This is a genomic window from Rivibacter subsaxonicus, assembly GCF_004217215.1.
Classification (GTDB): domain Bacteria; phylum Pseudomonadota; class Gammaproteobacteria; order Burkholderiales; family Burkholderiaceae_C; genus Rivibacter; species Rivibacter subsaxonicus.
Genome location: NZ_SHKP01000007.1, coordinates 447,136 through 500,658 on the forward strand (window position 1 = coordinate 447,136; position 53,523 = coordinate 500,658).

The following is a 53,523-nucleotide window of genomic DNA, read 5'->3' on the forward strand; positions in this document are numbered from 1 at the left end:
GCCGTCGGCACTGCAGCCGATGGCTCGCACGGCACGTGCGGCCGCGCTCAAGACCGCGGGTGTGTTCGATGTCTGCCATGTCGGCTTCGTGCTGCGCGCCGTGCTCGTGGTCCACGCCGGCGTGGCAATCGCGACCGGCTTTGGCGCCGCCACCGCGCTCGACTGGTTGCTGCGCTTTGCCAGCGCCTCGCTGGTGGTGCTGCCGGCGTTGCTGCTCTGGCTGCTGCTCACCTGCGGGCTCAAGCGCTGGCTCGAGCCGCGCACGCCGGTCGTGCAGGGCACCATGCTGGTGGCGCTGGGAGCGGGTTGCGGCCTGCTGGCCACCGCGTTGCTGCAGTACCTTGGCCCCGAGGCGCTCGCCGGTCCGACCCGCGTCGCGGCGGTGCTGGCTGGCGCGGCAACCGCCTTCGGCTTCTTCGTCTGGTTGCGCCAGCGCGCACGGCAGGAGGCGCCGGCCGCGGTCGCGGCAAGGTTGGCCGAGTTGCAGGCTCGCATCCGCCCGCATTTCCTGTTCAACGCGCTCAACAGCGCGATCGCGCTGGTGCGCGTCGACCCCGGCCGCGCCGAGGAGGTGCTCGAGAACCTCGGCGAGTTGTTCCGCGTCGCGCTCGAGGGCGGCGGCCGCCACGCGGTGGCCACATTGAACGAGGAGATCGAGCTGGCGCGGCGCTACCTCGACATCGAGAAGGTTCGCTTCGGCGACCGCCTGCAGATCCAGTGGGATCTCGACGAGCGCGCCGGCGTCGCTCGCCTGCCGCCGCTGCTGCTGCAACCGCTGGTCGAGAACGCGGTGCGCCACGGCATCGAGCCCTTGCCGAACGGCGGCATCGTGCGGGTGCGCACGCGAAGGCGTGCCGGCGAGGTGCTGATCGAGGTGCGCAACCCGATGCCAACGGGCCCGGCACGCTCCGACGGCCACGGCGTCGCGCTCGGCAATGTGCGTGAGCGTTTGCGCCTGCTGCACGACCTGGCGGCCGACTTCAGGACCGGGGTCGAGGATGGCCAGTACCGGGTGCGGATCGTGGTTCCGATCTGAAGCTCTGCTCGGAGAACTCGAATGCTGCGGGTTTTGATCGTCGACGATGAATCGCTGGCCCGCATGCGCCTGGCGCAACTGGTCGAGGCCAGCGCGCGCGAAGGCGGGCCGCCGGCGCGCGTGGTGGGCGAGGCGGGTCATGCGCAGGCGGCGCTTGAATGGCTGAGCGCCAACACGGCCGACGTGGTGCTGCTCGACATCCAGATGCCGGGCGCCGACGGGCTCGCGCTGGCCGCCCACCTTCGAGCGATGAACCCGCCGCCGGCGGTGGTGTTCGTCACCGCACATGCCGGGCACGCGCTGCAGGCCTTCGAGCTCGAGGCGACCGACTACCTGACCAAGCCGGTACGGCGCGAGCGCCTGCACGCCGCGCTGGATCGCGCGGCGCGCGTGGCCAGCGCCAGCGCGACGCTGAGCGAGCAGCCGGTGATCGTCGTCACCGAGCGCGGCCGGCTGCTGCGGGTGCCGCTGGCCGAGGTGCTGTACCTGAAGGCCGAGATGAAGTACGTGACGGTGCGCACCGCGGCCCGCAGCTACGTGGTCGACGACTCGCTGACCGAACTCGAGCCGCGCCTGGGTGAGACCTTCCTGCGCGTGCACCGCAACGCGATCGTGGCGCGCAACGCGGTTCGCGCGCTCGAACGGCGAGTGATCGAACCCGCCGGCGACCCGGCCGACGCCGGCGAGGGCTGGGCGGTGCAGGTGCGGGCGGTCGATGAATGGCTCGCCGTTTCGCGGCGCCAACTCGGCGCGGTCCGCGAAGCGCTCGAGGCCAGCGGACTCTAGAGGCGGCTGGCCGAGCAAGGCAGCGACGGGCCGCCCCGAGCGCCTTGACACCCCTTGGGGGGCGGGCGCCGCTGCGCGGCGACCTCGGGGCCGTCGGTGACGCAGGGATAATCCGAGGATGTCCCCGAACTCCCTGCTTGACCTCGCCACCGAACTGCTGCGCTCCGTGCTACGTCTGGACGCCCCCGCCGACAGCGTGGTCTCGGCCTTCTTCCGCCAGCACAAGAACCTCGGCCCGCGCGAGCGCCAGACCCTGGCCGAGACGACCTACGCGGTGCTGCGCCAGCGGCTCGCGTTCCAGCATCTGGCGCAGTCGGGCAGCGGTCCGCTCGAGCGGCGCCTGGCGCTGCTGGGCTGGTCGGGCAGCGACGTCTACCTGCGTGGCGCGCTCGGTCCCAACGAGCGCGACTGGATGGGTCGCGCGCGCGGCGTCTCGCCGGCCTCGCTGCCCGAGAAGCAGCGCCACAACCTGCCCGAGTGGCTGGCGGCGCCGCTGCGGGCCGAGATCGGCGAGACCGAGTTCTGGGCGCTGGCCGAGACGCTGCTCAAGCCGGCACCGCTGGATCTGCGCGTCAATCCGCTCAAGGCCAAGCGCGAGGAAGTCCAGGCCGCGCTGCGCGCCGCCGGCATCGAGGCCGTGACCACGCCGTATTCGCCCTGGGGTCTGCGGGTCGACGGCAAGCCGGCGCTGAACCGGCTCGAGGTCTTCAACAGCGGCGCGGTCGAGGTGCAGGACGAGGGCAGCCAGCTGCTGGCCCTGCTGACCGAGGCCAAGCGCGGCGAGATGGTCGCCGACTTCTGCGCCGGCGCCGGCGGCAAGACGCTCGCGCTCGGCGCGATGATGCGCAACACCGGCCGCCTCTACGCCTTCGACATCTCGGGCCACCGGCTCGAGTCGCTCAAGCCGCGGCTGGCACGCAGCGGCCTGTCCAACGTCTACCCGGCGCAGATCGCGCACGAGCGCGACGAGCGCATCAAGCGCCTCGCCGGCAAGATCGACCGCGTGCTGGTTGACGCGCCGTGCTCAGGCCTGGGCACGCTGCGGCGCAACCCGGACCTCAAGTGGCGCCAGTCGCAGAAGGCGGTCGATGAACTGGTCGTCAAGCAGGCCGCGATCCTGGCCAGTGCGGCGCGCCTGGTGAAGCCGGGCGGGCGTTTGGTCTATGCGACTTGCAGCTTGCTGGCGGTCGAGAACGAGGCGATCGCCGCGGCCTTCGGCGAGGTGCAGCGCGAGTTCAAGCTGCTGCCGGCGGCCGAGGCGCTGGAGCGCGCCGGTGTCGCCTCGGCGACAAGCCTGGTGGCCAGCGACCACCTGCGCCTGTGGCCGCACCGGCACGCGACCGACGGCTTCTTCGCCGCCGTCTGGCAACGCCAGTAAGCGCTCGCATGGGGCGTGGCCCCCTGGCAATCGAGCTCGGACGGGATTGGAGCGGGCTCCCCAGAGCCGGTGTGCCGGGTGGAACGCAGCTCTCCGACAGGGCTCCAACATCGATTCGGGCCCTAGTGCGAGAACCCTGAGTTTTCGCAAGCCGGCCGGCAGGTGCCCACTTACAATAGTGGGCACTTCAAAGAAGGATTGAATGGACAGCCTGATGACGGTTTTCGACGCGATGGTCAACGGCCTCGCGCACGGCGTGCTCGCCGCCTCTTGGTGGCAGGTGCTGCTGTTCACGCTCGTCGTGACGCACATCACCATTGCCGCGGTCACGATCTACCTGCACCGCGCGCAGGCCCACCGGGCGCTCGACCTGCATCCGGCCGTATCGCATTTCTTCCGTTTCTGGCTGTGGCTGACCACCGGCATGGTGACGCGCGAGTGGGTTGCGATCCATCGCAAGCACCACGCGAAGTGCGAGACCGAGGAAGACCCGCACAGCCCGCAGACGCGCGGCATCAAGACCGTGCTGCTGCAGGGCGCCGAGCTCTACCGTGCCGAGTCGAAGAACATGGAGACCATCTCCAAGTTCAGCCACGGCACGCCCGACGACTGGATCGAGCGCAATCTCTACACCCGCTACTCGTGGCAGGGCGTGGGCCTGATGCTGCTGATCAACCTGACGCTGTTCGGCGCCATCGGTGCGGCGGTGTGGGCGGTGCAGATGCTGTGGATCCCGATCAACGCGGCCGGCATCATCAACGGTCTCGGCCACTGGTGGGGTTACCGCAACTTCGAGGCGCCCGACGCCAGCACCAACATCTCGCCCTGGGGCGTGATGATTGGTGGTGAGGAGTTGCACAACAACCACCACACCTACCCGACCTCGGCCAAGTTCTCGGTCAAGCCCTACGAGTTCGACATCGGCTGGGTTTACATCTCGCTGCTCTCGAAGCTGGGCTTGGCGACGGTGCGCAAGACCGCGCCCGAACTCAAGCTCGGTGCGATCCGTCCGGTCGCCGACGGCAAGACGCTCGAGGCCGTGATCGCCAACCGCTACGAGCTGATGGCCAAGTACGGCCGCGAAATGCGCCGCCACTGTCGTGCCGAACTCAAGCGCCTGAAGGCCGACGGCCACCAGAACACGCCCAAGTGGGCTCGGCTGACGCTGGCCAAGCGCTGGGCGCACCGCGACGACGATCGCATCCCGAACGATGTTCGCCCCCAGTTGCAGAGCGCGCGTGCCGAGCATCCGGTCCTCGACAAGTTCCTGACCATGCGCGAAGAGTTGCGCCAGCTCTGGACCCGCACCAACGTGTCGGCCGAGCAACTGGTGATCGACCTGCAGGCCTGGTGCAAGAAGGCAGAGGAGAGCGGTGTTGCCGCGCTGCAGGAGTTCTCGCTCAAGCTGCGCGCCGCGCATGCCTGACCGAAGTCTCCGTCTCGAATGAAAAAGGCGCCTCTCGAGGCGCCTTTTCTTTTGCCGTCTGGATCCCTCGGTGTCGAAGCACGACGGTCAGGTTCAGCAAGCAAAGCAAAACCCGCCGGGCTTGGCAGCCGGGCGGGTCGGGTGTCCGAGGACGCGAAGCCTTACTTCAGCTTCACTTCCTTGTAGGCGACATGCTTGCGCGCCTTGGGATCGAACTTGCTGAATTCGAGCTTTTCGGGCGTCGTCTTCTTGTTCTTGGTAGTGGTGTAGAAGTGACCGGTGCCGGCAGTGGATTCCAGCTTGATCTTTTCGCGTCCGCCTTTGGTGGCCATGGTGTGCTCCTTGTCAGGTGGTGCGGTTGATCAAAGCTCGCCGCTGGCGCGCAGATCGGCAACCACGACATCGATGCCGCGCTTGTCGATCAGGCGCAGCGCGGCGTTGGAAACGCGCAGCCGAACCCAGCGGTTCTCGGTTTCGAGCCAGAAGCGGCGGTACTGCAGATTCGGCAGGAAGCGACGCTTGGTTCGGTTGTTGGCGTGGGAAACCTTGTTCCCCACCATCGGGCCCTTGCCCGTGACTTGACAGACGCGCGCCATGACGCTTCTCCGGTGCAATCTCGTTGAGACTTGGCGGGCAGAGCAGGAAGGGTCTCGTCTTGCATGACCCCACCTGGATAGCCGCCCTTCGACGATCCGGCCCGAGCTCAACCTCGAACCGCATCAGCTAGCCGAGCGGGCCAGATGACCCGCCAGCTTCGGCAAAGACCGCGATTATAGCGGGTTTACCGCAGGCTGCCTACCAGGCTCAGGCTTGCTGCTCGAGGAAGCGCTGCGCGTCCAGCGCTGCCATGCAACCGGTGCCGGCCGAGGTGATGGCCTGGCGGTAGACATGGTCCTGCACGTCGCCGGCGGCGAAGACGCCCGGCACGCTGGTCATCGTGGCCAGGCCGTTGAGCCCGCTCCTGGTCAGGATGTAGCCGTCCTTCATCTCGAGCTGGCCCTTGAAGATGTCGGTGTTGGGCTGGTGGCCGATGGCGATGAAGCAGCCCTGCAGCTTGAGCTCGGTCGTGCTGTCGTCGCGGGTGCTGCGGATGCGAACGCCGGTCACGCCGGAGGCGTCGCCGAGCACCTCGTCGAGCTGCTGGAACAGGTGCAGTTCCATCTTGCCGGCCTTGACCTTCTCGGCCAATTTGTCGACCAGGATCGCCTCGGCGCGGAACTTGTCGCGGCGATGGATCAGGTGCACCTTGCTCGCGATGTTCGAGAGGTAGAGCGCCTCCTCCACCGCGGTGTTGCCGCCGCCGACCACGCAGACCTCCTGGTCGCGATAGAAGAAGCCGTCGCAGGTGGCGCAGCCGCTGACGCCGCGGCCCATGAAGGCCTCTTCGCTCGGCAGGCCGAGGTACTTGGCGCTGGCGCCGGTGGCGATGACCAGCGCGTCGCAGGTATAGGTGCCGCTGTCGCCGGTGAGCGTGAACGGACGCTTGGAGAAGTCGACCTGGTTGATGTGATCGAACACGATCTCGGCCTGGAAGCGTTCGGCATGCTGCTGGAAGCGCTGCATCAATTCGGGGCCTTGCACGCCCATCACGTCGGCCGGCCAATTGTCGACGTCGGTGGTGGTCATCAGCTGGCCGCCCTGGGCGATGCCGGTGATCAGCATCGGCTTGAGATTGGCGCGCGCGGCATAGATGGCGGCGGTGTAGCCGGCCGGGCCGGAACCGAGGATCAGGACCTGGGCGTGCTTGGACTGGGTGCTCATGGTGGCAAGGCTGGTCTGTGGGCTGGCTGCGACGAGTCGGTCCGCTCGACGCCGCATTCGCGTTTGTGAGGGGCCGGATGGCCGTGCCCTTCGATTAGATTCGGGCTCGTGAATTGCGTCACACTCCACCAAACGGGGCGTGACGCATGCCCGAATTGTAGGCAGGCGGGCCTTTCCACAAGGGCGACGCCGGCAATCGTCGTCATAGGTGCGTACTGGTTCGAACAAGAAGAAGGAGGATTGATCCATGGCCATGCTGTCCAACCTCGACCTGATCCGTCGTGTTCCGCTGTTCTCGATGCTGACGGGCGAGCAGGCGCAGGGCATCGCCGAAGGTGTGGTCAAGCGGCGCTTCCGGCGCGGCGAGGTGATGGTGGAGCAGGGCACGCGCTCGAACGCGCTGTTCATCCTGCTGACCGGCCGCGCACGCGTGGTCACGGCCGACCAGCGCGGGCGCGAAGTGATCCTGGCGGTGCTGCATCCCGGCGACTACCTGGGCGAGATGAGCCTGATCGACGGCGAGCCGCATTCGGCCACCGTGCGGGCCGAGGTCCAGACCGACGCGCTGGTGCTGGGTCGCGCCGAGTTCGCGCATTGCCTGCCCGAGCAGACCAGCCTGTCCTACGCGATCATGCGCGGCCTCACGGCGCGGCTGCGCGCGGCCGACCGCCAGATCGAGTCGCTGGCGCTGCTCGATGTCTACGGTCGCGTTGCCCGCGCCCTGCTCGACATGAGCGAGGACGGCGGTGACTTCAAGTGGATCCGCAGCAAGGTTTCGCGCCAGGACCTGGCCAAGGTGGTCGGCGCGTCGCGCGAGATGGTCAGCCGCGTGATGAAGGACCTCGAGGTCCGCGGCTTCATCGAGACCCAGGCCGACGGCTCGGTGCTGCTCAAGGAGACGCTCGCCAATCGGTGAGTGCCGCGGCCCGGCGCCGCGGCGGGCCCGCAACGCCCGGACACTTGATGCAGTGGCGCATCGGCCACAATCCGGTGCATGAGTTTTCCCCTCGGATCCCTGAGCTCCGACGGCGCGGCGGCATCCTCGCGCAACGGTGGTGCAGCGGTCGGCGCCGATGCAGGTTGGCGTCTCAAGCTGGGTGTCGTGGCCGGTGGTCTGCTGTGGCTGCTGGCGGCGATCGCGCTGCTTTCGCACAGTCCGGTCGATGCCGCCTGGTCGACGTCGGGCGACGGCAGCGCGCTGGTTTACAACCGCATCGGCGTGCTCGGTGCATGGCTGTCCGACCTCGGCTTCTTCCTGTTCGGTCGTTCGGTCTGGTGGCTGCTGCTCGCCGGTGGCAGCGTATGGCTGTCGGCGCTGGCCCGGCTGCTGCGGCGTGACGCGCCTGCGGCGCTTGGCGGCGCCGCCTCGCGCCCGCCCGGCCTGATGTGGGCGGGCCTGGCGCTGCTGCTGGCCGCGAGTTGTGCCCTCGAGTGGACCCGTCTCTATGGCGGCGAGGCCGTGCTGCCCGGCGGCACCGCCGGTGGCGTGCTCGGCAGCGTGCTTGGCGGGTTCAGCCAACGCGCGCTTGGCTTCCTCGGCTCCGGCCTGCTGTGGATCGCGGTGCTGGTGGTCGCATTGCCGCTGGCGCTGCGTTTTTCGTGGTTTTCGGCGGCGGAGCGCCTGGGCGCCGCGCTCGAAGGATGGCGCGAGCAGCGCGAGCGACGCATCGAGCGCGCCGAGGATGCGCGTCTGGGCGAGCAGGCGCTGCGCGAGCGTGAGCAGGTGGCCGACGTCGAGCGCGAGCACTTCGAGGACCACGAGCCGATCCTGATCGAAGCCCCGGTGATGCAGGTGCCGCGCAGCGAGCGCGTGGTGAAGGAGAAGCAGAAGCCGCTGTTCAGCGAACTCGCCGACACCAAGCTGCCACAGGTCGACCTGCTCGATGCCGCGCCCGGCCGCATGGAAACCGTGACGCCCGAGTCGCTCGAGATGACCAGCCGACTCATCGAGAAGAAGCTCAAGGACTTCGGCGTCGAGGTGCGCGTGGTGCTGGCCTCGCCGGGACCGGTGATCACGCGCTACGAGATCGAACCGGCCACCGGCGTCAAGGGCTCGCAGATCGTCGGCCTGGCCAAGGACCTGGCGCGCTCGCTGAGCCTGGTGAGCATCCGCGTGGTCGAGACGATCCCCGGCAAGAACTTCATGGCGCTCGAACTGCCCAACGCCAAGCGGCAGATGATCCGGCTCTCGGAGATCCTCGGCTCGCAGGCCTACAACGATGCCCACTCGATGCTGAGCATCGGCCTGGGCAAGGACATCGTCGGCGGCCCGGTGGTGGCCGACCTCGCCAAGATGCCGCACTGCCTGGTGGCCGGCACCACCGGCTCGGGCAAGTCGGTCGGCATCAACGCGACGATCCTCTCGCTGCTCTACAAGGCCGAGGCGCGCGACGTGCGCCTGATCCTGATCGATCCCAAGATGCTCGAGATGAGCGTCTACGAGGGCATCCCGCACCTGCTGTGCCCGGTCGTGACCGACATGAAGCAGGCCGCCAGCGCGCTCAACTGGGGCGTCGGCGAGATGGAGCGGCGCTACAAGCTGATGAGCAAGCTCGGCGTTCGCAACCTCGCCGGCTACAACAAGAAGATCGACGAGGCCACGGCGCGCGGCGAGCCGCTCGGCAACCCCTTCAGCCTGACGCCCGAGCAGCCCGAGCCGCTGGAGCGGCTGCCGCACATCGTCATCGTTATCGACGAACTGGCCGACCTGATGATGGTGGTCGGCAAGAAGATCGAGGAGCTGATCGCCCGCCTGGCGCAGAAGGCGCGCGCCGCGGGCATCCACCTGATCCTGGCCACGCAACGGCCGAGCGTCGACGTGATCACCGGCCTGATCAAGGCCAACATTCCCACGCGCATCTCGTTCCAGGTCAGCAGCAAGATCGACAGCCGCACGATCCTCGACCAGATGGGCGCCGAGGCCCTGCTGGGCCAGGGCGACATGCTCTACATGCCCTCCGGCACCGGACTGCCGATCCGCGTGCACGGTGCCTTCGTGAGCGACGAGGAGGTGCATCGCGTCGTCGACTACCTCAAGAGCCAGGGCGAACCCAACTACATCGAGGGCATCCTCGAGGGTGGCATCGAGGGCGGCACCGAGGCCGAGGCCAACAACACCGGTGCTGGCGGCGATGGCGAGAGCGACCCGATGTACGACCAGGCGGTGGCGATCGTGCTGCAGAACAAGCGCGCCTCGATCTCGCTGGTGCAACGCCACCTGCGCATCGGCTACAACCGCGCCGCGCGGTTGCTGGAGCAGATGGAGAAGTCGGGAGTGGTGTCGGCGATGGCGAGCAATGGGAATCGGGAGATCATTGCGCCGAGAAGGCACGAGGAATGACCTTTGGGACGCCGATACTCGCTCTCGTCAACAAGCTAGACCGCATGCGCAACGACTCTGCAGCGATCAGTGGCGACCGCCTCGATGCTTGGTATGACGGCGCGGCCGTATGTGTAATTGCGGTCGGGTCACACGGTGATCCTATGGATCTCGCCGATCACGAAGTCGAGGCATTCATATTGAAGCTTCAACCATGCCTTCGGGAATCCAGGGGAGAGGATGCGTCCTTTTGACTACGCGTCCTCAGATCTCTGGTTTCACTGTGCTCGCTACCGTGAGTGGTCTAACCCGCCCTGTACGCGTGGGCGCAATGAGCGCACGATGAAGGTGAGGCGATGAAGCTGAGCGGGGGTGCGTTGGTCGTTCGCGTGACGCGCAATCATCTTTGGTCGCGCATGTCGCGCTCACTGGTCGCAGCGGTTGTCGCGGTCGTGCTCGGCACCGCCCACGCGCACGCCCACGCCGACGCTCTCGACACCCTAAAGTCCTTTACCGCCGACGCCAAGACCGGCCGCGCCGCCTTCACCCAAACCGTCACCTCGCCCGACGGCAAGAAGCAACGCAAGTCCAGCGGCAGCTTCGAGTTCTCGCGCCCCAACCGCTTTCGCTTTGCCTACGCGAAGCCCTACGAGCAGCTGATCGTCGGCGATGGCGAGAAGGTCTGGCTGTTCGATACCGAACTGAACCAGGTCACCGTGCGGCCCTTCTCGCAGGCGCTCGGCGCGACGCCGGCAGCGCTGCTGGCCGGCAGCGCCATCGAACGTGATTTCACGCTGCGCGCGCTGCCCGACGAGGGCGGCCTGCAATGGGCCGAGGCGAGCCCGAAGCTCAAGGACAGCGGCATCCAGACGCTCAAGATCGGCTTTCGGGCCGGCGGCGCGCTGGCGGCCATCGAGATCCTCGACGGCTTCGGCCAGCGCTCGCGCATCGACTTCTCGGCGGTCGAGAACAATCCGGCGCTGGCCGCCGATCGCTTTCAGTTCAAGCCGCCGGCCGGCGCCGACGTGCTGAGCCAGTGATGAGGCCGTCGTGAGCCAGCTCGAGTTGGGTGCCATCGGCGAGACAGGCTCGACCGCCGGCACGACAACGCCCGCCGTCGACCCCGACGCGCCGCTGGCCGAGCGCCTGCGCCCGCGCCGCATCGAGGAGGTGATCGGCCAGAAGCAACTGCTCGGCGAGGGCAAGCCGCTGGCTGTTGCCTTTGCCTCGGGCCGTCCGCATTCGATGATCCTGTGGGGCCCGCCCGGCACCGGCAAGACCACGCTGGCGCGGCTGATGGCCGATGGTTTCGACGCGCGCTTCATCGCGATCTCGGCGGTGCTCGGTGGCGTCAAGGAGATCCGCGAGGCGGTCGAGCAGGCCCAGGTGGCGCGCGCGATGGGGCGGCGCGCGATCGTCTTCGTCGACGAGGTGCACCGCTTCAACAAGGCGCAGCAGGATGCCTTCCTGCCGCATGTCGAGAGCGGGCTGTTCAGCTTCATCGGCGCCACCACCGAGAACCCGAGCTTCGAGGTCAACGCTGCGCTGCTGTCGCGCGCCACGGTGCATGTGCTGCAGCCGCTGACCGAGGTCGACCTGCAGGAACTGCTGGAACGCGGGCGCGCGCTGCTCGGGGCGCCACCGCTGAGCGCCGCCGCCAGCGCGCGGCTGATCGGCTATGCCGACGGCGATGCGCGCCGCCTGCTCAACAGCTTCGAGAACGTGGCGCGGATGGCGGGCTCGGTCGCCGAGATCGACGAAGCCCTGCTCGAACGCTCGCTCGGCGAGCAGCTGCGCCGCTACGACAAGGGTGGCGACCAGTTCTACGACAGCATCTCGGCGCTGCACAAGAGCGTGCGCGGCTCCGACCCCGACGCCGCGCTCTACTGGTTCGCGCGCATGCTCGACGGCGGGGCCGATCCACGCTACATCGGCCGTCGCCTGCTGCGCATGGCGAGCGAGGACATCGGCCTGGCCGATCCGCGCGCGCTCACCCTCACGCTCGAGGCGGTGCAGGTCTACGAGCGGCTCGGCTCGCCCGAAGGCGAGCTGACGCTGGCGCAGGCGCTGGTCTACCTGGCGGTCGCGCCCAAGAGCAATGCGGTCTATGGCGCCTACAAGGCGGCGCGCGCCTTCGTCCAGCAGGACGGCTCGCGCCCGGTGCCACTGCATCTGCGCAACGCCCCGACCAAGCTGATGAAGTCGCTCGACTACGGTCGCGACTACCGCTACGCGCACGACGAGGACGGCGCCTTCGCCGCCGGCGAGCGCTACCTGCCCGACGGCATCGACCCGGCGCCGTTCTACGAGCCGCAGCCGCGCGGCCTGGAGATCAAGATCGGCGACAAGCTCGGCCAGCTGCGCGAGGCCAACCGCCGCGCGCGCGCGAAAGGCAATCCCGACTGAGCACGCGGCGCACCGCGGTTTACCCGCCCTTGAGTGGTGCGTGCGGTGTCTAGAATCCGCGGCAGCAGGGGCCCCGGGGGCCCGATTCGCCGAGCATGGCGGAGATCTTGCTAACGATGCAGTGCCTGCGCGCTCGTCGTGTCGCCACCGTTGCGGCGCCGCGCGCGTGATGGCAGGAGAACCCTCTGATGGACACCTTCATTCAACAGATCATCAACGGCCTGGTGCTCGGCAGCATGTATGCGCTGGTCGCCCTGGGCTACACGATGGTCTACGGCATCATCAACCTCATCAACTTCGCCCACGGCGAGGTGCTGATGGTCGGTGCGCTCACCAGCTGGACCGTGGTCACGCTGCTGGCCGGTGTCGGCCTGCCCGGCTGGCTGCTGCTGCTGATCTCGCTGATCGCGGCGATCGTGGTCTGCGCGGCGCTCAACTACTCGATCGAGAAAATAGCCTACCGGCCGCTACGCAACGCGCCGCGGCTGGCACCGCTGATCACCGCGATGGGCATGAGCCTGCTGCTGCAGACGCTGGCGATGATCATCTGGAAGCCGAACTACAAGTCCTTCCCGACCCTGCTGCCCAACGAGGTCTACGACGTTGGCGGCGCGGTCATCACCTTCACCCAGATCGTCATCCTCGTCACCACGGTCATCGTGCTCGGCGGCCTGATGTGGCTGGTCAACAAGACCAAGCTCGGCCGCGCGATGCGCGCCACCGCCGAGAACCCGAAGGTGGCCGCGTTGATGGGCGTCAGGCCCGACATGGTGATCTCGGCCACCTTCATCATCGGCGCCGCGCTGGCCGCGCTGGCCGGCGTGATGTGGGCCAGCAACTACGGCTCGGTGCAGCACACCATGGGTTTCCTGCCCGGTCTCAAGGCCTTTACCGCGGCGGTGTTCGGCGGCATCGGCAACCTGCCCGGCGCGATGGTCGGCGGCGTGCTGCTCGGGTTGATCGAAAGTCTTGGTGCCGGCTACATCGGCGTACTCACCGGCGGCGTGCTCGGCAGCCACTACCAGGACATCTTCGCCTTCATCGTGCTGATTCTCGTGCTCACGCTGCGACCGCAGGGTCTGCTTGGCGAGCGCGTGGCGGACCGGGCCTGAGGGAGCACATGATGATGAAGAACAACAAGCTCGTCGTGTTCCTGATTGCCGGTGCGCTGCTGCTGCTGACGCCGCTGATCGCGCAGTACTTCGGCAACGCCTGGGTGCGCATCATCGACATCGCGCTGCTCTACGTGCTGCTGGCGCTCGGCCTCAACATCGTGGTCGGCTATGCCGGCCTGCTCGACCTCGGCTACGTCGCCTTCTACGCGGTCGGTGCCTATTTCTTCGGGCTGCTCGCCAGCCCGCACCTCAGCGAGCACTTCCCGGCGATCGGCGCCATGTTCCCGGGCGGACTGCACTCCCCGTTGTGGCTCGTCATTCCGCTGGCGGCGCTGATTGCCGGCGGCTTCGGCGTCGTGCTCGGAGCGCCGGTGCTGCGACTGCGCGGCGACTACCTGGCGATCGTCACGCTCGGCTTCGGCGAGATCATCCGCGTCTTCCTCAACAACCTCGACTCGCCGCTCAACATCACGAACGGGCCCAAGGGCATTTCGCAGATCGACTCGTTCAGGGTGTTCGGCATCGACCTCGGCAAGAAGCTTGACGTGTTCGGATTCGAACTGCCGCCGGTCACGCTCTACTACTACCTGTTCCTGTTTCTGGTGGTGTTCGCCGTGCTGCTGTGCTACCGGCTGGAGCGCTCGCGCATCGGCCGCGCCTGGATGGCGATGCGCGAGGACGAAATCGCCGCCAAGGCGATGGGCATCAACACCCGCAACATGAAGCTGCTCGCCTTCGGCATGGGCGCCACCTTCGGCGGCGTGGCCGGATCGATGTTCGCGAGCTTCCAGGGCTTCATCTCGCCCGAGTCCTTCTCGCTGCAGGAGTCGATCATGATCGTGGCGATGGTGGTGCTCGGCGGCATCGGCCACATTCCGGGCGTGATCGTCGGTGCCTTGCTGCTGGCGGCGCTGCCCGAGGTTCTGCGCTACCTGGCCGGGCCGATGCAGGAGATGACCGGCGGCCGGCTCGACGCCGCGATCCTGCGCCAGCTGATGATCGCGCTGGCGATGATCATCATCATGCTGATGCGACCGCGTGGCATCTGGCCCTCGCCCGAGCACGGCAAGGTGGCGCCACCCGGCAACGGGGCGGGCAAGCAGGTCAAGGGGAGCCAGGCAGCATGACCACGACCACCGATACCATCCTGCACGTGGCGCAGGTTTCCAAGCGCTTCGGCGGCCTGCAGGCGCTCAGCGACGTAGGCATCACGATCCATCGCGGCCAGGTCTACGGCCTGATCGGCCCCAACGGTGCCGGCAAGACCACCTTCTTCAACGTCATCACGGGTCTCTACACGCCCGATGCCGGCACCTTCGAGCTCGAGGGCCGCGCCTACCGGCCGACCGCGGTGCACCAGGTGGCCAAGGCCGGCATCGCGCGCACCTTCCAGAACATCCGCCTGTTCTCCGACATGACCGCACTCGAGAACGTGCAGGTCGGCCGCCACATCCGTACCCACTCGGGCCTGGTCGGCGCGGTTTTTCGCACCGGCAGCTTCAAGGCCGAGGAGGCGGCGATCGAGCACCGCGCGCGCGAACTGCTCGAGTACGTCGGCATCGCCAGGTTCGCCGACTACAAGGCACGCACGCTCAGCTACGGCGACCAGCGCCGCCTCGAGATCGCGCGCGCCCTGGCCACCGATCCCAAGCTGATCGCGCTCGACGAGCCCGCCGCCGGCATGAACGCGACCGAGAAGGTGGTGCTGCGCGAGCTGATCGACCGGATCCGCAAGGACGGCCGCACGATCCTGCTGATCGAGCACGACGTGAAGCTGGTGATGGGGCTGTGCGACCGGGTCACCGTGCTCGACTACGGCAAGCAGATTGCCGAGGGCACGCCGGCCGACGTGCAGAAGAACGAGAAGGTGATCGAGGCCTATCTCGGCGCCAGCCACACGGCGCATTGAGCCGGATCGAGGAGCATCACCAACATGTCCGAAATCATGCTCAAGGTCACCGGCCTCAAGGTCGCCTACGGCGGCATCCAGGCCGTCAAGGGCGCAACGCTCGAGGTCCACGCGGGCGAGCTGGTCAGCCTGATCGGCGCCAACGGCGCCGGCAAGACCACCACGCTCAAGGCCATCACCGGTCTGCTCGAGCCCAAGGACGGCAGCATCGAGTACCTCGGCCGGTCGATCAAGGGCCAGGGCGCCTGGGAACTGGTCAAACAGGGCCTGGTGATGGTGCCCGAGGGGCGCGGCACCTTCACCCGCATGACGATCACCGAGAACCTGCAGATGGGCGCGTTCACGCGCGACGACAAGGAAGTCGAAGCCGACATCGAGAAGGTGTTCGACATCTTTCCTCGCCTCAAGGAACGACGTCACCAGCTCGGCGGCACCATGAGCGGCGGCGAGCAGCAGATGCTGGCGATGGGCCGCGCGCTGATGGCCAGGCCCAAGGTGCTGCTGCTCGACGAGCCCTCGATGGGCCTGAGCCCGATCATGGTCGACAAGATCTTCGAGGTGGTCAACGACATCCACCAGCGCGGCACCACCGTGCTGCTGGTCGAGCAGAACGCCAGCCGCGCCCTTGGCCTCGCCAACCGCGGCTACGTGATGGAGTCGGGCGAGGTCACGATGGCCGGCGAGGCCAAGGCGCTGCTCAACGACCCCAAGGTGCGCGCGGCCTACCTCGGCGAGTGAGTTTCAGGAATCCCAGCCGAACGCGAGTTCAAGCCAGGAGAACGCCATGACCGTGTGCCCGATCGCCATCGTTGCCGGGTGCAAGAAGTGCCCGGCCTTCAGCATCTGCCCGCTCAAGTCCGTGATCGGCGACCAGCCGAAGGCCGCCGAAGAGGCGAAGAAGCCTGCGGCCAAGAAGGCCGCCAAGCGCTAGCCGGCAGCGCGAGCGCCCTGCTCGCGCGGCGTCATCAATCGCCGTGCTTGTCGGCCTCGCTGGTGAACGAGTCGGCGTAGAACTCCTCGGCCGGCAGCGCACAGCTGGCCACGAAGTCGCGCTGCGCCGAGTCGACCATGATCGGCGCGCCGCAGGCATAGACCTGGTAGCTACCCAGGTCGGGCAGGTCGGCCATCACCACCTGGTGGACGAAGCCGGTGCGGCCGCTCCAGTTGTCCTCCGGCTTCGGCTCCGACAGCACCGGCACGTAGCGCAGATTCGGCATCGAGGCTGCTGCCTCGAGCGCCCAGTCGTGCAGGTAGAGGTCGGCCTTGCTGCGGCAGCCCCAGTAGAGCACCGCCTCGCGCTGGCTGGAAGTGTGCTGCAACTGCTCGATGATCGCCTTGATCGGCGCGAAGCCGGTGCCCGAGGCGAGCAGCACGATCGGCTTGTCCGAGTCCTCGCGCAGGAAGAAGCTGCCGAAAGGCCCCTCGACACGCAGGATGTCGCGCTCCTTCATCGCGCCGAACACGTGGTCGGTGAACTTGCCACCGGGCATGTGGCGCAGGTGCAGTTCGATGCCGCCCTCGATCAGGTGCGGCGCGTTGGCCATCGAGTAGCTGCGGCGCGAGCCGTCGCGCAGGATGAACTCGATGTACTGGCCGGCGTGGTACCTGAACGCCACGTTGGCTGGCAACTGCAGCTTGAGGATCGCGACGTCGGGCGCCGGTCGCGCGATGCTGCCGACCCGGCTCGGCATCTTGAGCACCGCGAACTCGCCGGCGCCGGGCACGGTGCGCGCCTCGACCACCAGGTTGGTCTGCGGCGTCGCGCAGCAGGTCAGGATGAAGCCCCCCGCCTCTTCGGCCTCGGACAGCGCCTTGTGCTGGTGCGCGCCGTGGATCACGCGACCCTCTAGCAGGCGGCTCTTGCAGGAGCCGCAGGCGCCGTCGCGGCAACCGTAGGGCAGGCCCACGCCCTGGCGAATGGCGGCCGGCAGCACCGCCTCGTCGCGCGCCACCTCGAATGTGCGACCGCTGGGCTGCACCGTCACCGTGAAATTCATCTGGTTATCCTCACGACATCCTCGCCGCCGGTCCGCGACGCCCGATGCCTGCAAACATTCAACAACAACATCAACGACAGGCGAAATTGTGCCCTTCCGCGCGCCGGCGCCCGCGGAGGCAAGCGTGAATCCCTCCGTGTCGCGCCCCGCGGCCTTTCGCAAGCCGCGGCTGCTGGTGGTCGGCTGCGGTGACGTGGGCCTGCGCGTGCTGCAGCAGTTGCGGGGTCGCTATCGGGTGCGGGCTCTCACCTCGAGCGCCGAGCGTGCCCCGGTACTGCGCACGGCAGGTGCGCTGCCGCTGGTCGGCGACCTCGACCGGCCGCAGACGCTCGGCCGGCTCGGCGCGCTGGCCTCGCGCGTGCTGCACCTGGCGCCGCCTCCAGGCGCAGGCGAGTCCGATCCGCGCACGGCGGCGCTGCTGCGGGCGCTGGCGCGCGGCGGCGTGGTGCAGCGCATCGTCTACGGCAGCACCAGCGGCGTCTACGGCGACGCCGGCGGGGCGCGCTTCGACGAGACGCGCGCCACCGCGCCGGCGACCGCGCGTGCGCGCCGGCGCGTCGAGGCGGAGCGGCAGTTGCGCGCCTTCGGGCGGCGCCACGGCGTGGCGGTCAGCCTGCTGCGCATCCCCGGCATCTACGCGCCCGGCCGCGCCGGCGGCGATCCGCGCGAGCGCCTGGCACGCGGCACGCCGTTGCTGGCGGCGGACGACGACGTGTTCACCAACCACATCCATGCCGACGATCTCGCGCGTGCCTGCCTGCTCGCGCTGCACCGGGCCTTGCCGCAGCGTGCGCTGCACGTCAGTGACGACGCCGAGCTGCGCATGGGCGAGTACTTCGACCTCGCGGCCGACCTCGCCGGCCTGCCGCGGGCGCCGCGCGTCGCGCGCGAGCAGGCCGCCGCGCTGCTGTCGGTGACCCAGCTGAGCTTCATGGGCGAGTCGCGCCGGCTCGACAACGGCCGCATGAAGCGGGAACTCGGCCTGCGGCTGCGCTACCCGACGCCAGCCGAGGGGCTGGCGCCATTGCGGCCTGCGCGGCCCGGGCGCGAGCCCTCCGGTAGCGCCAACAGGCCCTAGATTCCCGGCGCCCGGCGCAGCATGCCCATGCGATCGACGCTGCGCACCAGCACCTCGCGGCCCTCGCCGTTGCGCCGCAGTTCGAGCCGCACCTCGCGCTCGACGCCGCCGCTCCACAGGGCCTTGTAGAAGGACTCGAGGCCACGTACCGGCTGGCCGTCGATGGCGAGGATCAGGTCGCCGGCGGCCACTCCGGCGGACTCGGCGGGGCCGTCGCGGCTCACACGCAGCACGCGCAGGCCTTCTTCCTGTTCGCTGCAGTTGAGGCCAAGCCAGGCACGACGGCTCGCGCTCGAGCTGCCGCGCGCGCGCATCTCGTCGAGGATCGGCGCCAACAGTTGCACCGGCACGAACATGTTGCCCGGCCCGGGCCGCGACTCGCTGGCGGTGCTCGCCACCAGCAGCGAGCCGATGCCGATCAGTTCACCGTCGACATTGAAGAGGCCGGCCCCGGAGTGGTCGGTGCGCGCCGGCGCGGTGAACAGGGCGTCCTCGATGTGGTACTCCCAGTAGCCCGAGAACGGGCGTCGCGCCGCCAGCCTGGCCACGCTCAGCAGGCCCTCGTCGCCGCCGCTGACCATCAGCAGCGGCTCGTCGGCGCCGGGCATGGCGCGCACGGCGGTCGGCGCCACCAGCGGGACCGGTGCGATGCCCAGCGGCACCAACGGCTGCACCAGACCGAAGCCCGAGGCCAGGTCGTAGGCCACCGCGCGCGCCGGCAGGCGCTTGCCGCTGTCGAGCACCACGGCGACCTCGTCGGCCTCGAGCACCAGGTAGCCGATCGTCAGCACCAGGTCGTCTGGCCCGATCACGACCCCGGAGCCGCTGCGCAGGCGGCCGAGGGTCTCGATCGAGCGCGCCTCGCGCGCGGCCCGCACCTCGATGCCGACCACGGCGTTGGCGGCCCGTTCGAGCGCCGCACCCTGTGGCCCGGCCTCGGCGGCCGGCGCCGCGGTCACCAGCAGCAGGGCCAGCACGCAGGCGATCGCGCATTCGACGAGAAACGCGGCCACGGCCGAATCGGGCATCAGGCGCCCTTGCTGCGCTCGTCGGAAGGGACCGGGACGCTGCCGCATGCGGCCTCCATCTGCCGGCCTGCAAACGCCGGTATCGCAAGAATGGCGCGTCCGCGCGCTTCCTGCGCCGTCAGGGGCTTTGCGTCAGGTGAAAGCGAGCCACTTCGCTGCGCGCCGAGCGGTGCGCCGGGGACGCTACCGGCGCCGCGGGCCGCGGCCGCCGAAGGGCGGCTGGCCGCGCCAGTAGCGCAGCATCAACCAGCCGCCGAGCATGCCGCCGAGGTGGGCAAAGTGCGCCACGCCGCCGGTCGGCGACAGCACGCCGAACAGCAGTTCGAGGCCGCCGAAGACCATCACGAAGGTCCGAGCCTTCATCGGGATCGGCGGGAACAGCGGCATGATCGTGCGGTTCGGGAACAGCACGCCGAAGCCCAGCAGCAACGCGAACAGGCCGCCCGAGGCGCCGACGGTCGGGTAGGGCGAGCCGAGCAGCAGCGCCACCAGCAGCTGGGCCAGCGCCGCGGCCAGCACGCCGGCGGCGTAGAACTGCACGAAGCGGCGCGAGCCCCAGACCCGCTCGAGTTCGGCGCCGAACATCCACAGGCCGAGCATGTTGAAGAACAGGTGGCCGATCGAGCCGTGCAGGAAGGCGTAGGTGACCGGCTGCCATGGCAGGAATCCGCCGCCGAGCGGCCACAGCGCGAACAGTTGCGTGAACCAGCGCCCGAGGAAGTAGTCGAGGCAGAAGATCGCGACGTTGGCGAGGATCAGCGCCTGAGTGATCGGTGGCAACGGTGGCATCGGGCGTCGTTGGAACGTGGATGGGCGTCAGCCGCCGCTGCGCGACCCGCAGGTCGTGTGCGGCCTCACAACAGCGCAGGGGATCTGGTGCCTCGGGTCGGACTCGAACCGACACTTCTTGCGAAACGGGATTTTGAGTCCCGCGCGTCTACCGATTTCGCCACCGAGGCCATGTCGTGTCGAAGGAGCGCGATTCTGCCACGTGGTCGTGACGGAGCACGTGCGCTTGCCGCGTCGCCTGCAGCGGGCGGGCGCTGCTGCGAGAATCAAAGCGACGCCCTCGACATCCATCCTGCAACCATGACCGACCGCGACACCGATCCGATGGACTACCCGACGCTCGAAGACGCGATCGGCGCCACGCCGCTGGTGCGGCTGCAACGCCTGCCGGGCGCGGGCGTTGCAGCGCGTGGCAACGTGGTGCTCGGCAAGCTGGAGGGCAACAACCCGGCCGGCTCGGTCAAGGACCGACCGGCGATCAGCATGATCCGCGGCGCCGAGCAGCGCGGCGAGATCAAGCCCGGCGACACGCTGATCGAGGCGACCTCGGGCAACACCGGCATCGCGCTGGCGATGGCGGCGGCGATCCGCGGCTATCGCATGCTGCTGATCATGCCGGAGGACCTGAGCGTCGAACGGGCCCAGACGATGAAGGCCTTCGGCGCCGAACTGATCCTCACGCCCAAGGCCGGTGGCATGGAGTACGCGCGCGACCTGGCCGAGCGCATGCAGCGAGAAGGCAAGGGTCGCGTGCTCGACCAGTTCGCCAACGCCGACAACCCGCGCGTGCACTACGAGACCACCGGCCCCGAGCTCTGGCAGCAGACGGCCGGCCGCATCACGCACTTCGTCAGCGCGATGGGCACCACCGGCACCATCACCGGCGTCTCGCACTACCTGAAGGAGCAGAACCCGGCGGTACGCATCATCGGCGCGCAACCGGCCGAGGGCTCGCGCATTCCGGGCATCCGCAAGTGGCCCGAAGCCTACCTGCCCAAGATCTACGAGCCGCAGCGGGTCGACGAGCTGGTGCTGGTCGAGCAGGCCGAGGCCGAGGACATGGCACGCCGGCTGGCGCGCGAGGAAGGCATGTTCGCCGGCATCTCCGCCGCCGGCGCCTGCTGGGTGGCGCTGCAGATCGCCAAGCGGGTCGAGAACGCGACCATCGTCTTCGTCGTCTGCGATCGCGGCGATCGGTACCTGTCGACCGGCGTGTTCCCCGCATGAGCGGCGCTGCCTATCGCTACTGCCCGGCCTGCGCGACCGAGCTGGCGCTGATCAGCGCCGCCGAGGACGGCGGCGACAAGACCCGGCTGCGCTGCCCGGCCTGCGGCTGGACCCACTGGAACAACCCGACACCGGTGCTGGCGGCGGTGATCGAGTGCGAGGACCGCGAAGGCCAGTTGCTGCTGGCGCGCAACGCGGCCTGGCCGGGCAAGATGTTCGGGCTGGTCACCGGCTTCATGGAGGCCGGCGAGACGCCACACGAGGGCATCCTGCGCGAGGTGGCCGAGGAAACTTCGCTCGAGGCCGAGGTCGCGTCGCTGATCGGGGTCTATGACTTCCAGCGCATGAACCAGCTGATCGTCGCCTTCCACGTGCGGGCGCGCGGCGAGATCAGGCTGTCGCCGGAACTGGCCGAGTACCGGCTGTTCGAGCCGGCGCAGGTGCGCTGCTGGCCGGCCGGTACCGGCTACGCGCTGGCCGACTGGCTGCGTGCACGCAGCATCGAGCCGCAGTGGGTCGACTGGGGCCGGCCTGCCTAAAATGATGACGGATCGACAAGGAGCGCCATGCAGATCTCGAAGGAACTCGACACCCGCGGCCTGAACTGTCCGCTGCCGATCCTCAAGGCCAAGAAGGCGCTGGCCGACATGGTCAGCGGCGAGACGCTCAAGGTGGTGGCCACCGACCCAGGTTCGGTGCGCGACTTCCAGGCCTTCTCGCGCCAGACCGGCAACGAGCTGGTCGAACAGCAGAGCGCGGACGGCATCTTCGTCCACGTGTTGCGCCGTCGCTGAACAGCCGGACAACCGCGCTGCCGCGAGGCTGCGCGACCAAGCCACCTGCGGACCGCCCGCTATCGGGCGCTCGGCTCAGGACAGATCGAGCCCCCTGAGGAACTCGCGCAGCCCGGGCCCGAGATCGGGCCGCGACAGGGTCAGTTCGACGTTGGCTTCGAGGAAGCCTTCCTTGCTGCCACAGTCGTAGCGCTTGCCGTGGTAGCGGTAGGCAAACACCTTCTCGCGCCGCAACAGGCCCGCGATGCCGTCGGTCAGCTGGATCTCGCCACCCACGCCGCGCGGCTGGTTCTCGATCTCGTGGAAGACGCCCGGCGTCAGGATGTAGCGCCCGGCCACGCCCCAGCGCGACGGAGCACCCTCCGGCGCCGGCTTCTCGACGATCCGGCTCACGTCCATCAGGCGGTCGTTGACCTGCGTACCGGCGACGATGCCGTAGCGGCGGGTGTGCTCGGCCGGAACCTCCTGCACCGCGAGGATGCTGGTGCGCCAGTCGCGGAACTGCTCGACCATCTGTGCCAGCACCGGCGGCTCGCCGACCATCAGGTCGTCGGCCAGCAGCACGGCAAAGGGCTCGTTGCCGATCAGGCGCCGCGCGCACAACACCGCGTGGCCCAGCCCCATGGCCTGGGCCTGGCGCACATAGATGCACTCCATGTCTGCCGGCTTGACGCTGTGGACGACGTCGAGCAGATCCTGCTTCTGCGCCTGCTCGAGCATCGACTCGAGCTCGAAGCTCATGTCGAAGTGATCCTCGATCGGGCGCTTGTGGCGGCCGGTGACGAAGATCATCTCGCGGATGCCGGCGGCGTAAGCCTCTTCCACTGCGTACTGGATCAGGGGCTTGTCGACGACCGGCAGCATTTCCTTCGGTTGTGCCTTGGTGGCCGGCAGGAAGCGGGTGCCCAGGCCGGCAACAGGGAAGACTGCCTTGTTGATCAACATCGTTCTCGAAGGTAGGGGGGAGTTGGTCCATTCTGGCATGGGGTCTGCGCGTGCCGGCCCACAAGCTGGGGGAGGCAGGGCGGGCTGCCTGCGTGCAGCATGTGCTCGCACCGTGGAACAGTTCACATGGATCTACTGATTGCAGAGCCCATCGAGGCGCCCGTGCTGCAGTGGCTTGAGTCACGCCATCGTGTGCAGTACGCGCCCGAGCTGGCGCACGACGCGCGCGCGCTGCGGCAGTCGCTGTTCAACGTGCGGGCGGCGCTGTTGCCGAGCACGGTCCGGGTCGACGAGCAGTTGCTGGCCTTTGCGCCGGTGCTGTCGGTGGTGGCGCGGGTCGGTGTGGGCCTCGAGAACCTCGACGTCGAGGCCTGCGTTAGGGCCGGCGTCGAGGTGGTCCGAGGCGCCGGCGCGACCGCGGCGGCCGAGGCCGAGTTCCTGCTGGGGGCGGTGCTGGCGTTGCTGCGTGGAATCGACCCGCACCTGCCGCGTCCGCCGGTACCGCGCGAACTGGCGGGTGCCACGGTTGGATTGATCGGCCTGGCGCCGGCCTCGCGTCCGCTGTCGGCCATGCTCAGCGGCTTCGGCTCGCGGCTGGTCGGCTACGACCCGTCGGTTCATGCAAGCGATCAGCTCTGGGGCCGTTGGCGCGTCGAGCCGCTGCCGCTGCAGGAACTGCTCCAGAGCGCCGACGCGGTCTGCGTCCAACTGCCGTGGTACTCGCGCTATCAGGGCCTGATCGGCGAGCGCCACCTCGGACACTGCAAGCCGCAGCAGCTGATCGTCAGCACCTCGCATGCCGCGCTGTTCGAGCTCGAGGCCCTGGCCCAGGCGCTGCGTTCGGGCCGGGTGGCGGCCGCCTGGCTCGACAGCATCGACCTCGGCCTGTTCGAGCCCGGACGTCCGCTATGCGGCGTGCCCAACCTTGTGACCACGGCCCGGCTGGCCGGCCGCACCGTAGAAGCTCGCGAGCGGGCGGTCTGGACGGTGGCGCAGCAACTCGACGAACTGCTGTCGCAGACGACGCCGGGGCCGCGCGAACGGCGCGGCGGTGGCCCGGTCTCGGGGCCGATGCCCTTCGAGGGCGCTGCCGGAGCGGCGGCTGAGCCGCTGCCGGTGCCCGAGGCCAGGGAGTTGCGGGCGAGCGTCGACGAGCCGCCTACAGACGCGCCCGCTGCGAGCGGACCCGCTCCAGGGTCGCGCTGAATTCGGCGACGCGGGCCCGCTCCTGCTCCACGACGGCAGGCTTGGCTCGTGCGACGAAGCTCTCGTTGCCGAGCTTGGCCTCGGCCTTGGCGATCTCGGTCTCGAGGCGCAGGATTTCCTTGTCGAGCCGCAGGCGCTCGGCTTCGACGTCAATCTCGACCTTGAGCGCGACCCGTGCCGCGCCGACCACCGCCACCGGTGCGGCCGAGGTGGCGGCGGCAAATGCGGCCTCATCGGCCACCGCCTGCACCTCGGCCAGCTTGGCCAGCACCTTGAGCAGCGGTGCGGCCTGCGCCATGAAGGCCTCGTCGCCGATTACCACCAGTGGCACGCGCTCGGCAGGCGACAGGCCCATTTCGCCGCGCAGGTTGCGGCAGGCGCCGACCAGGGTCTTGAGCTTGTCCATCCAGGCGATGGCCTCGCCATCGATGCGCTCCGGCTGCGCCACCGGATAGGCGGCATGGGCCAGCAGTGCGTCGCTGCCATCGGCCTTGCGGCCGGCGACCACCGCCACCGTCTGCCAGAGCTCTTCGGTGACGAAGGGCGTGATCGGGTGCAGCAGGCGCAGCACCGTTTCCAGCACGCGGATCAGCGTGCGGCGCGTGGCGCGCTGCTGCGCTTCGCTGCCGTTCTGGATCTGGACCTTGGCGATCTCGAGGTACCAGTCGCAGTACTCGTCCCAGACGAAGCCGTAGAGCGCCTGCGCGACCAGGTCGATGCGGTAGTCGGCAAAGCCTTGCGCCACCGCGGCTTCGACCTTCTGCAACTCGCTCGTGATCCAGCGGTCGGCCGGCGAGAACGACAGATAGCCATGGGCCGGCCCGCCCGGCTGGCACTCGGCCTTGGTGTGCTCTTTCAGTCCGCAGTCCTGGCCCTGGGTGTTCATCAGGACAAAACGGGTCGCGTTCCAGAGCTTGTTGCAGAAGTTGCGGTAGCCCTCGCAGCGCTTGGTGTCGAAGTTGATGTTGCGTCCGAGACTGGCGTAGCTGGCCATCGTGAAGCGCAGTGCGTCGGCGCCATAGGCCGGCATGCCGCTCGGGAACTCCTTCTCGACGCGCTTGGCCACCTTGGGTGCGGTCTCCGGCTTGCGCAGCCCGGTGGTGCTCTTGTGGATCAGCGTCGGCAGATCGACACCCTCGATCAGGTCGACCGGGTCGAGCACGTTCCCTTCGGACTTGCTCATCTTCTTGCCTTCGCTGTCGCGCACCATGCCGTGGATGTAGACGGTCTCGAAGGGCACGCGGCCGGTGAAGTGGCTGGTCATCATGATCATCCGGGCGACCCAGAAGAAGATGATCTCGTAGCCGGTCACCAGAACGCTGCTGGGCAAAAAGGCCTTGAGCTCCGGCGTCTCGTTCGGCCAGCCGAGCGTCGAGAAGGGCACCAGTGCCGAGGAGTACCAGGTGTCGAGCACGTCCGGGTCGCGCGTCAGCTCGCCCGCATAGCCGGCGGCAGTCGCCTTGACGCGCGCCTCGGCCTCGTCGCGGGCGACGAAGATCTGGCCTTCGCTGCCGTACCAGGCCGGGATCTGGTGACCCCACCAGAGCTGGCGGCTGATGCACCAGTCCTGGATGTTCTTCATCCACTGGTCGTAGGTGTTGACCCAGTTCTCGGGCACGAACTTCACCTGGCCCGAGCCGACCGCGTCGATCGCCTTCTGCGCGATGCTCTTGCCATCAGGGCCAGCCTTGCTGACGGCGACGAACCACTGGTCGGTCAGCATCGGCTCGATGATCTGCCCGGTGCGTGCGCAGCGCGGCACCATCAGCTTGTGCTTCTTGACTTCGACCAGCAGGCCAAGCGCCTCGAGGTCGGCCACGACCTTCTTGCGAGCAACGAAGCGGTCGAGGCCGCGATAGGCCTCGGGCGCGTTGTCGTTGATCGTGGCGTCGAGCGAGAGCACGCCGATCATCGGCAGGCCATGACGCTGGCCGACCGCGTAGTCGTTGGCATCGTGCGCCGGCGTGACCTTGACGACGCCGGTGCCGAACTCGCGATCCACGTAGTCGTCGGCGATCACCGGGATCGTGCGGCCGGTCAGCGGCAGCGTCACCTGATGGCCGTGCAGCGCGGTATAGCGCTCGTCCTCGGGATGCACCATCACGGCGACGTCGCCGAGCATGGTCTCGGGCCGCGTGGTGGCGACCACCAGCGAACCCGAGCCGTTGGCGAGCGGGTAGCGGATGTGCCAGAGGAAGCCGTCTTCCTCCTCGCTCTCGACCTCGAGGTCCGAGACGGCGGACTTGAGCACCGGGTCCCAGCTCACCAGCCGCTTGCCGCGGTAGATCAGGCCCTGCTCGTGCAGGCGCACGAAGGTTTCGGTGACGGTGGCCGAGAGGCCCTCGTCCATCGTGAAGTACTCGTGGTCCCAGTCGACGCTGGCGCCGACGCGGCGCATCTGCTGCGTGATGGTCGAGCCCGACTGCTCCTTCCACTCCCAGACCCGGGCCACGAAGTTCTTGCGGCCGAGGTCGTGGCGGCTGATGCCCTGCTGCTGCAGCTGGCGCTCGACGACGATCTGGGTCGCGATGCCGGCATGGTCGGTGCCCGGCACCCACAGCGTGTTGTGGCCGCGCATCCGGTGGTAGCGCGTCAGCGCGTCCATGATGGTCTGGTTGAACGCATGGCCCATGTGCAGCACCCCGGTCACGTTGGGCGGCGGCAGCTGTATCGAGAACGATGGCTTGCCGGCGTCCAGCGTCGGCGCAAAGGCGTGGCGCTGCTCCCAGGCGGCGGCCCAGCGGGCCTCGATCGGGCCGGGTTCAAAGGACTTGGCGAGTTCGGTCATGGTGGGCTCAAAAGCGATGCGGCGCCCGGCCGCGAGGGCGAGGGCGCCGCAGAGGGGCCGCGGTGCGGCCCTCTGGCAGGGCAGATTTTACGAGCCGCTCAGAAGTCGACCGCGTCGCGGCTGATCGGGCAGGTCATGCAATGGCCGCCGCCGCGGCCACGGCCGAGTTCGGCGCCGACGATGGTGATGACCTCGATGCCGGCCTTGCGCAGCAGCGTGTTGGTGTAGGTGTTGCGGTCGTAGGCATAGACCACGCCCGGCGAGGCGCAGACCAGGTTGGCGCCGCTGTCCCACTGGGTGCGCTCGCGCTGGTAGTCGCTGCCGCCAGCCTCGACCACGCGCAGCTTCTTCAGGCCCAGTGACTCGGCCACCACGTCGACGAAGGGTTTCTTTTCTGCGTGCAACTCGATACCGCTCGGGTGGCTGCTCGGCCGGTACGAGAAGGTGCGGGTCTGGTTCATGAAGTCCGGCGCGAGCAGCACACAGTCGCGGTCGGCAAAGGTGAACACGGTGTCGAGGTGCATCGCGGCGCGAATCTTGGGCATCGCGGCGACGATCACGCGTTCGGCCGCACCCTTCTTGAACAGCGTGGCCGCGAGCTGGCTGATGGCCTGGCGCGAAGTGCGCTCGCTCATGCCGATCAGCACCACGCCCTTGCCGATCGGCATCACGTCGCCGCCCTCGAGCGTGGCCTGGCCATGGTCCTGGGTCGGATCACCCCACCAGACATTGACCTTGCCGGCAAAGTCGGGATGGAACTTGTAGATCGCGGTCGTGAGGACCGTTTCCTCGTGCCGGGCCGGCCAGTAGAGGGGGTTGAGCGTCACGCCGCCGTAGATCCAGCAGGTGGTGTCACGGGTGTAGAGCGTGTTCGGCAGCGGCGGCAGCAGGTACTCGGTGACGCCGGCGGCATCGCGCACGACCGAAAAGGCCTTGCCGCCCACCGACTCCGGGAACTCGTTGGTCGACAGGCCGCCGATCAGATGCTCGGCGAGCATACGGTGGTCCAGGCCCTCGAGGTAACTGCGCAACTCGTCGATGAAGCCCAGGCCGACCTGGTTGGGCACGATCTGGTTGTCGAGAATCCACTTCTTGCCTTCGGGCACCGCGACCGTCTCGGCCAGCAGGTTGTGCATCTCGACCACGTCGATGCCGCGGTCGCGCATCTTGCTGACGAAGTCGAAGTGATCGCGCTTGGCGTTCTCGACCCACAGCACATCGTCGAACAGCAACTGGTCGCAGTTGGACGGCGTCAGCCGGCTGTGTGCCAGGCCGGGCGCACAGACCATCACCTTGCGCAGGGTGCCAACTTCGGAGTGCACGCCAAAGGCGGCGTTGGTTTTGGGCTCAGTCATCGAATTACCTCCGTACAGCATCAGATTGAAATCCGGCCCGTGATGAGCCCCTGCAAGGCGTAGATCGCACCGGCGACCGCCACCGCGAACACCACCCACTCGGCCGGCGTGAACAGCTGCTTGCCCTGTTCGCGCCGAGTCATGACGTAGAGGATCGTGCCCGGCGCATAGATCAGGAATCCGAGCACCATGAACTTCACGCCACCGGCAAACAGCAGGAAGATCGTGTAGGCCACCGCCAGCGCCGCGATGATCATGTCCTTGTTGAGGTCGGCCGGATCCTTGTCGTAGGTTTCGCGCTTGAGCACGAGCTTGAGCGCGAAGGCTGCCGCAAAGAAGTACGGAAACAGCGAGAGATGGCTGCACAGCGACAGCGCGAAGGTGAAGGCGTCGTCGGAGAACAGCGTGGCGACCAGCACGAGCTGGATCAGCAGCGAGGTCATCAACAGTGCCGTCGACGGCACCTGGTTCGCGTTCTCGCGCGCCAGGAAGGCCGGCATGTCGCCCTTCTTGGCGGCGATCGACAGCACCTCGGCCGCCATCAGCGTCCAGGCCAGGTAGGCGCCGAGCACCGAGACGATGACGCCGACGCCGATGAAGGCCGCGCCCCATTGGCCGACCGCCGCCGCCAGCACGCCGCCGACCGAAGGTTGTGTCAGTTGCGCCAGCTCGGCGCGCGGCAGGATGCCGTAGGACAGGATCGACACCGACGCGAATAGCGCGAGCACGCCGAGGAAGCCGGTCACGGTGGCGATGCCGACGTCTTCGCGGGTCTTGGCGAAACGCGAGTAGTTGCTGGCGCCTTCGATGCCGAGGAACACGAACACCGTCACCAGCATCGTGGCCTTGACCTGCTCGAACAGGTTGCCGTAGTCGCCCGAGTCGCCACCCCACAGATTGGCGACGAAGACATCGGGCTTGAAGGCAAAGATCACCAGCACCAGGAACACGATCAGCGGGATGATCTTTGCGATGGTGACGATCTTGTTGATCGCCGCCGCTTCCTTGGTGCCGCGCAGCACCATGAAGTGGAAGGCCCAGATGCCGATCGAAGAGATGCCAACCGCGATCAGCGTGTTGCCTTCGCCAAAAGCCGGGAAGACGCCACCCAGTGTCGACTTGATCAGCACCCAGTACGACACGTTGCCGACGCAGGCGCTGGCCCAGTAGCCGAAGGCCGAGAAGAAGCCGAGGTAGGGGCCGAAGCCGGCCCGCGCGTAGGCGTAGACACCGGCGTCGAGGTCGGGCTTGCGGTTGGCCAGGGTCTGGAAGACGAAGGCCAACATCAGCATGCCGGCGCCGGCGATGGCCCAGGCGATGAGGGCGCCAAAGACGCCGGTGGCCTGCGCGAAATTGCGCGGTATCGAAAAGACCCCGGCACCGACCATGCCGCCGACCACCATGGCCGTGAGGGTCATCAACGGAAGCTTCTGGGTATCCGAGTTGCTCATCCGGTCTCCGAGGTCCAGGCCCAAGCCGAGCCGGGGGCGACCTTAGCGGCAATCCCCGGGGCGGACAAGGCGACCGGCCCGCGGGCCGCCGGCCGCCGCCGGCCACCTCACATGAACAGGTGTTCGCCGGCGTTCTCGCCGCCGAGCACGACGTAGTTCACCTTGCGCAGATCGGCCAGCTGGTTGCCGCCAGAGTAGGAGATCGAGCTCTGCAGGTCTTCGCGCATCTCGCGCAGCGTGTCGGCCAATGCACCCTTGATCGGCTCGAGGATGCGCTTGCCCTCGACGTGCTTGTACTCGCCCTTGTTGAAGTCGGAGGCCGAGCCGTAGTACTCCTTGTAGCGCTTGCCGTCGACCTCGACGGTCTGCCCGGGTGACTCCTCGTGGCCGGCGAACAGCGAACCCACCATCACCATCGCGGCGCCGAAGCGCACGCTCTTGGCGATGTCGCCGTGGTGGCGGATACCACCGTCGGCAATGATCGGTTTGGTCGCGACGCGCGCACACCACTTGAGCGCGCTGAGTTGCCAGCCGCCGGTGCCGAAGCCCGTCTTGAGCCGGGTGATGCAGACCTTGCCGGGGCCGACGCCGACCTTGGTGGCGTCGGCGCCCCAGTTCTCGAGGTCGATCACGCCTTCGGGCGTGCCGACGTTGCCGGCGATCACGAAGGCCTTGGGCAGCTTGTGCTTGATGTGCTCGATCATCTTGCGCACGCTCTCGGCATGGCCATGCGCGATGTCGATGGTGATGTAGTCGGCGCCCACGCCCTCGGCGGCCAGGCGCTCGAGCACCTCCACGTCGGCGGCCTTGACGCCGGAACTGATCGAGACGAACAGGCCGCGCTCGCGCATGCGGCGCGCGAAGGCCACGTTGTCGAGATCGAAGCGGTGCATCACGTAGAAGTGGCCGCTGGTGGCCAGCGCGACGGCGATGTCCTCGTCGAGCACCGTCTTCATGTTGGCCGGCACCACCGGCAGCTTGAAGCGTCGGCCGCCGAACTCGACCGAGGGATCGCATTCGGCGCGGCTCTCGACGCGGCACTTGCGCGGCAGCAGCAGGATGTTGTCGTAGTCGAAGATTTCCATGGCATGAGGCCTCTGTACAGCTCGGGTGCCGCGTGGATCCGATCGGACCGGGCGCGGCGGCGCATCATCAAACGAGTCTACGCCGCCGCCCCTCTTCGGCGGGCCTCCTTCCGGCCGAGGGCAAGGGCGCTGCCATCGCCGAAGCTCATGACACACACGGCGCGGTTGTCCGGTGTCCAGGAGCAAGCGATGACCTCAGAAGCGAAGTTCGAGCCGCTGACGCGCGGCGAGCAGTTGCGGGCCGCGGCCTGCGGACTGGTGGGCGGCGGTGCGCTGGTCGTGGGCGTGCTGTCGGTCTTTGCCATCGGCGGCCAGTCGCCGTGGTTCGACGACGACTCGCAGTGGGCCGACGCGGCGCTGCGTTGCCAGGCCAACCCCTACAGCAGCCAGCGCCACCAGTGCCTGCGGACGCTGGCCGATGCGGCGGCGCTCGGCGCCTCTGCGCCGCGCCACGTGGCCGCAGGTCATTGAGCCGGCCGCTGCGCCTGGCCCGCCCGCCCCGGCCAGGGGCAGTTCTCGGCGGCGACGGCGATGATTCGCCCCTCGCGCGATTCGATCCAGGCACGTCCGCGCAGGCGCTGCGGCTGCGGCGTCTGCGGCACCCGCAGGGCCACCATCGGCACGGCGCCCGAAGCACTCGCGGTGGTGCCCGCCGCGAACGGTCCTGCCACCCCGCGCACCAGTTCACGCGCGATCGGCGTGCCATCGTCGCCGGCGGCGACCTGCTCGACGACAGCCAGCCAGACGCTGCTGCCCGCGGGAGCGCGGCCCGCCAAGCGGTACTGCAGCGCCAGGTAGCCGTTCCAGGCCGGCCCGGACTGCACCTCGAGCCGCAACGGCGCGCGCGTGCGCGCGATCGGCGTGCGCTGCTCGGCGCCCTGCCCGGGCAAGGGTGCACGGCCACCGCCGCGCGTGATCCGCTCGCCAGCCTCCCGCAGCGCGGCGACCGAGAGCGCGGCGTCCTCGCCGCTGGCCGCAGGCACGATCCAGTCGAACTGCCAGCGCCCGGCGCGCGCGTCTTCGGCGCCGCCAGCGGCCTGCCAACAGGCCTCGCAGTCCGCGGCCATGAAGCGCTCGACCACCTCGACGGGCGAGCGCGGACAGGCGAGCGCCGCTTGCGCCATGGCCGGCGCGCCCGCCAATGGCGACGACAGCAGCGCCAGTGCCAGCCGCGCGGCGCCAGGCGACAGTGAGCGCGCTCCTAGAATCGATGGATGCATGAGTTTGATTCTGTCGCACCGTCGGCACCCCACGCGACAGACCCGCGCCTGCTGGCGAACCTGAATCCAGAACAGCTTGCCGCCGTGACCCTGCCGCCGGGCCATGCGCTGATCCTGGCCGGCGCCGGCTCCGGCAAGACGCGGGTGCTGACCACGCGCATCGCCTGGTTGATCCAGACCGGCCAGCTCTCGCCCGGCGGCGTGATGGCGGTGACCTTCACCAACAAGGCGGCCAAGGAGATGATCGCGCGGCTGGGCACGATGCTGCCGGTCAACCCGCGCGGCATGTGGATCGGCACCTTCCACGGCCTGTGCAATCGCTTCCTGCGCGCGCACTGGAAGCTGGCCGCGCTGCCGCAGAGCTTCCAGATCCTCGACACGCAGGACTCGCTGTCGGCTGTGAAGCGCGTGGTCAAGGGCATGCAGCTCGACGAAGAGCGCTTCGTGCCCAAGCAGATCAGCTGGTTCATCGCCGCCAGCAAGGACGAGGGCCGGCGCCCGCGCGACGTCGCGGTGCACGACGAGCAGAGCCGCGTGATGCAGCAGGTCTACCAGGCCTACGAGGACCAGTGCCAGCGCGAGGGCGTGGTCGATTTCGCCGAGCTGATGCTGCGCACCTACGAGCTGCTGCGCGACAACGACCCACTGCGCGAACACTACCGGCGGCGCTTCCGCCACATCCTGGTCGACGAGTTCCAGGACACCAACCGGCTGCAGTACCTGTGGCTCAAGATGTTCGCCACGCCGCCCGATCGGGCGGCGTCGTCATCCTCGCCGGGTGACTCCGATGCCAACAGCGTGTTCGCGGTCGGTGACGACGACCAGAGCATCTACGCCTTTCGCGGCGCGCAGGTCGGCAACATGGCCGACTTCGAGCGCGAGTTCAAGGTGCGCGAGGTGATCAAGCTCGAGCGCAACTACCGCTCGTTCGGCAACATCCTCGATGCCGCCAACCACCTGATCAGTCACAACGAGCATCGGCTCGGCAAGAACCTGCGCACCGAGGCCGGACCCGGAGAGCCGGTGCGCGTCAACGAGGCGCCGAGCGACTTTGCCGAGGCGCAGTGGCTGCTCGACGAAGCCCGCTTCCTGCACCGCGAGGGCAGCCCGCGCAGCGAGATCGCGGTGCTCTACCGCAGCAACGCGCAGAGCCGGGTCATCGAGAGCGCGCTGTTCAACGCCGGCATTCCATACCGCGTCTACGGTGGCCTGCGCTTCTTCGAACGGGCCGAGATCAAGCATGCGCTGGCCTACCTGCGCCTGACCGAGAACCCGAACGACGACACCAGTTATCTGCGCGTCGTCAACTTCCCGGCGCGCGGCATCGGCGCACGCACGCTCGAACAACTGCAGGACGCCGCGCGCGCCAGCGGCCGCAGCCTGCACCAGAGCGTCGGTGCGCTCGGCGGCAAGGCCGGCGCCAACCTCGGTGCCTTCAACGCCATGATCGAGTCGATGCGAGAGGCGACTCACGGCCTCACGCTGCGCGAGATCATCGAGCACGTGATCGCCACCTCCGGTCTGGCCGATTTCTACAAGGCCGAGCGCGAGGGCGCCGAGCGGCTCGAGAACCTCGACGAACTGGTCAACGCCGCCGAGGCCTTCGTCACGCAGGAGGGCTTCGGCAAGGATGCGGTGGCGCTGCCGGTCGACGAAACGGCCGGGCCGGGAACCATCGCCGACGGCTTGCCGCAGGCGGTGGCCGCGGTCGACTTCACGCCCGACGCCGAGACCGGCGAGATCATGTCGCCGCTGGCGGCCTTCCTGACCCATGCCGCGCTCGAGGCCGGCGACAACCAGGCCCAGGCCGGGCAGGACGCGGTGCAGCTGATGACGGTGCATGCCGCCAAGGGGCTCGAGTTCGACAACGTCTTCATCACCGGTCTGGAAGAAGGCCTGTTTCCCAACGAGCGCGCGCTGGCCGACGCCGACGGCCTGGAGGAAGAGCGGCGCCTGATGTACGTGGCGATTACGCGGGCTCGCAAGCGGCTGTGCCTGAGCTTCAGCCAGACCCGCATGCTGCACGGCCAGACCCGCTACAACGTCAAGAGCCGCTTCCTCGAGGAGCTGCCCGAGGCTGCGCTCAAGTGGCTGACGCCGAAGAACCAGGGCTTCGGTTCGGGTTTTGCGCGCGAGTACCAGCAGGCCTGGCAGCGCGGCTCGGGGCTGGGCTCGATGGTCGGCGCCGGCCGGGTCGAATCACCGCCGGCCTGGGCGACGCCGAAGACGCGCGAGCTCACGGTCGAGAGCCCGGCGGCAAGCGGAGCGCTCACGCTGCGCGTCGGCAAGAGCGTGTTCCACACCAAGTTCGGCGAGGGCGTGGTCGTCACGCTCGAGGGCAGCGGTGCCGACGCGCGCGCGCAGATCAACTTCGGCCGCCATGGCATGAAGTGGCTGGCGCTGGCGATCGCCAAGCTCACGCCGATCGACTGAGCAGCGATCGGTGACGGCGGCCGACAGCGGCCGCCGTCACCGATCGTTCATGGCGGCGCCACAGGCGTTTCATCAGCGATTTCTACGCTTCCTGGGTTTCGTCGGCCGCGGTTGGCCGATCGATGCCACCCCGCCTCGCCTTGACGGCGAGCAGCCAGGAAGCAGTGAATGAACAAGCCAGTCGACTTTCCGATCCGCGGTTTCGAGGCCGACCACGAGATCACCAACACCAGCGGCAACGCGAGCCTGATGGAAGTGCTCGACGCGCGCCTGAGCCGGCGCTCGGTGCTGCGCGGCGGTATCGGCGGCGCGGCGACGGCCGTGCTGGGTGGCTTCAGCGTCGCGGCATGCGGCGGCGGCGACGATCCGGCGCCGGCGACACCGGCGCTGCCACCGCCCACCGCGCAGGGCTTCTCGCCGGTGACCACGCTGGGCTTCACGCCCGTCGCCAAGAGCCTGGCCGACGCGGTCGTCGTGCCCGCCGGCTACACCGCGAGCGTCATCTACGCGCTGGGCGACCCCCTGACGGCCGCGACACCGGCCTTCAGGAACGATGGCACCGACGCCGACTACGACAACCGGGCCGGCGACCACCACGACGGCATGGAGTACTTCGGCCTCTCGGCCAGCGGTGCGCGCGAGGCCGGCAGCAACGAACGCGGCCTGCTGGTGATGAACCACGAGGCGCTGACCGACCACTTCCTGCATGTCTCCGGCAGCTCGGCGCGGCCGCGTCCGGCCGCCGAGTCCGACAAGGAGATCCCGGCCCACGGCGTCTCGGTGGTCGAGGTCCGGAAGAACGGCAGCACCTGGTCCTATGTGCAGGACTCGAGCTTCAACCGCCGCATCACGCCGCTGACGCCGGTGGAACTCTCCGGCCCGGCGCGCGGCAACACGCTGATGAGGACCCGCTATTCCCCGGCTGGCACCGGCGGCCGCGGCACCATCAACAACTGCGGCACCGGCTACACGCCGTGGGGCAGCTTCCTGACCGGCGAGGAGAACTGGGCCGGCTACTTCACCCGTGGCGCCGCCGACGACGCGGCTCGCGCCGATCGCAGCGTCGTCTCGCTGCAGCGCTACGGCCGCACGCAGGGCGCCGCCAGCCGCCACGGCTGGGAAAGCAGCGGTGCCGACGACAGCTACGCGCGCTGGAACATCGGCAAGCTCGGCAGCTCCGCCTACGGCACCGACGACTACCGCAACGAGCTCAACACCTTCGGCTACATCGTCGAGATCGATCCCTACGACAAGAGCGCGTCGATCCGCAAGCGCACCGGCCTAGGCCGCTTCGCGCACGAGAGCGCGAGCTTCGGCAGGCTGGTCGCGGGCAAGCCGCTGGCCGTCTACATGGGCGACGACTCGCGCGGCGAGTACATCTACAAGTTCGTCTCCAACGCCAACTGGGATGCGGCCGACCTGAACCCGGCCAATCGCATGGCCGCCGGCGACAAGTATCTCGACAACGGCCGGCTCTACGTGGCCAGGTTCAACGCCGATGGCACCGGCGAGTGGATCGAGCTGAGCATCGCCAACGCCGCGATCGCCGGCTACGCGGCCTATGCCTTCGCCGACCAGGGCGACGTGCTGATCAACGCGCGCCTCGCCGCCGATGCCGTGGGTGCGACCCGCATGGACCGGCCCGAGTGGTGCGCGGTGCACCCGACCAGCGGCGAGATCTACTACACCCTGACCAACAACAGCAGCCGCACCGTCGCCACGCTCGACGCCGCCAACCCGCGCGCCTACAGCGACCTCAAGGGCGCGTCGACCACGCCGCAGAGCGGCAACGTCAACGGCCACATCCTGCGCATGGCCGAGGCGGGCGGCGAGGCGGCGGCGAGCAGCTTCACCTGGGACGTTTACCTCTTCGGCGCGCAGTTCGATGCCGACGCCGCCCGGGTCAACCTGTCGGCGCTGACCGCCGACCAGGACTTCTCGAGCCCCGATGGCCTCTGGTTCAGCCGCAGCACCGGCCTGTGCTGGATCCAGACCGACGATGGCGCCTACACCGACGCCACCAATTGCATGATGCTGGCCGGCGTGCCGGGCAACGTCGGCGATGGCGTGAAGACCACGCTGAGCTACACCAAGGCCGACGGCACGACGCTGGACGTGGCGACCTACATCGGCAAGAAGCCCTCGGCCGACACGCTGCGGCGCTTCCTGGTCGGTCCGGTCGACTGCGAGATCACCGGCTGCGCCGAGACCCCCGACGGCCAGACGCTGTTTGCCAACATCCAGCATCCGGGCGAGACGATCTCGGCGGCCAACGTGGCGGATCCGGGCAAGTACCTCAGCCACTGGCCGGGCAATGCCGGCTACGGCGCCGGTGGCGCTACGGCCCGGCCGCGCTCGGCGACGGTCGCGATCGTCAAGACTGGCGGTGGTCGCATCGGCACCTGAAACGCGAAGGGCACCACGCGGTGCCCTTCAGACCAACGAAAAGGGCTCGCACTGCGAGCCCTTTTCTCATCACCCGGAACAGTCTTCAGGCGCCGAGCGCCTTGACCTTGGCCGACAGGCGGCTCTTGTAGCGAGCGGCCTTGTTCTTGTGGAAGATGCCCTTCTCGGCGATCTGGTCGATCGTCTTCTGGGCGGTCTTGAAGGTGGTGGTGGCTTGCGCCTTGTCGCCGCCGGCGACGGCCTTCAGCACGCTCTTGATCGCGGTGCGGAACTTCGAGCGCAGCGAACTGTTGGCGGCGTTGAGGACGACGTCCTGGCGCGCGCGCTTGAGGCCCGACGCGGTGCGGACCGTCTTCTTCTTGGCTTTGGCAGAGGTGGCCATGGAATTGGGGGTTTATCCGGGTGGAAAGCCTTCGAGTATAGCAGGGTCTCCGAAGGCACGCCAGTCGACCGCATCGGAGGTTAGTAGGCACTTTCTATAATCAGCCGCCCAACGATCCAAGAACAACAAGCGATGAACCTGCTGCGTGCCGCCTCCGTCGTCTCCGTGCTGACGCTGGCGTCGCGCATCACCGGACTGGTTCGCGAGCAGATCGTCGCCGCGCTGTTCGGTGCCAGCGTGATGACCGACGCCTTCAACGTCGCGTTCCGCCTGCCCAACCTGCTGCGCCGGCTGTTCGCCGAGGGCGCCTTCGCCCAGGCCTTCGTGCCGATCCTGGCCGCCACCCGCGAGCGCGACGGCGACGCCGCCACCCGCACCCTGGTCAACGCGGTCGCCACGGTGCTGTTCTGGGTGCTGCTGCTGACCAGCGTGCTCGGCGTGCTGGCCGCGCCCTTGCTGGTGTGGCTGATCGGCGCCGGCCTGCAGCGCAGCGGTGGTTTCGATGCCGCGGTCGTGATGACGCGGATCATGTTCCCGTACATCGGCTTCATGTCGCTGGTGGCGCTCTCGGCCGGCGTGCTCAACACCTGGCGCCGCTTCGCGGTGCCTGCCGTGACGCCGGTGCTGCTGAACCTGGCGGTGATCGGCGCCGCGCTCTGGTTCGGTCCGTGGTTCGAGCGCGTCGGCGTGGCGCCGATCTACGCGCTCGCGGTCGGCGTCATGCTTGGCGGCGTGCTGCAGCTGGCGCTGCAGGTGCCGGCGCTGCTGCGCATCGGCATGCTGCCGCGGATCGGCCTGTCGCCGGCGGCGGTGCGCGCCGCCTGGCACAGCGATGGCGTGCGTCGCATCCTGCGGCTGATGGCGCCGGCGGTGCTCGGCGTCTCGGTCGCCCAGATCTCGCTGCTGATCAACACCCAGATCGCGACCCAGGTCGGGCCCGGTGCCGTCTCGTGGCTGACCTACGCCGACCGGCTGATGGAGTTTCCGACCGCGCTGCTCGGCGTCGCGCTCGGCGTGGTGCTGCTGCCGCAGCTGTCGGCGGCGCAGGCGCGCGGCGACGCGGCCTCGTTCTCGGCGATGCTCGACTGGGGCCTGCGCCTGGTGCTGCTGCTGGCGCTGCCCTGCGCCATCGCGCTGCTGGTGTTTCCGAGCGCGCTGACCGCGGTGCTCTACCAGCGCGGTGCCTTCAGTGCCGTCGACGTGGCGCAGACGGTGGCGGCGCTGCGCGGCTATGGCGTCGGCCTGCTCGGGCTGGTCGCGCTCAAGGTGCTGGCGCCCGGCTTCTACGCCAAGCAGGACATCCGCACCCCGGTGAAGATCGCGATCGGCGTGCTGATCCTGACCCAGCTGCTCAACCTGGTCTTCGTGCCGCGCTTCGGTCATGCCGGGCTGGCGCTGTCGATCGGTTGCGCGGCGCTGGTCAATGCGCTGCTGCTGCTGATAGGTCTGCTGCGGCGCGGCAGCTGGCGTCCGGCGCCGGGCTGGCCGCTGTTCCTGCTGCGGGTGCTGGCGGCCTCGACGCTGATGGGGCTGCTGCTGGCGTACGCGGAACACCGGCTCGACTGGGTCGCGCTCGGCAGCCACGAACTGCGGCGCGCCGGCTGGCTGGCGGCGGTGCTGGGCGCCGCGGCGCTGCTCTACTTCGGCAGCCTGCTCGCGATCGGATTGCGTCTGCGCCACTTCATGCGCCGCGCCTAGACGAGCGCGCCGGTCCCGGCTTTCCAGCGCCGGCGGCCGGTTCTACACTGAGGCCAGCATGACGATCACCGCGCTGACCCCGCTCGAGTACTTTGGCGCCCTGGTGGCCGAGGACGAGGGTTTCGCCCTGACCGAGGCCGCGGCCTCGGTCGCGCTCGACGAGCAGCCGCGCGTTGACATCCAGGGCGTGCTGTCCGACATCGACGCCCTCGCGGCCCGGCTCAAGGCGCGGCTGCCGGCCGACGCCGGCGCGCTGCAGCGGCTGCGGCTGCTCAACCGATTCTTCTTCCGCGAGCTCGGCTTCGAGGGCAACGTCAACGACTACTACGCCACCGCCAACAGCTACCTGCACGAGGTGCTGCGCACCCGGCGCGGCATCCCGATCTCGCTGGCGGTGATCTACCTCGAGATCGCCCAGCAGGTGGGGTTGACCGCGCGCGGCGTCTCGTTCCCCGGCCATTTCCTGGTCAAGGTGCGGATGCCGCAGGGCGAGGTCGTGATCGATCCCTTCTCCGGCCAGTCGCTGTCGCGCGAGGAGCTCGAGGAAAGGCTCGGCCCCTACAAGCGCAGCCAGGGTCTGACCGGCGACTTCGAGGTGCCGCTCGGCCTGTTCCTGCAGGCCGCCACGCCGCGCGAGATCGTCGCCCGCCTGCTGCGCAACCTCAAGGAGATCCACCGCAGCGGCGACGACTGGGCGCTGCTGCTGGCGGTGCAGGAGCGCCTGGTGCTGCTGCTGCCCGACGATGCCGAGGAGCGCCGCGACCGCGGCCTGGCGCTGGCCGAACTCGGCAACGCCGCCGCCGCCGCCGAAGACCTCGAGCACTACGTGGCGCGCGTGCCCAAGGCCGAGGACCGCGTCGCCATCGAGCAGCGGGTGGCCGAACTGCGCTCGGCAGGTCGGCCCCGGCTGCACTAGGCATCGCGCGCGCCAGGCCCAGCGGGCGGACCGGAGCCCGCCGCTAGAATTCGAACGATTGCCGGGTCTTGCCGGCCGTGTCGTGCTGCGCCTGGCGCCCGCGTGACACCCGGGCGGCGGCCGGTTTGCGCTGGCCGGGCCGAGCCCCCTGCGCCCCTCATCCGCTCGCCTCACCTTGGCTGATTCGCTGCTGACCTCCGCGCCCCTGACGCGCCAGATGCCGCTGGCGATCGCTCCGCAGCCCGCGCCCGCATTCGAGAACTTCATCGTCGGCAGCAACGCGGCCGCGCTGGCGGCGTTGCGTCGCCGCCCGCTGCCGCTGGCGCCCACCTATCTCTGGGGTGCGGCCGGCGCCGGCAAGACCCATCTGCTGCACGCGCTGGCGGCCGAACTGCGGCTCGCCAGCGGCGCCGCCGTCGGTGCCTTCGGCCCCGCGGTGACCGAGCCCTGGGCCTGGGACGAGCGCTGGCAGCTGGTGCTGATCGACGACTGCGACCGCCTTGACGCGGCCCAGCAACACGCCGCCTTTGCGCTCTTCGTCGAGGCCCAGGGGGCCGGCGTGCCGGTCGTCGCCGCCGGCCGGGTGCCGCCGGTCGACCTCGGCGTGCGCGAGGACCTGCGCACCCGTCTCGGCTGGGGCCTGGTGTTCCATGTCGAGCCGGTGGCCGAGGCCGAGGTGCGTGCGGCGCTGCGGCGCGAGGCCGACCGGCGCGGCCTGTTCCTGCCCGACGAGCTGATGAGCTACGTGCTGGTGCGCCATGCCCGCGACCTCGGCTCGCTGATGGGCCTGCTCGACCGGCTCGACCGCTATGCGCTCGAGCGCCAGCGCGCGCTCACCGTGCCGCTGCTGCGCGAGATGCTGGCGACCGAGGCGGCCGAGGCGCAGCAACCCCGGGCACCCACCGCATGAACCTCTGCCTGTTCGACCTCGACCACACCCTGCTGCCGCTCGACTCCGACCACAGCTGGGGCGAGTTCATGGTGCGCATCGGCTGGGCCGACCCCGCCGAGCACCGCGCCGGCAACGACGCCTTCTACGCCCAGTACCAGGCCGGCACGCTCGACGTGGCGGCCTACATCGAGTTCGCGACCCGGCCCTGGCGCGAGCGCCCGGCCGCCGAGCTGGCGCAGGTTCATGCGCGCTTCATGCGTGAGCTGATCGAGCCGGCGATCCTGCCGCCGGCGCTGGCGCTGGTGGCGCACCACCGCGAGGCCGGCGACCGCCTGGCGATCGTCACCGCCACCAACGACTTCGTCACCGCGCCGATCGCGCGCGCCTTCGACGTCGACACGCTGATCGCGGTCGAGCTCGAACGCGCGGCCGATGGCCGCTGTACCGGACGCGTTGCCGGCGTGCCCTCGTTTCGCGAGGGCAAGGTGGCGCGTGTCGAGGCCTGGCTGGCGGCCGACGGCGCCCGACTCCAAGACTTCGAGCGCGTGACGGTCTACAGTGACTCGCCCAACGACCTGCCGCTGCTCGAGATCGCCACCGACCCGGTGGCGACCAATCCTTCACCGGCCCTGGCCGTCGTTGCGCGCGAGCGCGGCTGGCGCGTGCTGAACTTGTTTAGTCCCTCATGATCAAGAAATTCATCGACAAGCTGCTCGGCCGCGACGAAGACGGCGCCAAGGCGCGCAAGGCCGCCGGCCCGGTCAAGGCGCGGCGGGTCGAGATCGGCCCGGACGAGCACCGCATCGACCCGAGCCTGCTCGACGAGCGCGCGGTGCGCGTCGTGCAGACGCTCAAGGAGGCCGGCTTCGAGGCCTACATCGTCGGCGGCGCGGTGCGCGACCTGCTGCTCGGCGTGCGGCCCAAGGACTTCGACGTCGCCACCAACGCCACGCCGGAGCAGGTCAAGGCCCAGTTCCGGCGCGCCTTCATCATCGGCCGCCGCTTTCGCATCGTCCATGTGGTGCACGGCCGCGGCCGCGAGCACGAGGTGATCGAGGTCTCGACCTTCCGCGCGGTGCTCGACGCCGCCACTGCAGAGCAGGTCAGCGGCAACGAGAAGACCAGCAAGAGCGAGCTTTCCGGCAAGTCGCACGTGGTCGACGCCGAGGGCCGCGTGCTGCGCGACAACGTCTGGGGTCCGCAGGACGAGGACGCCGCGCGCCGCGACTTCACCGTCAACGCGATGTACTACGACCCGCTGTCGCAGGTGGTGGTCGACTACTTCAACGGCCTGGCCGACGCCCGCAAGAAGGTGCTTCGGATGATCGGCGACCCGGTCGCGCGCTACCGCGAAGACCCGGTGCGCATCGTGCGCGCGGTCCGCTTTGCGGCCAAGCTGGGCTTTGCGATCGAGCCCAAGACGCGGGCGCCGATCCGCGAAATGTCGGCGCTGCTCGAGAACGTGCCGGCCTCGCGCCTGTTCGACGAGATGGTCAAGCTGCTGCAGACCGGGCACGCGGTGAAGTCGCTGGCCGAACTGCAGACGCAGCAGCTGATCGGCCGCGACGAGAAGAACCGCCCGCGCGGCGTGTTTCCGATCCTCGACGCGGTGCTCGACGGCATGGCCAGGGATCCGCAGTGCGAGCGCTTCGTGCAGCTCGCGCTGCAGGACACCGATCGCCGCGTCGGCGAAGACAAGCCGGTCGCGCCGAGCTTCCTGCTGGCCTGCCTGCTGTGGCACGAGGTTCTTGGCCGATGGCAGCAGATCCGCAGCCAGGGCGAGGCGCCGTTCCCGGCGCTGCAGGCCGCGATCGACGCGGTCTTCGATGCCCGCGTCGGCGACATCTCGGGCCGCGGCAAGCTCGGCGCCGACATGCGCGAGATCTGGTCGATGCAGCCGCGCTTCGAGCGCCGCCTCGGCAACAGCCCCTTCTCGCTGATCGAGCAGCCGAGGTTCAGGGCCGGCTTCGACTTCCTGCGCCTGCGGGCGGCGGTCGGCGAGGTCGACGAGTCGCTCGGCACCTGGTGGGAGGAGTTCTCCTCGACCAACGACGAGATCGAGCGGCGTGCGCTGCTCGACGCCGCGCGCGAGGCCAGCCGCAAGCACGAGCCGGCGCGGCGCGTGCCGAAGGTGCACAGCGTGCCGCGGGCCGCGCCGGCGGCCGCCGGCGACGCTGCCGAGGCCGATGCCGCGACAGCCGACGCCGCACCGGCCAAGAAGCGCCGCCGTCGGCGCCGCAAGCCGGCGGGCGAGGGCGCTGCGGTGGCCGCGGCCGGCGGCGAGCAGCACGACGCCGACTGATCGGCGGCGGGCCACTCCCTCGGGTCGAGCGCGGATCGACACCCATGAGCGAGGCGCTGCGTGCCTACGTCGGCCTCGGCGCCAACCTCGGCGATGCAAGGGCCACGCTGCGTTCCGCGCTCTGCGCACTCGATGCGCTGCCCGGCGGCCGCCTGCTCGCCGTGTCCTCGCTCTACCGCAGCGCGCCGATCGACTCGTCGGGACCCGACTACCTGAACGCGGTCGTCGCGCTCGACACGACGCTCGACGCACCGGAACTGCTGGCGCAACTGCAGGCGATCGAGGCGGCCCACGGCCGCGAGCGGCCATGGCACAACGCGCCGCGCACGCTCGACCTCGATCTGCTGCTCTATGGCCACGAGCGCATCGACACGCCGGCGCTGACCGTGCCGCACCCGCGCCTGCACCAGCGCGCCTTCGCGCTGCTGCCACTGCTCGAGATCGAGCCGCGGATCGACGCGCCCGGACTGGGGCCGCTGGCGGCCTGCCTGCCGGCGCTGGCCGACCAGCGCGTCGAGCGCAGCGGCACCCGGCTCGACCTGCGCCTGCGCGCCTTCGCCGACGCCGACTTCGACGCCGTGGTCGAGCGCTGGCATGCCTGCAACCGCAACGCCTACTCCTACGTCGCCGGGCACCAGCGCCACACGCTGGCCGATGCGCGCACCTTCTTTCGCGAACGCCTGATGCCGAGCGCCGAGATCACGCTGGCCTGCAGCCTGGTCGGGCAAACGCTCGGCCTGATCGCGCTTGAGCCCGAGGCGCAGCCCGGACGCGGCTGGGTCAGGCAGTTGGCCGTGTTCGACGGCGAGCAGCGGCGCGGCGTCGGCAGCTTGCTCGTCGAGCACGCCAAGGCGCGCTGCCCCGCGGGGCTGCGGCTCTACACCTTTGCCCGCAACGCGCCGGCCCGCGCCTTCTATGCCGGCCACGGTTTCGAGGCGATCGCCTTCGGCACCAGCCCGGCGCCGGAGTCCGAGCCCGACGTGCTCTACGGCTGGCCGGCCCCAACAGGAGAACTTCGATGAAGCATGCCTTTGCCTGCGTGTTCGCCGTGCTGGCGCTGGCGGTGGACGCCGGTGCCGCGCCGATCGACCAGATGACCTGGCTGGCCGGCTGCTGGCAGTCCGAGTCCGGCTCCGGCGAGCGCCAGATCGACGAGCAATGGATGGCGCCGCTCGGCGGCGCGATGCTCGGCAGCGGTCGCACCGTCGGCGGCGGCCGGCTGCTCGAGTACGAGCAGATGCTGATCCGCGACGACGACGGCGTCCTGGTGTACACGGCCAAGCCCTCGCGCCAGCCGCAGGCCTCGTTCAAGTCGATCGAGATCGGCGACGGCGTGGCGGTCTTCGAGAACAAGGCGCACGACTTTCCGCAGCGCGTGATCTATCGCCGGGCCGGTGACGGTGGTCTTGCGGCGCGCATCGAGTGGCAGTTGCGCGGCCAGCCGCGCGCGATCGACTTCAACTTCCGCCGGGTCGCGTGCCCCGGCCAGCCCTAGGGTCTGCTGACACATGAATGCCTTCACCAGCCTGCCCGTGCCGGTGCAGACCGTGCTGCTGCTCACCGCCAGCAACGTCTTCATGACCTTCGCCTGGTACGGTCACCTGAAGACGCTGTCGCACAAGCCCTTGCTGGTGGCGGTGCTCGTCAGCTGGGGCATCGCCTTCTTCGAGTACCTGCTGATGGTGCCGGCCAACCGCATCGGTCACGCCGAGATGAGCGTGGCCCAGCTCAAGATCATCCAGGAGGTGATCACGCTCAGCGTCTTCGTGCCCTTCGCCTTCTTCTACCTGCGCGAGCCGCTCAAGCTCGACTACCTGTGGGCGGGGCTGTGCATGGTCGGCGCCGTCTACTTCATCTTCCGCAGAGGCTGAGCCATGCTGATGCGCTTCTCGCATGTCGTAGTCGAAGGCCCGATCGGCGTCGGCAAGACCACGCTCGCTACCGCACTGGCGCGCCACTGGGGCGCGCGTGCGGTGCTCGAACGGCCCGAGCACAACCCCTTTCTCGAACGCTTCTATGCCCATGGCGCCGGGCGCGACAACCCCTATGCGCTGCAGACCCAGCTCAGCTTCCTGTTCCAGCGCGTCGAGCAGATGCGCGACCTGGGCCAGGCCGGGGTCTTCGAGACCGGCGTCGTCAGCGACTTCCTGTTCGCCAAGGACAGCCTGTTCGCGATGCTCAATCTCGGCGACGATGATCTCGCGCTCTACCGCCAGATCTACCGCCGCGAACAGCAGCGCTTGCCCGAGCCCGATCTGGTGATCTGGCTGCAGGCCGAGCCCGACGTTCTGCTGAACCGCATCCGCACCCGCGGCCGGCCGATGGAGCAGGGTGGCGCGCCGGGGGCCGGGATCGGCGAGGACTACCTCGAGCGCCTCAACGAGGCCTATCGCCAGTTCTTCACCAGCTACCGTGGCGCGCCGGTGCTGGCGGTCAACGTCGAGGCCTTCCACCCCGCCGAGCGACCGGTCGACTGGCAGCGCCTGCTCGACGCGATCGCCGGCTTCGAGGGGCCCTTTGCCTACCTCGATCCTGCGGACTTGGGGGATGGTTCGCTGTCGGCCTCTTTCGGGCCGGCAGCCCGACAGCCGCAGTGACGGAAGTGTGACAATCGCCGCCGGCGCCCGCGGGTGCCGGGCGGCCGGCCCACCTTCCGGCCAAATCCAGAAATCCGGAGACGTGCATGCTGTTTGGCAAGCTGTTGCCTCGCGAAGGTAACTTTTTCGAGTTGTTCGACCAGCATGGCCAGCACATCGTGGAAGGCTCGCGCGCCTTCCTGCGGATGGTCGAGAACTACGCCAACCTGACCGACCGCGAGCGCCTGGCAGCCGAGGTGATCGACGCCGAGCATGCCGCCGACAAGATCACGGCCGAGGTCAACCGGCTGCTGCATACGACCTTCATCACGCCGATCGACCGCGAGCAGATCCACGGCCTGATCAATGCGATGGACGACATCCTCGACCTGCTGCAGGACACGACCGAGACGCTGAGTCTCTACGACGTGCGGCGCATGACCGAGGAAACGCTGAGCCTGAGTCAGCTGTCCGCGCGTTGCTGCGAGCGCGTGCAGCATGCGGTGAACCTCTTGCCCAAGCTCAGCCAGCACACGGCGGTGGAGGCGGCGCTCAAGGCCTGCGAGGAGATCGACCAGCTCGAAAGCGAGGCCGACCGCGTCATGCGCAGCGCGATGAGCAAGCTGTTCCGCGAAGAGCAGGACGTGCGCGAATTGATCAAGATGAAGGCGGTCTACGAAATGCTCGAGACCGTCACCGACCGCTGCGAGGACGTGGCCAACCTGATCGAGGGCATCGTCCTCGAGAACTCCTGATCCGCGCCCGCGGCTCAGGCAGGAAGGCGCTCTGATGGAAGCGGTACAACTCAGTTTCTGGGTGGTCGCCGGACTGGTCGCGCTGGCCATCCTGTTCGACTTCATGAACGGCTTTCACGACGCGGCGAACTCGATCGCCACCGTCGTCAGCACCGGCGTGCTCAAGCCGCAGCAGGCGGTCGTGTTTGCCGCCTTCTTCAACTTCATCGCGCTGTTCATCTTCCAGCTCTCGGTCGCCAAGACCATCGGCAAGGGCATCGTCGAGCCCGGCGTGGTCGATGCCCACGTGGTGTTCGGTGCGCTGATCGGTGCGATCGCCTGGAACGTCATCACCTGGTTCTACGGCATCCCGTCGAGCAGCTCGCACGCGCTGATCGGCGGCCTGGTCGGTGCCACGATGGCCAAGGTCGGCGCCTCCGGCCTGATCGCGGCCGGTGTGTTCAAGACGGTGGCCTTCATCTTCGTTTCGCCGCTGCTCGGCTTCGTGTTCGGATCGGTGCTGCTGGTGATCGTCGCCCACCTGTTCCAGGGCAAGTCGCCGCTCAAGATCGATCGCCTGTTCCGCCGCGGCCAGCTGATCTCGGCCGGCCTCTACAGCCTGGGCCACGGCGGCAACGACGCGCAGAAGACCATCGGCATCATCTGGCTGCTGCTGGTGGCCACCGGCTACGCCAGCGCCACCGACGCGCTGCCGCCCTGGTGGGTGATCTGGTCCTGCTACATCGCGATCGCGCTGGGCACCATGTTCGGCGGCTGGCGCATCGTCAAGACCATGGGCCAGAAGATCACCAAGCTCAAGCCGGTCGGCGGCTTCTGCGCCGAGGCGGGCGGAGCGGTGACGCTGTTCATCGCGACCGGCCTCGGCGTGCCGGTCAGCACCACCCACACCATCACCGGCGCGATCGTCGGCGTCGGCTCGACCCGCCGCATGAGCGCGGTGCGCTGGGGCGTGGCCGGCCGCATCGTCTGGGCCTGGATCTTCACGATCCCGGCCGCGGCCCTGATCGCCGCGGTCTTCTACTGGCTCAGCACGCTGCTCTTCTAGCGCGCCGCTGGTGAGTGGCTCATCCGGGCCGGTAGATCGCGACGCTGCGATTGCCGTCGGCGTCGATCGCCGCGCGGTACATGCCCTCGCAATTGAAGGGCATCGCGATCCGTCCGTGGCGGTCGACCGCGATCGCGCCACCCGAGGCGTCGGCGCCGCCCAGCTTGGGCAGCAGCTCGCCAATCACCTGGCGGCAGGCGGCCTCGAGGGTCATGCCGCCCAGCCGCACCCGGGCCGAGATCTCGTGCGCCGCGCCGGAACGCATGAACCACTCGCCGTGGCCGGTGCATGACACCGCCACCGCCTCGTCGGCCCAGGTGCCGGCGCCGAGCGTCGGCGTGTCGCCGATGCGCCCGGCCATCTTGCCGGTGCGCCCGCCGGTGGAGGTGGCAGCGGCCAGGTTGCCGCTCTGGTCGAGCGCCACCGCGCCCACGGTGCCATGCTTGATCTCGTCGCTGAGTTCGCTGCCGATGCCGCCGAGCAGCGCGTCGGTCAGCGTCGGTGCGCGCGCGGCGCGCCGCGCGAGTTCGATCTGCAGCGACTTCCAGCGCGTCTCGGTGTGGAAGTAGCTGGTCCGTTCGAGCTGCATGCCGACCCGCTGGGCAAAGGCATCGGCGGCGGCAAAGCCGAGCGTCACGTGCGAGGTGCGCTCCATCACCGCGCGGGCCAGCAGCACCGGGTTGCGCACCCGCTGCACGCCGGTCACCGATCCGGCGCCATGCGTGGCGCCGTCCATCACGGCCGCCTCGAGTTCGATCTCGCCGAGTTCGTTGAAGACCGCGCCGCAGCCGGCGTTGAAGAGTGGATCGTCCTCGAGCACCACCACCGAGGCGCACACCGCGTCGAGCGCGCTGCCACCGTCGCGCAGCACGCGCAGCCCGGCATCGAGCGCGGCCTCGAGCCCGGCCCGCAGCACCCGCTCCTGGGCCCGTGTCAGTTCGATCTGCGGCTTGGTGCCGGCGCCGCCGTGGATGGCGATCGCCAGCCGCGGGCCATGCTCGGACGGCGCCGGCACATCCTCAGGCATCGGGTCGCGCAGCGAGATCGGGCCCGAGTCCTCGACGGCTGGTGGGCGGGCGTTGCCGCGCCCGTGCCCGGCGTGGGATCGGGCGCTGGCTTTCTTGCGGGTGGCCATGGCGGCAACGGTAGCGCAAAGACCGGTGCTAACGCAGCCCAAGCTTGAAGGCGATCATCGCCCGCAGCTTGTTGGGCACGACCGGCTTGAGCAGCAGGTGGAAGTCGTGCCGATGGGCGTCCGCCTCGTGGCCGGTCATCGTGCTGCCGGTCACCATGATCGCCGGCAGATCGGGACGCGCGAGCGTGCGGCGCAGGGTCAGCAGCGCATCGACCCCGGTGCCCTCGGGCAGCCGGAAGTCGACGATCAGCAGGTCGGGTAGCGCCTCGGGCCCGGCCGCCACGGCGGCCGCTGCCCAGGCCTCGGCGGCGGCGGTGTTCTCGAAGGCATGCACGCTCGCGCCCCAGCCCTTGAGCAGCACCGCCAGGCCTTCGCGCACGGCCGGCTCGTCCTCGACGACCAGGATGCGGCGGTGATCGAGCGTGACGCCGAGCCCGACGCGCGCGGCCGGCGGCGTGCCGGCCAGTGTGCGCGGCGTCCGGCCCGCCGGCAGGCTGATGCTGAAGACGCTGCCGCGCCCGCGCTGCGAGCGCAGGGCCAGCGGCGCGTCCATCATGGCCGCCAGCCGCTTGACGATCGACAGGCCGAGGCCGAGCCCCTTGCGCTCGTGCGCCGTGGCCGGGGTGCTGCCGGGCACCTGGTAGAACTCGTCGAAGATGCGCTGCTGCTCGGCCGGCGCGATGCCGCTGCCGCTGTCCCAGACCTGGATCAGCACCCGGTCGCCGCGCCGGCGCGCACCGACCAGCACGCCACCCTCGCTGGTGTAGCGGATCGCGTTGGCGACCAGGTTGCGCACGACGCGATCGACCAGCACCGGGTCGGCATGCACCACCTGCTGGTGGCCGCGCAGGCGCAGCGCCAGGCCCTTCTCGAAGGCGGTCGGCTCGTACTGCAGCGCGATGCGCGCGAACAACTCGCGCAGCGCGAAGTGCTGCGGCTGCGGCTCGACGCCGCCGGTGTCGATCTTGGTGATGTCGAGCAACTCGCTGAACAGGCCCTCGAGCGCGTCGACCGAGCTGTTGATGCTGTTGACCAGGTGCGTGACCTCCTCGTCGCCGCGGCTCTTGGCGCGCAGCGCCTCGGCGAACAACCCCATCGCATGCAGTGGCTGGCGCAGGTCGTGGCTGGCGGCGGCGAAGAACTGGGTCTTGGCGCGGTTGGCTGTCTCGGCCTCGCGGCGCGCGGCCTCGGCCGCGGCCTTCTCGCGCTGAAGCTGGGCCGCCAGCTGCGCGCTGCGGACCTTCAGCGCGACCATGCTGTCGAAGGTGGCGCGGTAGACGCGGCCGACGCTGAGGATCATCACGAAGGCCAGCGCCAGCACCAGCGCCAGCTGCCAGTTGTCGCCGCCGAGCGTGCCGATGCGGGCCAGCATCGGCAGCAGGATCAGGCTGGTGAAGCCGAGGAAGGTGCCGAACTGCGGTGCCAGCACCGCGATCGAGGCTGCGCTGAAGCTGAAGCCGATGACGATCAGCGCCGCGCGCTGGGCGGTGTCGCCATGCACGTAGAGCATCCAGGCCGCCAGGCCCCAGACCGCGCCCGAGCCGAGCGCGCCCAGGTCCCACAGCCGCAGCCACTTGCGGGCCGCCTCGGGCGCGATGGCCTCGGCGCGCCGGTAGCGCACCCGCAGCAGCATGCGCAGGCTGAAGACCAGCAGGAACAGCAGGCCCCAGCCGAGCAGCATCGGCAGCGGGGCATGGCCGACGAACAGCCAGACCGTGGCGCTCGCGCCGAGCAGGTGGCCGAACAGCGAGACGCCGGTCTGGGCCATCAACGAGTCGACCTTGTCGGGCAGCAGGCTGTCGTCGTCGTGGCTGCTGGCCGGCAGCAGCGGCAGCTCGAGGGCGTCGCGCACGGCCGGCGTCGCCGGCTCGCCGGCTGCGGGGCCGCCGACGCCGCTGGAAGTCACGGGCGGCAAGCCGGTGCGCCCCTGGCCAGGCTCAGCGGCCGGTACGCCGCCAGCCCGGCGAGGCGCTGGCCTGGTGCGTCATCTGGCTCACCGCCAGCACCGCCTGGGTGCGCGAACTCACGCCGAGCGCGCGCAGCACCGCGGCCACGTGGTCCTTGACCGTCTCGACCGAGATGTTGAGCTCGCGCGCGATCAGCTTGTTCGGCTTGCCCTGCAGCAGCAGCGCCAGCACGTCGGTCTGGCGCGGCGTCAGGCCCAGCGTGGTGATGCTGGGCGTGCTCTGGAAGCCGCTGTTGGTGGCCTGCGCGCCGACCATGCGCAGCACGCCGGGCACGGTCTCGGCGTCGGCGTAGCCGGTGCCGGGGTCCACCGAGGGTGGCGGCAGCGGCACCGCCGGCTCGACACCCATGCTCATCGGCGGCACGTAGATGCCGCCGCTCATCACCAGGTGCAGCGCCTCGAACAGCGTGTCATTGGTGGCGCGCTTGGGCACGAAGCCCATCGCGCCCATGTCGATCGAGCGGATCACGTCGCTGGTTCGATCGGAGGCCGAGACCACCACCACCGGCAGCGCAGGGTAGGCCTCGCGCAGCTCGGCCAGCAGGTCGAAGCCGTTGGCGTCGCCGAGTTGCAGGTCGAGCAACACCAGGTCGTACTCGGGGTCGGCCTTGAGCGTGGCGCGGGCCTCGGCCGCGCTGCCGACGCCGGCCACCGTGAGGTCGTCGCCAAGGCCCTGGATCACCGCCTGCAACGCCGACAGGATCAGCGGGTGGTCGTCGATCAGCAGGACCTTCATGGGCTCGTCTCCATCCGGCAGATGCCGACGCGCACTGTAGCGGAGCCCGGTGCCGGGTCGCCCCGGGCCGGGCACGTCCTCAAGAGGGGTAGCGCAGCAGCACTCCGGGCGGTTGGCGTGGGCGCCATCACCAATAGCGCCGGGTCAGCGAATCGGCCACGCAGACCGGCTTGCTCGCGCCCTCGCGCTCGATGCTGGCCTCGACGATCAGCTGCGCGCCGCCCTCGATGCGCTCGTAGGCGAGCAGCTTGAAGTGCGCTCGCAGCCGGCTGCCGACCGGCACCGGCGCCGTGAAACGGACCCGGTTGAGGCCGTAGTTGACGCCCATGCGCACGTCGCTGACCGTGAAGGCGGTCTCGAAGAAGGCCGGCAGCATGGACAGCGTCAGGAAGCCATGTGCGATCGGCGTGCCGAACGGACCCTTGGCGGCAAGCACGGGGTCGACGTGGATCCACTGGTGGTCGTCGGTGGCGTCGGCAAAGCGGTCGATGCGCGACTGCTCGATGGTGATCCACTCGCTGCTGCCGAGCGGCTCGCCGATCAGCGCCTCGAGGTCGGCCAGGTGTTCGAAGGTCTTCATGCTTTGGAGTCCGCCCATTGGACGATGGGTTGCCATTGTTCGATGTCGCGCTCGAAGCGGCCGGGCGCGACGTCCCACAGCGTGAGGCCGCGTGCGGCCAAGTGCACGTAGTTCTGGGTGTCGCGCAGGTGGCCCAGCGCCGGCACGCCAAGCCCGTCGAGGAAATGCTGCAACTGCTCGGCGGCGATGGTGTGCTCGCGCACCCGGTTGCCGACCACCGCCACCGGCACCCGATCGTGCTTCTTGCGCGCGAGCAGCTCGGCGATGAAGTTGCGCGTGGCGTAGATGTCGAAGATGCTCGCCTGCAACGGCACCAGCACCTTGTCGGCCAGCTTCATGATCTCGTCCAGGCGCTTGCCATGCAGGCCGGCCGGCGTGTCGAGCACCACGTGGGTGACGCCCTTGGGCGGCTTGACCACGTGGTCGTGCGCGATGTCCCAGGTCTGGATCGTCGGCACGCCGGCCGGCCGCAGGCCGAGCCAGGCGCGCGCCGACTGCTGGCGGTCGGTGTCGCCGAGCATCACCGCATGGCCCTGGCGGGCCAGCCAGCCGGCGAGGTTGGTCGACAGCGTGCTCTTGCCCACGCCGCCTTTCGGATTGGCCACCACGATCACCGGCATCCGGCGCTCCCTCTCGTTGGTCGATGCTCGGGTATGTTAGCGGCGCACCGCGCTCGCCCGGGCCCGGCGCAAACCCTGTTGCCGGCCCGGCCCACGCGGCGACCGGTGCCCCTGAGGAGTCTTGACCATGGCCGATGTGCTGGTGCTCGTGGCCCACCCCGACCTGCGCGCCTCGCGCGCCAACGCGCAGCTGCTCAAGGCGGCGCGAGCGGCCGGCACGCAGGTGCCAGAGCGCATCGAGGTGCGCGACCTCTACGCGCTCTATCCCGACTACGTGATCGACGTGGCGGCCGAGCAGCGCGCGGCCCACAACGCCCGGCTGATCGTCTGGCAGCACCCGATCCACTGGTACTCGATGCCGCCGCTGATGAAGCTCTGGCTCGACGAGGTGCTCGAACTCGGCTGGGCCTACGGCCGCGGCGGCACCGCGCTGGCCGGGCGCGACGTCTGGCTGGTGACGACCACCGGCGGGGCCGAGGCGGCCTACCACCCGCGCAGCTACAACCGCTATTTCTTCGACGCCTTCCTGCCGCCCTACGAGCAGACCGCGGTGCTGTGCGGCATGCGCTTCCTGCCGCCGCTGGTGCTGCACGGCGCCCACAAGGTGGGCAAGGACGTGCTCGAGGCCCACGTGCAGCGCTATCGCGAGGCACTGCTGAGCTACCCCGACTGGCCCGAGCTGGCCGATCTTGAGGAGTGCCCGAGCTGCGAAGTGCCGGTGGGCGACCGGCCGGCCATGCAGGAGGCCTGATGCCAGTGGCTGCTATCGGCGCATTGCGGTCGTTCGTCTTCCGTGCCGCTCAGGCGAGCAAGGCCATGGGCGGGCAGCCGTCGGCGCTTCGCTGCGGCGGTCGGCCAAAGGCGCCGACTGCGCTGCGCTACTCGGCCGCAGGGCCGCGTCGCGGAACTCACTTCGCTCACTGCGTTCGCTACGTTCAAACAGCCGCGCCGAGTCAGCACACGAGGCGCGCTGCGCGCGCGG

The 53,523-nt window shown here is 69.2% G+C and carries 51 protein-coding genes and 1 tRNA gene (1 of these 52 only partly in view); 33 read left to right on the forward strand and 19 right to left on the reverse strand.

Annotated features, from left to right (window positions below; genetic code table 11):
• The 4 genes from EV670_RS15405 to EV670_RS15420 form a co-directional block, all read left to right on the forward strand.
• Nucleotides 1–1,036 carry the 3' portion of a sensor histidine kinase gene (locus EV670_RS15405; RefSeq protein ID WP_242616994.1) on the forward strand. The gene continues 98 nt to the left of window position 1, outside the view, so the window shows 1,036 of its 1,134 coding nt (coding positions 99–1,134); the start codon falls outside the window, past its left edge; its stop codon occupies nucleotides 1,034–1,036.
• A gap of 21 nt (nucleotides 1,037–1,057) precedes the next feature.
• A complete protein-coding gene (locus EV670_RS15410) occupies nucleotides 1,058–1,822 on the forward strand; it encodes a LytR/AlgR family response regulator transcription factor (RefSeq protein ID WP_130433660.1) in 765 nt (254 codons plus the stop codon).
• A 118-nt stretch (nucleotides 1,823–1,940) separates the two neighbouring features.
• Nucleotides 1,941–3,200, forward strand: coding sequence for an RsmB/NOP family class I SAM-dependent RNA methyltransferase (locus tag EV670_RS15415; protein ID WP_130433662.1), 1,260 nt, complete (start codon nucleotides 1,941–1,943; stop codon nucleotides 3,198–3,200).
• 202 nt (nucleotides 3,201–3,402) lie between these two features.
• A complete protein-coding gene (locus EV670_RS15420) occupies nucleotides 3,403–4,626 on the forward strand; it encodes a DesA family fatty acid desaturase (protein WP_130433664.1) in 1,224 nt (407 codons plus the stop codon).
• 161 nt (nucleotides 4,627–4,787) lie between these two features.
• On the opposite strand, the gene rpmG is transcribed toward EV670_RS15420, so the two are convergent.
• The 3 genes from rpmG to trxB all read right to left on the reverse strand — a co-directional run bounded on the left by rpmG (nucleotide 4,788) and on the right by trxB (nucleotide 6,387).
• Entirely contained in the window at nucleotides 4,788–4,958 is a 171-nt protein-coding gene (rpmG, locus tag EV670_RS15425) for a 50S ribosomal protein L33 (protein WP_130433666.1), read from the reverse strand.
• Nucleotides 4,959–4,988: 30 nt separating this feature from the next.
• A complete protein-coding gene (rpmB, locus tag EV670_RS15430) occupies nucleotides 4,989–5,222 on the reverse strand; it encodes a 50S ribosomal protein L28 (protein ID WP_130433668.1) in 234 nt (77 codons plus the stop codon).
• A gap of 208 nt (nucleotides 5,223–5,430) precedes the next feature.
• On the reverse strand, nucleotides 5,431–6,387 hold the full coding sequence (trxB, locus tag EV670_RS15435; protein ID WP_130433670.1) for a thioredoxin-disulfide reductase: 957 nt from the start codon (nucleotides 6,385–6,387) through the stop codon (nucleotides 5,431–5,433).
• 247 nt (nucleotides 6,388–6,634) lie between these two features.
• On the opposite strand from trxB, the gene EV670_RS15440 reads away from it, so the two are divergent.
• The 9 genes from EV670_RS15440 to EV670_RS18705 all read left to right on the forward strand — a co-directional run bounded on the left by EV670_RS15440 (nucleotide 6,635) and on the right by EV670_RS18705 (nucleotide 16,067).
• Nucleotides 6,635–7,303, forward strand: a complete 669-nt coding sequence (locus EV670_RS15440) for a Crp/Fnr family transcriptional regulator (RefSeq protein WP_130433672.1) — start codon at nucleotides 6,635–6,637, stop codon at nucleotides 7,301–7,303.
• 78 nt (nucleotides 7,304–7,381) lie between these two features.
• Entirely contained in the window at nucleotides 7,382–9,727 is a 2,346-nt protein-coding gene (locus tag EV670_RS15445; RefSeq protein ID WP_130433674.1) for a DNA translocase FtsK, read from the forward strand.
• A gap of 407 nt (nucleotides 9,728–10,134) precedes the next feature.
• A complete protein-coding gene (gene lolA, locus EV670_RS15450) occupies nucleotides 10,135–10,746 on the forward strand; it encodes an outer membrane lipoprotein periplasmic chaperone LolA (protein WP_423213589.1) in 612 nt (203 codons plus the stop codon).
• 34 nt (nucleotides 10,747–10,780) lie between these two features.
• Nucleotides 10,781–12,112, forward strand: coding sequence for a replication-associated recombination protein A (locus tag EV670_RS15455; RefSeq protein ID WP_130433848.1), 1,332 nt, complete (start codon nucleotides 10,781–10,783; stop codon nucleotides 12,110–12,112).
• A gap of 188 nt (nucleotides 12,113–12,300) precedes the next feature.
• Nucleotides 12,301–13,224: a branched-chain amino acid ABC transporter permease gene (locus tag EV670_RS15460; protein ID WP_130433676.1), complete on the forward strand. Its 924-nt coding sequence runs from the start codon at nucleotides 12,301–12,303 to the stop codon at nucleotides 13,222–13,224.
• 14 nt (nucleotides 13,225–13,238) lie between these two features.
• Nucleotides 13,239–14,354, forward strand: a complete 1,116-nt coding sequence (locus EV670_RS15465; protein ID WP_130433678.1) for a branched-chain amino acid ABC transporter permease — start codon at nucleotides 13,239–13,241, stop codon at nucleotides 14,352–14,354.
• Nucleotides 14,351–15,136, forward strand: coding sequence for an ABC transporter ATP-binding protein (locus EV670_RS15470; RefSeq protein WP_130433680.1), 786 nt, complete (start codon nucleotides 14,351–14,353; stop codon nucleotides 15,134–15,136). Before EV670_RS15465 ends, EV670_RS15470 begins: the two co-directional genes overlap by 4 nt.
• Nucleotides 15,137–15,160: 24 nt before the next feature.
• Nucleotides 15,161–15,874, forward strand: coding sequence for an ABC transporter ATP-binding protein (locus EV670_RS15475; RefSeq protein ID WP_207225082.1), 714 nt, complete (start codon nucleotides 15,161–15,163; stop codon nucleotides 15,872–15,874).
• A gap of 46 nt (nucleotides 15,875–15,920) precedes the next feature.
• A complete protein-coding gene (locus EV670_RS18705) occupies nucleotides 15,921–16,067 on the forward strand; it encodes a hypothetical protein (protein WP_165393337.1) in 147 nt (48 codons plus the stop codon).
• Nucleotides 16,068–16,101: 34 nt separating this feature from the next.
• Here EV670_RS18705 and EV670_RS15480 read toward each other — a convergent pair whose 3' ends face one another.
• Entirely contained in the window at nucleotides 16,102–17,133 is a 1,032-nt protein-coding gene (locus EV670_RS15480; protein ID WP_130433682.1) for a CDP-6-deoxy-delta-3,4-glucoseen reductase, read from the reverse strand.
• Nucleotides 17,134–17,257: 124 nt separating this feature from the next.
• On the opposite strand from EV670_RS15480, the gene EV670_RS15485 reads away from it, so the two are divergent.
• Nucleotides 17,258–18,211 carry an NAD-dependent epimerase/dehydratase family protein gene (locus tag EV670_RS15485; protein ID WP_242616995.1) on the forward strand — a complete coding sequence of 318 codons (954 nt, stop codon included), beginning with the start codon at nucleotides 17,258–17,260 and terminating at the stop codon, nucleotides 18,209–18,211.
• Here the strand turns inward: EV670_RS15485 and EV670_RS15490 are convergent.
• The 3 genes from EV670_RS15490 to EV670_RS15500 form a co-directional block, all read right to left on the reverse strand.
• Complete coding sequence (locus tag EV670_RS15490; RefSeq protein WP_130433687.1) at nucleotides 18,208–19,239, reverse strand: S1C family serine protease; 1,032 nt, start codon at nucleotides 19,237–19,239, stop codon at nucleotides 18,208–18,210. The genes EV670_RS15485 and EV670_RS15490 overlap by 4 nt on opposite strands.
• 183 nt (nucleotides 19,240–19,422) lie before the next feature.
• Complete coding sequence (locus EV670_RS15495) at nucleotides 19,423–20,028, reverse strand: rhomboid family intramembrane serine protease (protein ID WP_130433689.1); 606 nt, start codon at nucleotides 20,026–20,028, stop codon at nucleotides 19,423–19,425.
• Nucleotides 20,029–20,113: 85 nt separating this feature from the next.
• Nucleotides 20,114–20,198: transfer RNA gene (locus tag EV670_RS15500), tRNA-Leu, on the reverse strand.
• 154 nt (nucleotides 20,199–20,352) lie between these two features.
• On the opposite strand from EV670_RS15500, the gene cysM reads away from it, so the two are divergent.
• The 3 genes from cysM to EV670_RS15515 are packed head-to-tail and all read left to right on the forward strand — an operon-like array spanning nucleotide 20,353 to nucleotide 22,049.
• Nucleotides 20,353–21,255 (forward strand): cysteine synthase CysM, encoded by a 903-nt coding sequence (gene cysM / locus EV670_RS15505; protein WP_130433852.1) that lies wholly within the window; start codon nucleotides 20,353–20,355, stop codon nucleotides 21,253–21,255.
• On the forward strand, nucleotides 21,252–21,794 hold the full coding sequence (locus EV670_RS15510; protein WP_130433691.1) for an NUDIX hydrolase: 543 nt from the start codon (nucleotides 21,252–21,254) through the stop codon (nucleotides 21,792–21,794). The genes cysM and EV670_RS15510 overlap by 4 nt, the downstream gene beginning before the upstream one ends.
• A gap of 27 nt (nucleotides 21,795–21,821) precedes the next feature.
• Nucleotides 21,822–22,049, forward strand: a complete 228-nt coding sequence (locus EV670_RS15515) for a sulfurtransferase TusA family protein (protein WP_130433693.1) — start codon at nucleotides 21,822–21,824, stop codon at nucleotides 22,047–22,049.
• A gap of 75 nt (nucleotides 22,050–22,124) precedes the next feature.
• Here EV670_RS15515 and galU read toward each other — a convergent pair whose 3' ends face one another.
• Nucleotides 22,125–22,994, reverse strand: a complete 870-nt coding sequence (galU, locus tag EV670_RS15520; protein WP_130433695.1) for a UTP--glucose-1-phosphate uridylyltransferase GalU — start codon at nucleotides 22,992–22,994, stop codon at nucleotides 22,125–22,127.
• Nucleotides 22,995–23,120: 126 nt separating this feature from the next.
• Between galU and EV670_RS15525 the strand changes: the two genes are divergently transcribed.
• Nucleotides 23,121–24,200, forward strand: coding sequence for an NAD(P)-dependent oxidoreductase (locus EV670_RS15525; RefSeq protein WP_130433697.1), 1,080 nt, complete (start codon nucleotides 23,121–23,123; stop codon nucleotides 24,198–24,200).
• On the opposite strand, the gene EV670_RS15530 is transcribed toward EV670_RS15525, so the two are convergent.
• The 4 genes from EV670_RS15530 to EV670_RS15545 form a co-directional block, all read right to left on the reverse strand.
• Nucleotides 24,154–26,988: a valine--tRNA ligase gene (locus EV670_RS15530; protein ID WP_130433699.1), complete on the reverse strand. Its 2,835-nt coding sequence runs from the start codon at nucleotides 26,986–26,988 to the stop codon at nucleotides 24,154–24,156. The genes EV670_RS15525 and EV670_RS15530 overlap by 47 nt on opposite strands.
• A 98-nt stretch (nucleotides 26,989–27,086) precedes the next feature.
• Nucleotides 27,087–28,364 (reverse strand): arginine deiminase, encoded by a 1,278-nt coding sequence (gene arcA, locus EV670_RS15535; RefSeq protein ID WP_423213586.1) that lies wholly within the window; start codon nucleotides 28,362–28,364, stop codon nucleotides 27,087–27,089.
• Entirely contained in the window at nucleotides 28,364–29,794 is a 1,431-nt protein-coding gene (locus EV670_RS15540; protein ID WP_130433703.1) for a basic amino acid/polyamine antiporter, read from the reverse strand. Before EV670_RS15540 ends, arcA begins: the two co-directional genes overlap by 1 nt.
• A 107-nt stretch (nucleotides 29,795–29,901) precedes the next feature.
• Nucleotides 29,902–30,879 carry a GMP reductase gene (locus EV670_RS15545; protein WP_130433705.1) on the reverse strand — a complete coding sequence of 326 codons (978 nt, stop codon included), beginning with the start codon at nucleotides 30,877–30,879 and terminating at the stop codon, nucleotides 29,902–29,904.
• Between the two features lie 189 nt (nucleotides 30,880–31,068).
• Here EV670_RS15545 and EV670_RS15550 point away from each other — a divergent pair, with 189 nt between their 5' ends.
• Entirely contained in the window at nucleotides 31,069–31,350 is a 282-nt protein-coding gene (locus tag EV670_RS15550) for a hypothetical protein (protein WP_130433707.1), read from the forward strand.
• Here the strand turns inward: EV670_RS15550 and EV670_RS15555 are convergent.
• Nucleotides 31,344–32,204, reverse strand: a complete 861-nt coding sequence (locus EV670_RS15555) for a hypothetical protein (RefSeq protein ID WP_165393322.1) — start codon at nucleotides 32,202–32,204, stop codon at nucleotides 31,344–31,346. The genes EV670_RS15550 and EV670_RS15555 overlap by 7 nt on opposite strands.
• Between EV670_RS15555 and EV670_RS15560 the strand changes: the two genes are divergently transcribed.
• Both EV670_RS15560 and EV670_RS15565 read left to right on the forward strand, forming a co-directional pair.
• Nucleotides 32,094–34,532, forward strand: a complete 2,439-nt coding sequence (locus EV670_RS15560) for a UvrD-helicase domain-containing protein (RefSeq protein WP_130433711.1) — start codon at nucleotides 32,094–32,096, stop codon at nucleotides 34,530–34,532. The genes EV670_RS15555 and EV670_RS15560 overlap by 111 nt on opposite strands.
• Before the next feature lie 168 nt (nucleotides 34,533–34,700).
• Entirely contained in the window at nucleotides 34,701–36,938 is a 2,238-nt protein-coding gene (locus EV670_RS15565) for a PhoX family protein (RefSeq protein ID WP_130433713.1), read from the forward strand.
• Nucleotides 36,939–37,023: 85 nt separating this feature from the next.
• Here EV670_RS15565 and rpsT read toward each other — a convergent pair whose 3' ends face one another.
• Nucleotides 37,024–37,320, reverse strand: coding sequence for a 30S ribosomal protein S20 (gene rpsT / locus EV670_RS15570; RefSeq protein WP_130433715.1), 297 nt, complete (start codon nucleotides 37,318–37,320; stop codon nucleotides 37,024–37,026).
• A 132-nt stretch (nucleotides 37,321–37,452) separates the two neighbouring features.
• On the opposite strand from rpsT, the gene murJ reads away from it, so the two are divergent.
• From murJ to EV670_RS15625, 11 genes are all read left to right on the forward strand, one after another.
• Nucleotides 37,453–39,018: a murein biosynthesis integral membrane protein MurJ gene (gene murJ, locus EV670_RS15575; protein WP_130433717.1), complete on the forward strand. Its 1,566-nt coding sequence runs from the start codon at nucleotides 37,453–37,455 to the stop codon at nucleotides 39,016–39,018.
• 58 nt (nucleotides 39,019–39,076) lie between these two features.
• Nucleotides 39,077–39,934, forward strand: a complete 858-nt coding sequence (locus EV670_RS15580) for a SirB1 family protein (RefSeq protein ID WP_130433719.1) — start codon at nucleotides 39,077–39,079, stop codon at nucleotides 39,932–39,934.
• 175 nt (nucleotides 39,935–40,109) lie between these two features.
• The gene (gene hda, locus EV670_RS15585) at nucleotides 40,110–40,844 is read left to right on the forward strand and encodes a DnaA regulatory inactivator Hda (protein WP_423213587.1); all 735 of its coding nucleotides are present in this window, start codon (nucleotides 40,110–40,112) and stop codon (nucleotides 40,842–40,844) included.
• On the forward strand, nucleotides 40,841–41,515 hold the full coding sequence (locus EV670_RS15590) for a histidinol-phosphatase (RefSeq protein WP_130433721.1): 675 nt from the start codon (nucleotides 40,841–40,843) through the stop codon (nucleotides 41,513–41,515). The genes hda and EV670_RS15590 overlap by 4 nt, the downstream gene beginning before the upstream one ends.
• Nucleotides 41,512–43,128 (forward strand): polynucleotide adenylyltransferase PcnB, encoded by a 1,617-nt coding sequence (gene pcnB, locus EV670_RS15595; protein WP_130433723.1) that lies wholly within the window; start codon nucleotides 41,512–41,514, stop codon nucleotides 43,126–43,128. Before EV670_RS15590 ends, pcnB begins: the two co-directional genes overlap by 4 nt.
• A gap of 44 nt (nucleotides 43,129–43,172) precedes the next feature.
• Nucleotides 43,173–44,150 (forward strand): 2-amino-4-hydroxy-6-hydroxymethyldihydropteridine diphosphokinase, encoded by a 978-nt coding sequence (gene folK, locus EV670_RS18970; RefSeq protein WP_130433725.1) that lies wholly within the window; start codon nucleotides 43,173–43,175, stop codon nucleotides 44,148–44,150.
• Complete coding sequence (locus EV670_RS15605; protein WP_130433727.1) at nucleotides 44,147–44,623, forward strand: DUF6265 family protein; 477 nt, start codon at nucleotides 44,147–44,149, stop codon at nucleotides 44,621–44,623. Before folK ends, EV670_RS15605 begins: the two co-directional genes overlap by 4 nt.
• A gap of 13 nt (nucleotides 44,624–44,636) precedes the next feature.
• Nucleotides 44,637–44,999, forward strand: a complete 363-nt coding sequence (locus EV670_RS15610) for a DMT family protein (RefSeq protein ID WP_130433729.1) — start codon at nucleotides 44,637–44,639, stop codon at nucleotides 44,997–44,999.
• A gap of 3 nt (nucleotides 45,000–45,002) precedes the next feature.
• Nucleotides 45,003–45,725, forward strand: a complete 723-nt coding sequence (locus tag EV670_RS15615) for a deoxynucleoside kinase (RefSeq protein WP_130433731.1) — start codon at nucleotides 45,003–45,005, stop codon at nucleotides 45,723–45,725.
• Between the two features lie 86 nt (nucleotides 45,726–45,811).
• Nucleotides 45,812–46,459 (forward strand): DUF47 domain-containing protein, encoded by a 648-nt coding sequence (locus EV670_RS15620; protein WP_130433733.1) that lies wholly within the window; start codon nucleotides 45,812–45,814, stop codon nucleotides 46,457–46,459.
• 34 nt (nucleotides 46,460–46,493) lie between these two features.
• Nucleotides 46,494–47,504 (forward strand): inorganic phosphate transporter, encoded by a 1,011-nt coding sequence (locus EV670_RS15625; protein ID WP_130433735.1) that lies wholly within the window; start codon nucleotides 46,494–46,496, stop codon nucleotides 47,502–47,504.
• 19 nt (nucleotides 47,505–47,523) lie between these two features.
• On the opposite strand, the gene EV670_RS15630 is transcribed toward EV670_RS15625, so the two are convergent.
• The 5 genes from EV670_RS15630 to EV670_RS15650 form a co-directional block, all read right to left on the reverse strand.
• A complete protein-coding gene (locus EV670_RS15630) occupies nucleotides 47,524–48,639 on the reverse strand; it encodes an isoaspartyl peptidase/L-asparaginase family protein (protein WP_242616997.1) in 1,116 nt (371 codons plus the stop codon).
• A 28-nt stretch (nucleotides 48,640–48,667) separates the two neighbouring features.
• On the reverse strand, nucleotides 48,668–50,545 hold the full coding sequence (locus EV670_RS15635) for an ATP-binding response regulator (protein WP_242616998.1): 1,878 nt from the start codon (nucleotides 50,543–50,545) through the stop codon (nucleotides 48,668–48,670).
• A 31-nt stretch (nucleotides 50,546–50,576) separates the two neighbouring features.
• Nucleotides 50,577–51,341: a response regulator gene (locus tag EV670_RS15640; RefSeq protein WP_130433737.1), complete on the reverse strand. Its 765-nt coding sequence runs from the start codon at nucleotides 51,339–51,341 to the stop codon at nucleotides 50,577–50,579.
• A 127-nt stretch (nucleotides 51,342–51,468) separates the two neighbouring features.
• The gene (locus EV670_RS15645; protein WP_130433739.1) at nucleotides 51,469–51,921 is read right to left on the reverse strand and encodes a MaoC family dehydratase; all 453 of its coding nucleotides are present in this window, start codon (nucleotides 51,919–51,921) and stop codon (nucleotides 51,469–51,471) included.
• The gene (locus tag EV670_RS15650) at nucleotides 51,918–52,541 is read right to left on the reverse strand and encodes a ParA family protein (protein WP_130433741.1); all 624 of its coding nucleotides are present in this window, start codon (nucleotides 52,539–52,541) and stop codon (nucleotides 51,918–51,920) included. The genes EV670_RS15645 and EV670_RS15650 overlap by 4 nt, the downstream gene beginning before the upstream one ends.
• Before the next feature lie 127 nt (nucleotides 52,542–52,668).
• Here EV670_RS15650 and kefF point away from each other — a divergent pair, with 127 nt between their 5' ends.
• Complete coding sequence (kefF, locus tag EV670_RS15655) at nucleotides 52,669–53,292, forward strand: glutathione-regulated potassium-efflux system oxidoreductase KefF (RefSeq protein ID WP_130433743.1); 624 nt, start codon at nucleotides 52,669–52,671, stop codon at nucleotides 53,290–53,292.
• Nucleotides 53,293–53,523: the final 231 nt, after the last annotated feature.

What these genes read in the sequence shown, in the direction of transcription:
- EV670_RS15440 (WP_130433672.1), top strand. Translation starts at nt 6,635, where the DNA reads ATGGCCATGCTGTCCAACCTCGACCTGATCCGTCGTGTTCCGCTGTTC.
- EV670_RS15525 (WP_130433697.1), top strand. Translation starts at nt 23,121, where the DNA reads ATGGATCTACTGATTGCAGAGCCCATCGAGGCGCCCGTGCTGCAGTGG.
- EV670_RS15515 (WP_130433693.1), top strand. Translation starts at nt 21,822, where the DNA reads ATGCAGATCTCGAAGGAACTCGACACCCGCGGCCTGAACTGTCCGCTG.
- EV670_RS15630 (WP_242616997.1), bottom strand. Translation starts at nt 48,639, where the DNA reads ATGGCCACCCGCAAGAAAGCCAGCGCCCGATCCCACGCCGGGCACGGG.
- EV670_RS15475 (WP_207225082.1), top strand. Translation starts at nt 15,161, where the DNA reads ATGTCCGAAATCATGCTCAAGGTCACCGGCCTCAAGGTCGCCTACGGC.
- murJ (WP_130433717.1), top strand. Translation starts at nt 37,453, where the DNA reads ATGAACCTGCTGCGTGCCGCCTCCGTCGTCTCCGTGCTGACGCTGGCG.
- EV670_RS15415 (WP_130433662.1), top strand. Translation starts at nt 1,941, where the DNA reads ATGTCCCCGAACTCCCTGCTTGACCTCGCCACCGAACTGCTGCGCTCC.
- EV670_RS15650 (WP_130433741.1), bottom strand. Translation starts at nt 52,541, where the DNA reads ATGCCGGTGATCGTGGTGGCCAATCCGAAAGGCGGCGTGGGCAAGAGC.
- EV670_RS15495 (WP_130433689.1), bottom strand. Translation starts at nt 20,028, where the DNA reads ATGCCACCGTTGCCACCGATCACTCAGGCGCTGATCCTCGCCAACGTC.
- kefF (WP_130433743.1), top strand. Translation starts at nt 52,669, where the DNA reads ATGGCCGATGTGCTGGTGCTCGTGGCCCACCCCGACCTGCGCGCCTCG.
- EV670_RS15480 (WP_130433682.1), bottom strand. Translation starts at nt 17,133, where the DNA reads ATGAATTTCACGGTGACGGTGCAGCCCAGCGGTCGCACATTCGAGGTG.
- galU (WP_130433695.1), bottom strand. Translation starts at nt 22,994, where the DNA reads ATGTTGATCAACAAGGCAGTCTTCCCTGTTGCCGGCCTGGGCACCCGC.
- EV670_RS15465 (WP_130433678.1), top strand. Translation starts at nt 13,239, where the DNA reads ATGAAGAACAACAAGCTCGTCGTGTTCCTGATTGCCGGTGCGCTGCTG.
- EV670_RS15510 (WP_130433691.1), top strand. Translation starts at nt 21,252, where the DNA reads ATGAGCGGCGCTGCCTATCGCTACTGCCCGGCCTGCGCGACCGAGCTG.
- EV670_RS15590 (WP_130433721.1), top strand. Translation starts at nt 40,841, where the DNA reads ATGAACCTCTGCCTGTTCGACCTCGACCACACCCTGCTGCCGCTCGAC.
- EV670_RS15550 (WP_130433707.1), top strand. Translation starts at nt 31,069, where the DNA reads ATGACCTCAGAAGCGAAGTTCGAGCCGCTGACGCGCGGCGAGCAGTTG.
- EV670_RS15620 (WP_130433733.1), top strand. Translation starts at nt 45,812, where the DNA reads ATGCTGTTTGGCAAGCTGTTGCCTCGCGAAGGTAACTTTTTCGAGTTG.
- folK (WP_130433725.1), top strand. Translation starts at nt 43,173, where the DNA reads ATGAGCGAGGCGCTGCGTGCCTACGTCGGCCTCGGCGCCAACCTCGGC.
- EV670_RS15625 (WP_130433735.1), top strand. Translation starts at nt 46,494, where the DNA reads ATGGAAGCGGTACAACTCAGTTTCTGGGTGGTCGCCGGACTGGTCGCG.
- EV670_RS15420 (WP_130433664.1), top strand. Translation starts at nt 3,403, where the DNA reads ATGGACAGCCTGATGACGGTTTTCGACGCGATGGTCAACGGCCTCGCG.
- cysM (WP_130433852.1), top strand. Translation starts at nt 20,353, where the DNA reads ATGGACTACCCGACGCTCGAAGACGCGATCGGCGCCACGCCGCTGGTG.
- EV670_RS15410 (WP_130433660.1), top strand. Translation starts at nt 1,058, where the DNA reads ATGCTGCGGGTTTTGATCGTCGACGATGAATCGCTGGCCCGCATGCGC.
- EV670_RS15580 (WP_130433719.1), top strand. Translation starts at nt 39,077, where the DNA reads ATGACGATCACCGCGCTGACCCCGCTCGAGTACTTTGGCGCCCTGGTG.
- EV670_RS15560 (WP_130433711.1), top strand. Translation starts at nt 32,094, where the DNA reads ATGCATGAGTTTGATTCTGTCGCACCGTCGGCACCCCACGCGACAGAC.
- EV670_RS15640 (WP_130433737.1), bottom strand. Translation starts at nt 51,341, where the DNA reads ATGAAGGTCCTGCTGATCGACGACCACCCGCTGATCCTGTCGGCGTTG.
- trxB (WP_130433670.1), bottom strand. Translation starts at nt 6,387, where the DNA reads ATGAGCACCCAGTCCAAGCACGCCCAGGTCCTGATCCTCGGTTCCGGC.
- EV670_RS15490 (WP_130433687.1), bottom strand. Translation starts at nt 19,239, where the DNA reads ATGCCCGATTCGGCCGTGGCCGCGTTTCTCGTCGAATGCGCGATCGCC.
- EV670_RS15565 (WP_130433713.1), top strand. Translation starts at nt 34,701, where the DNA reads ATGAACAAGCCAGTCGACTTTCCGATCCGCGGTTTCGAGGCCGACCAC.
- EV670_RS15445 (WP_130433674.1), top strand. Translation starts at nt 7,382, where the DNA reads ATGAGTTTTCCCCTCGGATCCCTGAGCTCCGACGGCGCGGCGGCATCC.
- arcA (WP_423213586.1), bottom strand. Translation starts at nt 28,364, where the DNA reads ATGCTGTACGGAGGTAATTCGATGACTGAGCCCAAAACCAACGCCGCC.
- EV670_RS15555 (WP_165393322.1), bottom strand. Translation starts at nt 32,204, where the DNA reads ATGGCCCGGCGGCAGGGTCACGGCGGCAAGCTGTTCTGGATTCAGGTT.
- EV670_RS15545 (WP_130433705.1), bottom strand. Translation starts at nt 30,879, where the DNA reads ATGGAAATCTTCGACTACGACAACATCCTGCTGCTGCCGCGCAAGTGC.
- EV670_RS15645 (WP_130433739.1), bottom strand. Translation starts at nt 51,921, where the DNA reads ATGAAGACCTTCGAACACCTGGCCGACCTCGAGGCGCTGATCGGCGAG.
- EV670_RS15470 (WP_130433680.1), top strand. Translation starts at nt 14,351, where the DNA reads ATGACCACGACCACCGATACCATCCTGCACGTGGCGCAGGTTTCCAAG.
- EV670_RS15460 (WP_130433676.1), top strand. Translation starts at nt 12,301, where the DNA reads ATGGACACCTTCATTCAACAGATCATCAACGGCCTGGTGCTCGGCAGC.
- EV670_RS15610 (WP_130433729.1), top strand. Translation starts at nt 44,637, where the DNA reads ATGAATGCCTTCACCAGCCTGCCCGTGCCGGTGCAGACCGTGCTGCTG.
- EV670_RS15605 (WP_130433727.1), top strand. Translation starts at nt 44,147, where the DNA reads ATGAAGCATGCCTTTGCCTGCGTGTTCGCCGTGCTGGCGCTGGCGGTG.
- rpmG (WP_130433666.1), bottom strand. Translation starts at nt 4,958, where the DNA reads ATGGCCACCAAAGGCGGACGCGAAAAGATCAAGCTGGAATCCACTGCC.
- pcnB (WP_130433723.1), top strand. Translation starts at nt 41,512, where the DNA reads ATGATCAAGAAATTCATCGACAAGCTGCTCGGCCGCGACGAAGACGGC.
- EV670_RS18705 (WP_165393337.1), top strand. Translation starts at nt 15,921, where the DNA reads ATGACCGTGTGCCCGATCGCCATCGTTGCCGGGTGCAAGAAGTGCCCG.
- rpsT (WP_130433715.1), bottom strand. Translation starts at nt 37,320, where the DNA reads ATGGCCACCTCTGCCAAAGCCAAGAAGAAGACGGTCCGCACCGCGTCG.
- EV670_RS15615 (WP_130433731.1), top strand. Translation starts at nt 45,003, where the DNA reads ATGCTGATGCGCTTCTCGCATGTCGTAGTCGAAGGCCCGATCGGCGTC.
- rpmB (WP_130433668.1), bottom strand. Translation starts at nt 5,222, where the DNA reads ATGGCGCGCGTCTGTCAAGTCACGGGCAAGGGCCCGATGGTGGGGAAC.
- EV670_RS15540 (WP_130433703.1), bottom strand. Translation starts at nt 29,794, where the DNA reads ATGAGCAACTCGGATACCCAGAAGCTTCCGTTGATGACCCTCACGGCC.
- EV670_RS15530 (WP_130433699.1), bottom strand. Translation starts at nt 26,988, where the DNA reads ATGACCGAACTCGCCAAGTCCTTTGAACCCGGCCCGATCGAGGCCCGC.